At 70.6% G+C, this 55,939-nt stretch carries 54 protein-coding genes and 2 pseudogenes (2 of these 56 running past the window's edge); 35 read left to right on the top strand and 21 right to left on the bottom strand.

Annotated elements, in window-relative coordinates:
- Positions 1–334, bottom strand: the 5' portion of a protein-coding gene (locus AB0B66_RS13760; RefSeq protein ID WP_360528026.1) for a GPP34 family phosphoprotein. Its footprint begins 287 nt before the window's first position; only the first 334 of its 621 coding nucleotides appear in the window; it begins with the start codon at positions 332–334; its stop codon lies off the left edge, out of view.
- Positions 335–518: 184 nt separating this feature from the next.
- Here AB0B66_RS13760 and AB0B66_RS13765 point away from each other — a divergent pair, with 184 nt between their 5' ends.
- From AB0B66_RS13765 to AB0B66_RS13795, 7 genes are read left to right on the top strand one after another with little or no spacing between them, the layout of a single operon-like run.
- A complete protein-coding gene (locus tag AB0B66_RS13765; RefSeq protein WP_360528029.1) occupies positions 519–1,469 on the top strand; it encodes a 3-oxoacyl-[acyl-carrier-protein] synthase III C-terminal domain-containing protein in 951 nt (316 codons plus the stop codon).
- Positions 1,466–2,347, top strand: a complete 882-nt coding sequence (locus AB0B66_RS13770; protein WP_360528032.1) for a diiron oxygenase — start codon at positions 1,466–1,468, stop codon at positions 2,345–2,347. Before AB0B66_RS13765 ends, AB0B66_RS13770 begins: the two co-directional genes overlap by 4 nt.
- Positions 2,337–2,579: a hypothetical protein gene (locus AB0B66_RS13775; protein ID WP_360528035.1), complete on the top strand. Its 243-nt coding sequence runs from the start codon at positions 2,337–2,339 to the stop codon at positions 2,577–2,579. The genes AB0B66_RS13770 and AB0B66_RS13775 overlap by 11 nt, the downstream gene beginning before the upstream one ends.
- Positions 2,576–3,457, top strand: coding sequence for a hypothetical protein (locus tag AB0B66_RS13780; RefSeq protein ID WP_360528037.1), 882 nt, complete (start codon positions 2,576–2,578; stop codon positions 3,455–3,457). Before AB0B66_RS13775 ends, AB0B66_RS13780 begins: the two co-directional genes overlap by 4 nt.
- Complete coding sequence (locus AB0B66_RS13785) at positions 3,454–4,497, top strand: SDR family oxidoreductase (protein WP_360528040.1); 1,044 nt, start codon at positions 3,454–3,456, stop codon at positions 4,495–4,497. The genes AB0B66_RS13780 and AB0B66_RS13785 overlap by 4 nt, the downstream gene beginning before the upstream one ends.
- Positions 4,481–5,611: a DUF3419 family protein gene (locus tag AB0B66_RS13790; protein ID WP_360528043.1), complete on the top strand. Its 1,131-nt coding sequence runs from the start codon at positions 4,481–4,483 to the stop codon at positions 5,609–5,611. The genes AB0B66_RS13785 and AB0B66_RS13790 overlap by 17 nt, the downstream gene beginning before the upstream one ends.
- Positions 5,608–6,648 (top strand): GNAT family N-acetyltransferase, encoded by a 1,041-nt coding sequence (locus AB0B66_RS13795; protein ID WP_360528045.1) that lies wholly within the window; start codon positions 5,608–5,610, stop codon positions 6,646–6,648. The genes AB0B66_RS13790 and AB0B66_RS13795 overlap by 4 nt, the downstream gene beginning before the upstream one ends.
- Before the next feature lie 9 nt (positions 6,649–6,657).
- On the opposite strand, the gene AB0B66_RS13800 is transcribed toward AB0B66_RS13795, so the two are convergent.
- Complete coding sequence (locus AB0B66_RS13800; protein WP_360528048.1) at positions 6,658–7,218, bottom strand: dihydrofolate reductase family protein; 561 nt, start codon at positions 7,216–7,218, stop codon at positions 6,658–6,660.
- Between the two features lie 453 nt (positions 7,219–7,671).
- Between AB0B66_RS13800 and AB0B66_RS13805 the strand changes: the two genes are divergently transcribed.
- Entirely contained in the window at positions 7,672–11,139 is a 3,468-nt protein-coding gene (locus AB0B66_RS13805; RefSeq protein WP_360528051.1) for a discoidin domain-containing protein, read from the top strand.
- A 54-nt stretch (positions 11,140–11,193) separates the two neighbouring features.
- On the opposite strand, the gene AB0B66_RS13810 is transcribed toward AB0B66_RS13805, so the two are convergent.
- Positions 11,194–14,001, bottom strand: a complete 2,808-nt coding sequence (locus AB0B66_RS13810) for a LuxR family transcriptional regulator (protein ID WP_360528054.1) — start codon at positions 13,999–14,001, stop codon at positions 11,194–11,196.
- A gap of 417 nt (positions 14,002–14,418) precedes the next feature.
- Here AB0B66_RS13810 and AB0B66_RS13815 point away from each other — a divergent pair, with 417 nt between their 5' ends.
- The 6 genes from AB0B66_RS13815 to AB0B66_RS13840 all read left to right on the top strand — a co-directional run bounded on the left by AB0B66_RS13815 (position 14,419) and on the right by AB0B66_RS13840 (position 19,590).
- Positions 14,419–15,633 carry an epoxide hydrolase family protein gene (locus AB0B66_RS13815; protein ID WP_360528057.1) on the top strand — a complete coding sequence of 405 codons (1,215 nt, stop codon included), beginning with the start codon at positions 14,419–14,421 and terminating at the stop codon, positions 15,631–15,633.
- A 95-nt stretch (positions 15,634–15,728) separates the two neighbouring features.
- Positions 15,729–16,757 carry an epoxide hydrolase family protein gene (locus AB0B66_RS13820; protein WP_360528060.1) on the top strand — a complete coding sequence of 343 codons (1,029 nt, stop codon included), beginning with the start codon at positions 15,729–15,731 and terminating at the stop codon, positions 16,755–16,757.
- A gap of 61 nt (positions 16,758–16,818) precedes the next feature.
- The gene (map, locus tag AB0B66_RS13825; RefSeq protein ID WP_360528063.1) at positions 16,819–17,598 is read left to right on the top strand and encodes a type I methionyl aminopeptidase; all 780 of its coding nucleotides are present in this window, start codon (positions 16,819–16,821) and stop codon (positions 17,596–17,598) included.
- Between the two features lie 113 nt (positions 17,599–17,711).
- Positions 17,712–17,918 (top strand): hypothetical protein, encoded by a 207-nt coding sequence (locus tag AB0B66_RS13830; RefSeq protein WP_360528066.1) that lies wholly within the window; start codon positions 17,712–17,714, stop codon positions 17,916–17,918.
- Between the two features lie 118 nt (positions 17,919–18,036).
- Positions 18,037–18,537: a hypothetical protein gene (locus AB0B66_RS13835; protein ID WP_360528069.1), complete on the top strand. Its 501-nt coding sequence runs from the start codon at positions 18,037–18,039 to the stop codon at positions 18,535–18,537.
- Between the two features lie 84 nt (positions 18,538–18,621).
- Positions 18,622–19,590, top strand: a complete 969-nt coding sequence (locus tag AB0B66_RS13840) for an aldo/keto reductase (protein ID WP_360528072.1) — start codon at positions 18,622–18,624, stop codon at positions 19,588–19,590.
- Between the two features lie 20 nt (positions 19,591–19,610).
- On the opposite strand, the gene AB0B66_RS13845 is transcribed toward AB0B66_RS13840, so the two are convergent.
- Positions 19,611–20,138, bottom strand: a complete 528-nt coding sequence (locus AB0B66_RS13845; RefSeq protein ID WP_360528074.1) for a winged helix-turn-helix domain-containing protein — start codon at positions 20,136–20,138, stop codon at positions 19,611–19,613.
- Positions 20,139–20,185: 47 nt separating this feature from the next.
- Between AB0B66_RS13845 and AB0B66_RS13850 the strand changes: the two are divergent.
- The 3 genes and pseudogenes from AB0B66_RS13850 to AB0B66_RS13860 form a co-directional block, all read left to right on the top strand.
- Positions 20,186–20,443 (top strand): annotated as a pseudogene (locus tag AB0B66_RS13850) (MFS transporter); the annotation flags it as partial.
- 216 nt (positions 20,444–20,659) lie between these two features.
- On the top strand, positions 20,660–21,298 hold the full coding sequence (locus tag AB0B66_RS13855; RefSeq protein WP_360528077.1) for a GNAT family protein: 639 nt from the start codon (positions 20,660–20,662) through the stop codon (positions 21,296–21,298).
- Entirely contained in the window at positions 21,295–22,503 is a 1,209-nt protein-coding gene (locus AB0B66_RS13860) for a ThiF family adenylyltransferase (RefSeq protein WP_360528080.1), read from the top strand. Before AB0B66_RS13855 ends, AB0B66_RS13860 begins: the two co-directional genes overlap by 4 nt.
- Here the strand turns inward: AB0B66_RS13860 and AB0B66_RS13865 are convergent.
- Positions 22,447–23,145, bottom strand: coding sequence for a GNAT family N-acetyltransferase (locus tag AB0B66_RS13865; RefSeq protein ID WP_360528083.1), 699 nt, complete (start codon positions 23,143–23,145; stop codon positions 22,447–22,449). The two genes, AB0B66_RS13860 and AB0B66_RS13865, sit on opposite strands and share 57 nt — an antisense overlap.
- Before the next feature lie 123 nt (positions 23,146–23,268).
- On the opposite strand from AB0B66_RS13865, the gene AB0B66_RS13870 reads away from it, so the two are divergent.
- The gene (locus AB0B66_RS13870; RefSeq protein WP_360528086.1) at positions 23,269–24,618 is read left to right on the top strand and encodes an efflux RND transporter periplasmic adaptor subunit; all 1,350 of its coding nucleotides are present in this window, start codon (positions 23,269–23,271) and stop codon (positions 24,616–24,618) included.
- A gap of 18 nt (positions 24,619–24,636) precedes the next feature.
- Here AB0B66_RS13870 and AB0B66_RS13875 read toward each other — a convergent pair whose 3' ends face one another.
- Entirely contained in the window at positions 24,637–25,320 is a 684-nt protein-coding gene (locus AB0B66_RS13875) for a hypothetical protein (protein WP_360528089.1), read from the bottom strand.
- Between the two features lie 125 nt (positions 25,321–25,445).
- On the opposite strand from AB0B66_RS13875, the gene AB0B66_RS13880 reads away from it, so the two are divergent.
- Together AB0B66_RS13880 and AB0B66_RS13885 are read left to right on the top strand one after the other, a co-directional pair.
- Positions 25,446–25,787: a hypothetical protein gene (locus tag AB0B66_RS13880; protein WP_360528092.1), complete on the top strand. Its 342-nt coding sequence runs from the start codon at positions 25,446–25,448 to the stop codon at positions 25,785–25,787.
- A gap of 177 nt (positions 25,788–25,964) precedes the next feature.
- Positions 25,965–26,639 carry a uridylate kinase gene (locus AB0B66_RS13885; protein ID WP_360528095.1) on the top strand — a complete coding sequence of 225 codons (675 nt, stop codon included), beginning with the start codon at positions 25,965–25,967 and terminating at the stop codon, positions 26,637–26,639.
- Positions 26,640–26,805: 166 nt separating this feature from the next.
- Here AB0B66_RS13885 and AB0B66_RS13890 read toward each other — a convergent pair whose 3' ends face one another.
- From AB0B66_RS13890 to AB0B66_RS13900, 3 genes are read right to left on the bottom strand one after another with little or no spacing between them, the layout of a single operon-like run.
- Complete coding sequence (locus AB0B66_RS13890) at positions 26,806–27,153, bottom strand: hypothetical protein (protein WP_360528098.1); 348 nt, start codon at positions 27,151–27,153, stop codon at positions 26,806–26,808.
- A gap of 26 nt (positions 27,154–27,179) precedes the next feature.
- On the bottom strand, positions 27,180–27,617 hold the full coding sequence (gene coaD / locus AB0B66_RS13895; RefSeq protein ID WP_360528101.1) for a pantetheine-phosphate adenylyltransferase: 438 nt from the start codon (positions 27,615–27,617) through the stop codon (positions 27,180–27,182).
- Between the two features lie 33 nt (positions 27,618–27,650).
- Positions 27,651–28,142, bottom strand: coding sequence for an SRPBCC family protein (locus AB0B66_RS13900; RefSeq protein ID WP_360528254.1), 492 nt, complete (start codon positions 28,140–28,142; stop codon positions 27,651–27,653).
- A 174-nt stretch (positions 28,143–28,316) separates the two neighbouring features.
- Between AB0B66_RS13900 and AB0B66_RS13905 the strand changes: the two genes are divergently transcribed.
- Positions 28,317–29,204, top strand: coding sequence for an aminoglycoside phosphotransferase family protein (locus AB0B66_RS13905; RefSeq protein WP_360528104.1), 888 nt, complete (start codon positions 28,317–28,319; stop codon positions 29,202–29,204).
- Positions 29,205–29,295: 91 nt separating this feature from the next.
- Here AB0B66_RS13905 and AB0B66_RS13910 read toward each other — a convergent pair whose 3' ends face one another.
- Entirely contained in the window at positions 29,296–30,504 is a 1,209-nt protein-coding gene (locus AB0B66_RS13910) for a phosphatase PAP2 family protein (protein WP_360528107.1), read from the bottom strand.
- 276 nt (positions 30,505–30,780) lie between these two features.
- Between AB0B66_RS13910 and AB0B66_RS13915 the strand changes: the two genes are divergently transcribed.
- Positions 30,781–32,574 carry an alpha-galactosidase gene (locus AB0B66_RS13915; protein ID WP_360528110.1) on the top strand — a complete coding sequence of 598 codons (1,794 nt, stop codon included), beginning with the start codon at positions 30,781–30,783 and terminating at the stop codon, positions 32,572–32,574.
- Between the two features lie 91 nt (positions 32,575–32,665).
- On the opposite strand, the gene AB0B66_RS13920 is transcribed toward AB0B66_RS13915, so the two are convergent.
- A complete protein-coding gene (locus AB0B66_RS13920; protein ID WP_360528113.1) occupies positions 32,666–32,971 on the bottom strand; it encodes a thiamine-binding protein in 306 nt (101 codons plus the stop codon).
- Between the two features lie 100 nt (positions 32,972–33,071).
- Here AB0B66_RS13920 and AB0B66_RS13925 point away from each other — a divergent pair.
- A pseudogene (locus AB0B66_RS13925) lies at positions 33,072–33,317 on the top strand (helix-turn-helix transcriptional regulator); the annotation flags it as partial.
- A gap of 131 nt (positions 33,318–33,448) precedes the next feature.
- Here the strand turns inward: AB0B66_RS13925 and AB0B66_RS13930 are convergent.
- Together AB0B66_RS13930 and AB0B66_RS13935 are read right to left on the bottom strand one after the other, a co-directional pair.
- On the bottom strand, positions 33,449–34,072 hold the full coding sequence (locus AB0B66_RS13930) for an ATP-dependent Clp protease proteolytic subunit (RefSeq protein ID WP_360528116.1): 624 nt from the start codon (positions 34,070–34,072) through the stop codon (positions 33,449–33,451).
- A 4-nt stretch (positions 34,073–34,076) separates the two neighbouring features.
- Positions 34,077–34,673 (bottom strand): ATP-dependent Clp protease proteolytic subunit, encoded by a 597-nt coding sequence (locus AB0B66_RS13935; RefSeq protein WP_360528119.1) that lies wholly within the window; start codon positions 34,671–34,673, stop codon positions 34,077–34,079.
- 246 nt (positions 34,674–34,919) lie between these two features.
- Between AB0B66_RS13935 and AB0B66_RS13940 the strand changes: the two genes are divergently transcribed.
- The gene (locus tag AB0B66_RS13940) at positions 34,920–36,545 is read left to right on the top strand and encodes a carbohydrate-binding domain-containing protein (protein ID WP_360528122.1); all 1,626 of its coding nucleotides are present in this window, start codon (positions 34,920–34,922) and stop codon (positions 36,543–36,545) included.
- Between the two features lie 108 nt (positions 36,546–36,653).
- Here AB0B66_RS13940 and AB0B66_RS13945 read toward each other — a convergent pair whose 3' ends face one another.
- Entirely contained in the window at positions 36,654–37,010 is a 357-nt protein-coding gene (locus tag AB0B66_RS13945) for a DoxX family protein (RefSeq protein ID WP_360528125.1), read from the bottom strand.
- Between the two features lie 46 nt (positions 37,011–37,056).
- Positions 37,057–38,214, bottom strand: a complete 1,158-nt coding sequence (locus tag AB0B66_RS13950; protein WP_360528128.1) for an ROK family protein — start codon at positions 38,212–38,214, stop codon at positions 37,057–37,059.
- A 120-nt stretch (positions 38,215–38,334) separates the two neighbouring features.
- Here AB0B66_RS13950 and AB0B66_RS13955 point away from each other — a divergent pair, with 120 nt between their 5' ends.
- Complete coding sequence (locus AB0B66_RS13955; RefSeq protein WP_360528131.1) at positions 38,335–39,555, top strand: MFS transporter; 1,221 nt, start codon at positions 38,335–38,337, stop codon at positions 39,553–39,555.
- Between the two features lie 21 nt (positions 39,556–39,576).
- On the opposite strand, the gene AB0B66_RS13960 is transcribed toward AB0B66_RS13955, so the two are convergent.
- Positions 39,577–40,365, bottom strand: a complete 789-nt coding sequence (locus AB0B66_RS13960) for a hypothetical protein (protein ID WP_360528133.1) — start codon at positions 40,363–40,365, stop codon at positions 39,577–39,579.
- 366 nt (positions 40,366–40,731) lie between these two features.
- On the opposite strand from AB0B66_RS13960, the gene AB0B66_RS13965 reads away from it, so the two are divergent.
- The 3 genes from AB0B66_RS13965 to AB0B66_RS13975 all read left to right on the top strand — a co-directional run bounded on the left by AB0B66_RS13965 (position 40,732) and on the right by AB0B66_RS13975 (position 44,317).
- Complete coding sequence (locus AB0B66_RS13965) at positions 40,732–42,006, top strand: pectate lyase (RefSeq protein ID WP_360528136.1); 1,275 nt, start codon at positions 40,732–40,734, stop codon at positions 42,004–42,006.
- Positions 42,007–42,142: 136 nt separating this feature from the next.
- Positions 42,143–43,576, top strand: coding sequence for a serine/threonine-protein kinase (locus tag AB0B66_RS13970; protein WP_360528139.1), 1,434 nt, complete (start codon positions 42,143–42,145; stop codon positions 43,574–43,576).
- 132 nt (positions 43,577–43,708) lie between these two features.
- On the top strand, positions 43,709–44,317 hold the full coding sequence (locus AB0B66_RS13975; protein ID WP_360528142.1) for a hypothetical protein: 609 nt from the start codon (positions 43,709–43,711) through the stop codon (positions 44,315–44,317).
- 60 nt (positions 44,318–44,377) lie between these two features.
- Here the strand turns inward: AB0B66_RS13975 and AB0B66_RS13980 are convergent, their stop codons facing one another.
- The 3 genes from AB0B66_RS13980 to AB0B66_RS13990 form a co-directional block, all read right to left on the bottom strand.
- Positions 44,378–45,598 carry a transposase gene (locus tag AB0B66_RS13980; protein ID WP_360528145.1) on the bottom strand — a complete coding sequence of 407 codons (1,221 nt, stop codon included), beginning with the start codon at positions 45,596–45,598 and terminating at the stop codon, positions 44,378–44,380.
- A gap of 209 nt (positions 45,599–45,807) precedes the next feature.
- The gene (locus tag AB0B66_RS13985; RefSeq protein ID WP_360528147.1) at positions 45,808–46,770 is read right to left on the bottom strand and encodes a hypothetical protein; all 963 of its coding nucleotides are present in this window, start codon (positions 46,768–46,770) and stop codon (positions 45,808–45,810) included.
- 1 nt (position 46,771) lies between these two features.
- Positions 46,772–47,116 (bottom strand): PadR family transcriptional regulator, encoded by a 345-nt coding sequence (locus AB0B66_RS13990; protein ID WP_360528150.1) that lies wholly within the window; start codon positions 47,114–47,116, stop codon positions 46,772–46,774.
- Positions 47,117–47,319: 203 nt separating this feature from the next.
- Here AB0B66_RS13990 and AB0B66_RS13995 point away from each other — a divergent pair, with 203 nt between their 5' ends.
- Complete coding sequence (locus tag AB0B66_RS13995; protein ID WP_360528153.1) at positions 47,320–47,610, top strand: hypothetical protein; 291 nt, start codon at positions 47,320–47,322, stop codon at positions 47,608–47,610.
- A 23-nt stretch (positions 47,611–47,633) separates the two neighbouring features.
- Here AB0B66_RS13995 and AB0B66_RS14000 read toward each other — a convergent pair whose 3' ends face one another.
- On the bottom strand, positions 47,634–48,140 hold the full coding sequence (locus tag AB0B66_RS14000; protein WP_360528155.1) for a hypothetical protein: 507 nt from the start codon (positions 48,138–48,140) through the stop codon (positions 47,634–47,636).
- A gap of 145 nt (positions 48,141–48,285) precedes the next feature.
- Between AB0B66_RS14000 and AB0B66_RS14005 the strand changes: the two genes are divergently transcribed.
- The 4 genes from AB0B66_RS14005 (at position 48,286) to AB0B66_RS14020 (ending at position 52,456) form a co-directional block, all read left to right on the top strand.
- Entirely contained in the window at positions 48,286–50,331 is a 2,046-nt protein-coding gene (locus AB0B66_RS14005) for a hypothetical protein (protein WP_360528158.1), read from the top strand.
- 207 nt (positions 50,332–50,538) lie between these two features.
- Positions 50,539–51,642, top strand: coding sequence for a hypothetical protein (locus AB0B66_RS14010; protein ID WP_360528161.1), 1,104 nt, complete (start codon positions 50,539–50,541; stop codon positions 51,640–51,642).
- Positions 51,639–51,953, top strand: coding sequence for a hypothetical protein (locus AB0B66_RS14015; RefSeq protein WP_360528163.1), 315 nt, complete (start codon positions 51,639–51,641; stop codon positions 51,951–51,953). The genes AB0B66_RS14010 and AB0B66_RS14015 overlap by 4 nt, the downstream gene beginning before the upstream one ends.
- Positions 51,950–52,456, top strand: coding sequence for a hypothetical protein (locus AB0B66_RS14020; RefSeq protein ID WP_360528166.1), 507 nt, complete (start codon positions 51,950–51,952; stop codon positions 52,454–52,456). Before AB0B66_RS14015 ends, AB0B66_RS14020 begins: the two co-directional genes overlap by 4 nt.
- A gap of 289 nt (positions 52,457–52,745) precedes the next feature.
- Here the strand turns inward: AB0B66_RS14020 and AB0B66_RS14025 are convergent, their stop codons facing one another.
- On the bottom strand, positions 52,746–54,878 hold the full coding sequence (locus tag AB0B66_RS14025; RefSeq protein ID WP_360528169.1) for an MMPL family transporter: 2,133 nt from the start codon (positions 54,876–54,878) through the stop codon (positions 52,746–52,748).
- Between the two features lie 90 nt (positions 54,879–54,968).
- Between AB0B66_RS14025 and AB0B66_RS14030 the strand changes: the two genes are divergently transcribed.
- Entirely contained in the window at positions 54,969–55,472 is a 504-nt protein-coding gene (locus AB0B66_RS14030; RefSeq protein ID WP_360528172.1) for a MarR family transcriptional regulator, read from the top strand.
- Positions 55,473–55,566: 94 nt separating this feature from the next.
- Positions 55,567–55,939, top strand: the 5' portion of a protein-coding gene (locus AB0B66_RS14035; protein ID WP_360528175.1) for a hypothetical protein. Its footprint extends 8 nt past the window's final position; the window shows 373 of its 381 coding nt (coding positions 1–373); the start codon lies at positions 55,567–55,569; its stop codon lies off the right edge, out of view.

A 55,939-nucleotide genomic window follows, 5' to 3' on the forward strand; every position in this document is an offset into this window, starting at 1 on the left:
TGCGGTAGCGCTCGGTGCTGATGACGCGGTCGTCCACCAGTCGCTGCTGGACCGCGCGGAACATGGGGGTCTGGCCGCGGTGGACCCACCAGGACCACTTCTTCGGCTTGGCCGCGGATGCGATCTCGTGCAGCACCTCGGCCAGCACCGGATCGGTGACCTTGGTGTTCGTCGCACGCGGCTTTCCATCGGCATCGGACAGTGCGCCGAGGTGGCACAGTTCGGTGAGCGCGGCGGCGCGCAGCACGTAACCGAGGTAGCCGTTGCAGGTCAGCTTGCCTTTGTCGGTGTTGTAGGCCAGCAGGTAGACCTGTGAGGTGAGGGGCATTTCCATGGCCAGCACTCCATCTGACGTGGGTTCGGTGGTCGGCCGCCATGACGGTATCATAGTGATATCACTTTCCGGATGCCGTCGTCACGAGGCGTCCCGCGACTCAGGCGCATCGGGTGATCGACCTAGCGAGATCTGAGTACGTGCGCTCATGCGCGGCCGACCTGCCGCGACCAGCATGGGATCCATGGACGGGCTCTATATCGGATCATTCGCCCACGCACTCGGTGCGCGGAAACGACATCTACGCGAGTCGGCCGAGGCGGGACTGCTCCGGTCGGCTCCGGAGGACCTGGCGGCGGCCGGTTTCCGGTGGCACCACACCTGCGAACCGGACGACACCGCGTACGACCTGGCCCGTGCGGCGGTCGCGGAGATCGCGGCCCGCGGCGGCCTGACCGACGTCGACGCGATCGTCTACGCCACCTGTCTGCCGGGCGGCGGCGATACCGGCATTGGACCGGTCCGCGACGTCAAGGAGCTGATGGACTTCCCTGCCGGCCGCCTGCAGGCCGAGTTCGGCCTGTCCCGGGCGATCGTGGTCGGGCTGCACCAGCAGGCCTGCACCGGCGCGCTCGGGGCGCTGCGGGTGGCGGGCGCGCTGCTGACGACCGAACCGGGCTGGCGGCGGGTGCTGTGCGTGACCGCCGACCGGTTCCCCGCCGGGGCCTGGTACGAGCAGGCGTACAACCTCATCTCGGACGGGGCCGCGGCCTGCTTGGTCGGGCGGAAGCCGGACGTGTGCCGCCTGCTGACCGTGCACCAGATCACCAACGGCGGCCTGGGCCGGGCCGGCGACGACGAGACCGTCGGCACCTACTTCGCCTACACCCACCGGCTGGTCCGGGAGACCGCCGCGCGGGTCGGGCTGGCCCCGGCCGAACTGGACTGGGTCGTCACCCAGAACACCAACGACAAGGCCTGGCAGATCCTCGCCCGGCTGCTCGGCATCGACCACGCCCGGGTATGGGCACCGACCCTGCCCGACGTCGGACACGTCATCTCGGCCGACCCGTTCGTCAACCTGTCGGCGCTGCTCGACTCGGGCTGGGCCCGGCCAGGGCAGCGGATCGCCCTGCCGATGGCCGGGTTCGGGCTCAACTGGCAGTGCGCGGTGCTGGAGGTGGTCGGGCGATGAGCGCCCTGGCGACCGCGCTGGCGCAGGTGTCGGAGACCGCGGACCGGCTCAGCCGGCTGTCGGCCCGAGCACACCAGAACCCGTACACCCTGGTCGACTGGCCCTCGGCGGTGGATCCCGAGCGCGACTGGTTCGGCACCCCGGAGTACGTGAGCCTGCATGGCACACCCGTGTGGGAGGGCCTGGACGACACGGCCCGCCGCCGGGTCGCGTTCCACGAGGCGGCCGGCTTCTTCAGCCTCAACATCCACGGCGAGAACGCGCTGATCCAGGGCCTGGCCGCGCGGCTCTACCGCAGCGACCTGGCCGGCTCCGCCGGCTACCTGCACCACTTCCTGGACGAGGAGAACAAGCACAGCGTCTACTTCGGCGGCTTCTGCACCCGGTACGCGCGGGTCCACCGCAGCCGGCAGGCCCCGTTGCGCACCGACCGGCCGCGCGACGTCGACGACCTGCTGTTCTTCGCCAAGACGCTGATCTTCGAGGAGATCGTGGACCACTACAACCGGGTCCAGGCCCGCGACGGGCGGCTGCATCCGCTGGCCCGTTTCATCAACGACCAGCACCACCGCGAGGAGGCCCGGCACCTGGTGTTCGGCCGCCGGCTGGTGACGGCGCTGTGGCAGGCGGGGCAGTGGGATGCGCGGACCGTCGCCGAGATCCGCGACGACCTCGGCCGGTTCGTGACCGCGACCTGGCGCGGCTACTACCACCCGGACGTGTACGCCGACGCCGGGCTCGACGACCCGTGGGAGCTGGCCGAGACGGCCTGGTCCGCGCCCGCCCAGCGGGCCCACCGGCGGCGGGTGTCGGCCGACTGCCTGCGCTTCCTGGCGACCGCGGGTGTGCTCACCGAGGAGCCGGTCGATGCGTTCTGAGACCGAGATCCGCGCGGAGCTGCGGACGTTCGTTCAACGGCACGCGGGCCAGGTCGCCGTCACCGATGACATGCCGCTGTTCACGCTGCGCGTGCTGCGCTCGGTGCACCTGCCCGAACTGATCATCCTGCTGGAGCGGCTGCGCGGCGCCCCCATCGACGTGGAGCAGCTGCGGATGGGCGACTTCGACGGCATCGACGCCATGGTGGCGAGATTCGGGGGCAATCCGTGAACACCCTTACCGACCTGACCGGGATCGGGCTGCGCTGGGACCCCAGCGGCCAGGCCGGGCTCACCGGGCCGCTGCTGGCGCTCGCCGACGACTGCGACCGCGCCTTCCAGCGCCTCGCGAGCCGGTGGCGCTGCCGCGAGGAGGCGTACCCGGCGACGCTGCCCGCCACGGCCCTGCGCGGGCACCTGCGGTCGTTCCCGCACCAGGTCACCTTCGCGACCGCGCTCGACTCCACCGACAACAACCTCGCCGCGTTCGCCGACGGACCGGTGCTGGACCGGGACGGCGCGGTCGCACTGACCCGCACGGCCCCGGTGACCGCGGTGCTCACCCCGGCGGCCTGCCACCACGTCTACCACGCACACCAGGGGGAGCAGCTGCCCTCGGCCACGTACGTCACCACCCGCAACACCTGCTTCCGGCGTGAGTCGAGCTACGAGCCGCTGCGCCGGCAGTGGACCTTCGCCATGCGGGAGATCGTGTGCCTCGGCACGGCCGAGGAGACCGCGTCTTTCCTGGCCGAGGCCCGCGCGTCCGTGGACCGCTTCGCCGTGCTGATCGACCTGCCGGTGGACTGGACATCGGCGACGGACCCGTTCTTCCGCCCCGAACAGCACCCCGGCCACCTGCTGCAACGCATCCAGCCGGTCAAACACGAGGCGACGTACGGCGGTTCGCTGGCCCTCGCCTCGGCCAACCTGCACCACGACCACTTCGGGTCGGCGTACGGCGTCACCCGCGACGGGGCCCCGGCCACCACCGCATGCCTCGCCTTCGGGGTCGAGCGATGGCTGTACGCCCTGGTCGACCGGCACGGCACCGAGCCGGGCGGCTGGCCCGACCTGCTCGCCGCGGCCGGGCAGGCGGCGGCCCGATGACCACCCTGATCACCGGAGCCGACGGCTACCTGGGCCGACGCATCGTGGCCGCGCTCGGCGGCGAGGACCTGATCCTGGCGGTGCGGTGCACCGACCAGGCCGAACTCGAGCGCAAACGGGCGCGGCTGGCCCGGGTCACCGAGGCCCCGGTCGTGCCGGTCGACCTGCGCGACGCCGACCCGTTTGCGCTTGTGGACCCCCGGTCCGTCACGCGGATCGTGCACGCCGCCGCCGTCATCCGCTTCGACGTCAGCCGGGACACCGCCGACGGGGTCAACGCGTCCGGGACGGCCCGCGTACGCGAGTTCGCGCAGCGCTGCGACCGGCTCGACCGGCTGATGCTGCTGTCCACCCTGTACAGCGCGGGCCGGCGCCGAGGCGAGGTCCACGAGACCCGCCACGACGACGCCGGGTTCGTCAACCACTACGAGTGGTCGAAGTGGGCGGCCGAGGAGTGCCTGCTCGATCCGCCGGGGCTGCCGGTGACGGTGGTACGCCTGCCGACGGTGATCGCCGAGGACGACGGTGGCGAGGTCGCGCAGTACAACGCGTTCCACCACACGATGCGGCTCTACCACTCCGGGCTGCTGACCCTGCTGCCCGGCGACCCGGCGACGCCGCTGAGCCTGGCTACCGCCGAGTTCACCGTCGCCGGCGTGACGGCCCTGCTCACCGCGCCACCGGGGATCTATCAGCTCTGCGCCGGCCCGGTGACACTCGGCACCGCGATCGACACCGCCTTCGCCGTGTTCGAGCGGGACCCGGGCTTCCGCCGGCGCATGCTGCCCCGCCCGATCCCGTGCGACCGGGCGAGCTTCCACGACATGGCCCAGGCCGCCCGGCGGCTGCGCGGCGGCCCGTTGCAGCCCGCACTCGCCTCCGTCGCACCGTTCGCCGAACAGCTCTACCTGCCCAAACACTTCCGGACCGACCGCCTGCGGGCGGCGTGGCCCGGCTACCAGGCCCAGGACGCCACGGCCGTGGTCGAGGCGGCGTGCGCCGACCTGATCGAGAGGAGCTTCCGTGTCGCAGCACACTGACCTGCCACAGCAGACACAGCCGCACGTACGGCGCACCGAACTGCCCGGCGCCGTCGACGACCGGCTGTACTTCGGCCAGGTCCGGGAGGACCCGCGACTGGAGATCGCAGCCTTCGCCGGGCGGTGGAACGGGCCGATCGCCGTGGTGAGCTCAGCCGGCTGCACGGCCCTGTCACTGCTGGCCGCCGGTGCCGCCGAGGTGATCGGCGTCGACGTCAACCGTACCCAGAACCACCTCGTGGAACTGAAAGCGGCCGCGGTCGCGGCACTGGCACCCGGCCCGGCGCTCGGCCTGCTCGGCGGCGCGCCCATGGCCTCGGCGGCGCGGCGCCAGGCGTACACCCAGGTCCGGGACGTGCTCACGCCAGGGGCACGCGACCACTGGGACGCGCACGCCCAGGCGATCGACGCCGGAGTGCTGCAGGCCGGGGTCACCGAACGGCTGATGCGCCTGATCGCCCGGTCCCTGCGTGTCATCCACCCCCGCCGGCGGATCGAAACGCTGCTCGCCCTGCGGACCCTTGATGAGCAGCGGGAGTTCTACCGCCGCGAGTGGGACACCGCCGGCTGGCGGCTGCTGTTCCAGACGCTGTGCAACCGGTTGGTGCTGCGGCGCACCTACGACGAGCGGTTCTTCGCCCACGTCGAGGATCCCAGCTACGCCCGGCACTTCCGCCAGGTCGCCGAGCACACGCTGACCGAGCTCGACATCAGCGGCAACTACTTCCTGCACCACCTGCTCACCGGCCGCTACCCGGCGAACTGCCTGCCGCCGTATCTGAGCGCGAAGGTGCCGGTCGACGGCCTCAGCCTGGTCGACGGCGCGTTCACCGACTACCTGCGGAGTCGGCCGGACGGCAGCATGGCGGGCTTCGCCCTGTCCAACATCTGCGAATGGCTGACCCCTGACCAGATCGACGAGCTGTTCGCCGAGATCGTCCGCACCGCCCGGCCAGGGGCCCGGCTGGTCTTCCGCAACTTCGTCGGCTGGACCGAGGTGCCGCCGCGCTGGCGTGACGCCGTACGGGAGGACCGGTCGCGGGGCGAGCAGTTGATGCGCACCGACCGCAGCCTGTGCCAGCGGCGCTTCGCGCTCTGCGAGGTGATGCCGTGAGGGTCCGCGACGCCCAGCCGGAGGACAACGCGGCGCTGGTCGACCTGGCGAGCCGCTGCGCGATGGACGGCGACCTGTCGCTGTGCATCGACCGGCGGCCCGACTTCTTCGCGCTCAACAGGATCGGCGGCGACGGCTGGCGGGTCGGGGTCGTGGACGGCGACGACGGTCCGATCGCGTGCGTCGCGGCCGCCCTGCGGCCCGCCTTCGTCGACGGCCGCCCGGCCCTGCTCGGTTACGTCGGCGATCTCAAGGTGCATCCCGCTCACCGGCGGCGCGGGGCCGCCCGCGTCCTGGCGCGGTGGGCGCAGGCGGCCGCCCGGGAGCTGGCCGGCCCGGACGCGCCGCTGATCGGCACGGTCCTGGCCGGCAACGACGCCGTCGAGATGCTGCGCCGGCAGGTCGAACCCGGGGTGCGCAGGCGGGCCACCATCAGGTCGCACAGCATCGACCTGCTGACCCGCCGCCGCATCCCGCCGAGCGGGCTGACCGTGTCGGTCGCCGAACCGGCAGACGAGCCCGACATGGTCGAGCTGTGGCGGCGGCTGGCCGCTTTCCGCCAGTTCGCGCCGGTCTGCGACTCCTTCCCGATGGCGCGGCCAGGACTGGAGTACCTGCTGGCCCGGCGGCCGGGCGGCGAGCTCGCCGGGTTCGTCGGCCTGTGGAACCAGCACGGCATCAAGCAGATGCGGGTCACCGGATACTCGCCCCGGATGGCGGCGGTGCGGGCCGTGTTCAACGTCGCCGCCCCGCTGCTGCGGGTACCCGGCCTGCCGCGTACCGGTGGGGAACTGAGCTACCGCACCGTGGCCAATCCGTGCGCGCCGGACGCGGCGACGCTGCGCTTCCTGCTCAGGCACGCCTGCAACCGGCTGCACGGGCTGCACTCGTTCCTCACCGTCGGCCTGGACGTCCGCGACCCGCTGAGCCGGGCGCTGACCGGCCTGCGGGCCCAGCCCACCGACGTCGACCTGCTGGTGCTGGGCGGGCCGGCCGACCGGGGCACGCCGGTGCACTTCGAGATAGCCACGGTGTAGGCCGTCGGGTCAGCGCCGGCGGCGGTAGCGCAGCTCGATGATGCCGCCGGCGCTGGCGGTGCTGGAGATCCGTTCGAGCCCGTAGGACCGGGGTGTGCCGTCGAACAGGCGGGTGCCCTCGCCCGCGATGTAGGGATACAGAGACACCCACAGCTCGTCGACGAGGTCGAGCTGCAACAGGGACCGCCAGAGGCGTACGCCGCCCCAGACCACCACGTAGCCGTCGCCGTCCCTGAGCTTGTCCACCTCGGCTGCCGTGTCGCCGGAGGCGATGGTGGTGTTGGTCCAGTCGGCCGTCTGCAGCGTCCGCGAAAAGACGATCTTGCGGCCGTCGGTCAGGATCGGGGAGAACGGGTGGTCGGTGGCCGTGGTCATGCCGGCCTTGATGCCCTCATAGGCGCTGCGGCCCATGACGTGCGCGTACGCGCCACGGAGGAAGTCCAGGTGCGCCGGGTCGTCGGGCCGACTGTTCTCCGGTATGCCGAAGGCGAAGTCCCAGAAGTCGGTGCCCTCGTCGGCGAGCAGGCCGTCGAGGGAGTAGTTGAACACCGTTGCTATCAGCTTGCGCATCTCACCGCTCCTTGATCTCCGAACCGAACGCGGTCCATCTTCCGTTATGCGGCCGACGTATTGCCCGTTCCAGGCGCCACTCGTGCGGGCGTGATGTGACCGCGCGGCGTGTCGGCACGAACCAGCCATTGACAAACATGAGTCGCAGATGGCGCAATGGCGCGAGGTCAAGGGGGATTTTCCGCCCGGTTCGTGAGCGAGCGCGGCTCGCCGTCACCGGGCTCGTCGAGCTGCTCCCACAACTTTTGCCACGATCGTCAAAAGTTCTGACCAAACTTCGAATACATCTGTACATCTCGAAAAAAGAATTTTATGGTGTCCATGCCAGGCATCGGCGTGCCAGGTCGCTTCAGGACAGACCGCGCAATCGTCCAATGTCCTGGCACGCCGCCGTGAGCGGGTTGCCACGTCAGAGGACGTCGCGCACCCAGTCCCGCTCACACTGGAGGAAAAGTGTTCCATCCGTCCCGATGGGCGCGCCTGACTTTGGCGAGCGCCCTCACCACAGCGGTCATTGCCGCGGCCGGGTGGTTGCCCGCCACCGCGGCCGCCGCCGCCCCGCCCCCGCAGACACCCGGCATCACGCTGCGCACCTTCGACCTGCAGGTCGCGCTCAGCGCGCTCTGCAACCTCAAGCCGGCGCAGACCCCCAACGTCGACAAGCTCATGTCGACGATCGACTGGACCACGTCCGCCCAGTTCGGGTATGAGGACAACTTCTACACCCAAGCCCTGGGCTACGTGAACATCCCCACCGCGGGCAGCTACACCTTCCGGCTGATCAGCGACGACGGGTCCCGGCTGCTGATCGATGACAACGTGGTCATCAACCACGACGGCCTGCACGGCGCGACGGCCAAGGACGGCGCGGTCACCCTGACGACCGGCTACCACGCGCTGCGCGTCGACTTCTTCGAGGCCGGCGGCGGCCAGCAGCTGACGCTGCAGTGGCAGACGCCCGGCTCGACGTCGTTCGTGACCGTGCCGAACTCGGTGCTGAGCACCGACGCCGGGGTCGTGCGGGTCACCGCGCCCGGCAAGAAGGAGTGCGAGGGCGCCGGTGACTCGCCGGGCGACGGCCTGCCGCTGACCTCCGTGCACCCGAACTTCAACCTCGCCAACCTGCGCCCGAGCGGGTTCGAGCCGCGGGTGACCGGCATGGACTGGCTCGCCGACGGCCGCCTGGTGATCTGCACCTGGGGTGGCACCAACGACTCCGGCACCTCGCAGGCAGGTGAGGTCTGGATCCTGGGCAACACGAGCGGCAACGCCAACCCGAGCACGGTCACGACCAAGCGGGTCGGCAGCAACCTCAAGGAGCCGATGGGCCTGAAGGTCGTCGACGGGGTCATCTACGTGTCCGAGAAGATGCGGCTGACCAGGCTCGTCGACACCAACGGCGACGAGGTCGCCGACCAGTACCAGCAGGTCGCGACCTGGCCGTACGGTGGCACGTTCCACGAGTTCGCGTTCGGCCTGATGTACGAGGCCCCGTTCTTCTACCTCAACCTGTCGGTCGGCATCGACTACGGCGGCAACACCACCAACCCGCAGGTGGTGGGCAACCGCGGCACCACGATCAAGATCAACAAGGACACCGGTGCCTGGACGTACGTCGCCGGCGGTCTGCGGACCCCGCACGGCATCGGCTGGGGCCCGGAGAACGGCCTGTTCGTCACCGACAACCAGGGCGGCTGGCAGCCGGCCTCCAAGCTGGTGCACATCAAGCAGGGCCGGTTCTTCAACCACTACCTCAACCCGGCCGGCCCGTTCGACAGCGCCCCGGTCACCCCGCCGGTGATCTGGCTGCCGCAGAACGAGATCGGCAACTCGCCGAGCACCCCGAAGTACATGACCAGCGGCCTGTACGCCGGGCAGTTCGTCATCGGCGACGTCACCTACGGCGGCCTGCAGCGCGCCGCGGTCGAGAAGATCAACGGCGAGTACCAGGGCGCCCTGTTCCGCATGACGCAGGGCCTGGAAGCCGGCATCTCCGAGGTCAACGTCGGCCCCGACGGCGCGATCTACGTCGGCGGCATCGGCGGCGGCGGCAACTGGGGCCAGTCCGGCAAGCTGAACTTCGGCCTGCAGAAGCTGATCCCGAACGGCAACAACGCCTTCGACATGCTCAACATGAAGGCCCTGTCCAACGGCTTCGAGATCGAGTACACCCAGCCGCTGTCGGCGGCGACCGCCACCAGCCTGGCCACCAAGTACCGGGTCAAGCAGTGGCGCTACGTCCCGACCGCAGCCTACGGCGGCCCGAAGATCGACGAGGAGACGCTGTCGGTGTCCTCGGCGACCCTGTCCGCCGACGGCAAGAAGGTCACCCTGGTGATCAACGGCCTGAAGGCCGGCCGGGTCGTGCACATCCGCTCGCCGCGGCCGTTCGGTTCCACCAACGGCCAGTCGCTGTGGAACACCGAGGTCTGGTACACCCTCAACAACATCCCCGGGGCGGCCCCGTCCAGCAACCTGGCGCTGAACAAGCCGGCCACGGCCGACAGCTCCTGCGCCACCTCCGAGGGCCCGGCCCAGGCGTTCAACGGCACGGTCAACGGCGGCAACGCCGACAAGTGGTGCTCGCTCGGCGCGACCAAGTGGCTGCAGGTCGACCTCGGCTCGGCGCAGTCGGTCAACCGGTTCGTCGTGCAGCACGCGGGCGCCGGCGGTGAGGACGCGGGCTGGAACACCCGCGACTTCAACATCCAGACGTCCACCAACGGCACGACCTGGACCACGGCCGCGACCGTCACCGCGAACACGGCCAACACCACCACCCACAACATCACCGCGACCTCGGCCAGGTACGTCAGGCTGAACATCACCGCGGGCGGCACCACCGGCAACGGCGCGGCCCGTATCTACGAGCTGGAGGTCTACGGCGGCACCGCGCCGCCGACGGGCAACCTCGCCCTCAACAAGACGGCGACCGCCGACAGCTCCTGCGGCACCACCGAGGGCCCCGCCAAGGCGGTCAACGGCAGTGTCTCGGGCGGCAACGCCGACAAGTGGTGCTCGCTCGGCGCGACCAAGTGGCTGCAGGTGGACCTCGGCTCGGCACAGACCGTGGCCCAGTTCGTCGTCAGGCACGCCGGGGCAGGCGGGGAGAACACCGCCTGGAACACCCGCGACTTCAACATCCAGACGTCCACCAACGGCACGACCTGGACCACGGCCGCGACCGTCACAGCCAACACGGCCAGCGTCACGACGCACAACATCACCGCCACATCGGCCCGCTACATCAGGCTGAACATCACGACCCCGGCAAGCGACGGCAACGGCGCCGCGCGCATCTACGAGTTCGAGGCGTACGGCAGCACGACCCAGCCGACCCGGATCGTGCTGTTCGACGGCACCAACATGGACAACTTCCAACACTCCAACGGCACCCCGGTGACCTGGCCGCTGGGCAACGGCGGCGTCGAGGTCCTCGGCGGCGACATCAAGTCCAAGCAGGCGTTCGGTGACTTCAAGCTGCACGCCGAGTTCTGGCTGCCGCTGCTGCCGGGCGACGTCACCGGCCAGCAACGGGCCAACAGCGGCATCTACCTGCAGGACCGGTACGAACTGCAGGTGCTGGACTCGTACGGCGACACCACCCTCGCCAACAACGAGTGCGGCGCGATCTACGAAAAGATCGCACCGTCGGTCAACGCGGCCACCGCGCCGCAGACGTGGCAGACCTACGACGTGACGTTCCGGGCGGCCCGTTACAACGGGACCACCAAGACCGAGAATGCCCGCGTCACAGTCGTCTGGAACGGCGTCACGGTCATCAACAACGCCGAGATCAACGGCCCGACCGGCAACGGCGCGGCGGAGACCTCGGCCCCCGGTCCACTGCGGTTCCAGGACCACGGTGACCCGGGAGCCAACCTGTTCTACCGCAACATCTGGGTAGAGCCTGTGGCCTGATCTCCCACAGAAAAGAGGGGGCCGGTCCGGATGAGGCAGTCCGGGCCGGCCCCCTCACCTTGTGCTCGTCGATCGGATGCCGTCCGCGGGCGGCGCGCTGAACGCGGTGCGCAGGTCCTTGCGCGAGGTGATGCCGAGTTTGGTGAACACCTTGCCCAGGTGCCACTCGACGGTGCGCGGGCTGATGAACAGCCGGCCGGCGATCTCGACGTTGGTGCGTCCTTCGCGGGCCAGCTGGGCGACCTGTGCCTCCTGGCCGGTGAGTTCGGCGAGGGCGGATACGGACCTCCTGCGCACGGTCTCGCCGGTGGCGAGCAGCTCCTTGCGGGCGCGTTCGGCGAAGCCGTCGGCCCCGGCCCGGGCGAGCGTGTCGTAGGCGACGCGCAACTGCTCGCGGGCCTGTGCGCGGCGGCCCTGCCGGCGCAGCCATTCGCCGTACAGCAGGCGGGCGCGGCTCTGGTGGACGGTGATCCGGCAGCGGTCCAGGTGCTTGATCGCCCGGCGATAGAGCGTTTCGGCGTCGGGGCCGTCGGATACCAGAGCCCGTGAGCGGGCCTCCATGCCTCTGGCCCATTCGGTCGCTCCCGCCTGGGTGCGTTCGGCGAGCTTGTCGAGCGCGGCCGCGGCGGCTTGCGGGTGGCCACTGTGGGCGGCGGCCTCGATCAGCTCCACGAGCACCCACCCGAACAGTCCGAGGTCTTCGTACTGGCAGGCCCGGGTCGCGTCGGCCAGGGCGTCGTCGTATCGGGCCAGGCCGTTGTCCAGGACGGCGGCGGCGTAGTCGGCGATGGCGAGCGCGCGTCCTTCGCCCCGGGTGGCTGCTTCGCCGCGTACCGCTTGCAGGAGCCGGCGGGCGTGGGTCTCGTGGGCCCGCCAGGCGCTGAGGACCAGGGCCGGGTAGGCCATGGGGGCGGCTCCGGTGGCGGTGGAGATCGCGGTGGCCTCGTCGGCGAGGGCGGTCGCGGTGGCGAGGTCGCCGGTGTGGACGCGGTAGCAGGCTTCGTAGCTGAGTGCCATCGGCAGGAGCGCGAGGGCGCCGGCGTCGCGGGCGAGGTTCACGGCGCCGGTGGCCAGTTCGTGCCAGGCGTCGTCGTCCCAGAGCTCGGGTGCCAGTGGTTCCGGTGTCACCGGGCAGGCCAGCCACATCCAACGCAGGTCCGCGCCGGTGGTTGCGCAGCGCTGGTCGTCCTGGACGGCCCGCAGTGCCCGGCGTAGCGGGTCGGCCCCGGCGCGGTGGCCGTCGGTGATCAGGGTAGCGACGGCGTCGAGCAGGATGTCGACCGTCCGCGGCGGGCTCGCTGCGGGGGTGGCCCGAATGGCCAGGGCGACGTCCGGGCGGCTGGGTCCGGTGTTGAGCCGGCCCGCGTAGACGTCCGCGCCGAGGGCTTCCAGCAGGGTGTCGCGGGCGAGTGCGGCGTCCAGGGGCGCCAGCCGCCGTGCGGCGTCCAGGAGCATCCGGGGCGCGTCGGTGCCGCGTTCCTGGATGAAGAGCAGGCGGGCGCGCAGCCGTTCGAGCTGGGCGAGGCTCGGTTCGTCCAGCGGTCCTTCGGTGGCGGTGGTGAGCATGGCGTGGGCTTGGGCGAGACCGCCCGCGTCGATGCTCGTCTGGGCGGCGGCCAGCGCTCTGGTGGCGCGCCGTGCAGGGTCGGGGGTCAGTTGCGCGCTGCGGTGCATGAACGCGGCGGCCGCGGCGGCTCCGCCGCGGCGATACGCCCGCCGTGCGCAGTCCTCCAGTTCGGTGGCCAGCGCCTCGTCGGGCCGGGTGGTGGCCTGGCCGGCGTGCCATGCCCGGCGGTCGGGGTCCTTGCGGGGGTCGGTGGCCTCGGCCAGGGCGTGGTGGGCGACGCGGCGCTCGGGTGCCGACGCCTTCTGGTAGATCGCCGAGCGGGCCAGCGGGTGCGGGAACCGCACCACGGTGTCGAAGGTGATCAGGCCTGCGGTTTCGGCCGGCGCGGCCGCACCCGCCGCGAGGTGTTGCCGCTCGGCGGCCCTCCACAGCAGGTCGGCGTCTCCGGTGGGCTCGGCGGCGGCGGTGAGCAGAAGGCGTCTGGTGTCCGGAGGGAGCCGCCGAAAGCACAGGTGGAACGCCTCCTCCAGGTCCTCGGCCACGGGACGGCGGCCGGCCAGCCACAGTCCGCCCGCCAGTTCGGCGGGCGGGACCAGGCGGGGGAGCAGGAGCAGGGCCATCGGGTTGCCGTGTGCCTCGGCGACGATGCGGTCGCGTACCCGGGGGTCGAACGGGACGTGCGCGGCCGAGGTCAGCAGGACCTGGGCATCGGTGTCGTTGAGGCCGGGCACGGTCAGGGTGGGCAGGTCGGCCAGTTCGCCGCGGTCGCCGGGGGAGCGCAGGGTGAGGATCATCGCGATGGGTTCGGCTGCGAGCCGCCGGGCGACGAAGGCGATGGCCTGCAGGGACTGCTCGTCGAGCCAGTGGACGTCGTCGAGCAGGCACACCAGCGGCCTCTCCTCGGCTGTGCGGGAGAGCAGGCTGAGCGCCGCCAGGCCGACGAGGAAGGGGTTCGGCGCCGGGTCTTCGTGCAGGCCGAGCGCGGCCGAGAGGGCGTCGCGCTGCGGGGCGGGCAGCAGCGGCAGCCTGCCGAGCAGCGGTGCGCAGACCTGGTGGAGGCCGGCGTAGGGCAGCGCCATCTCCGTCTCGACGGCCATGGTGCCGGTGAGGCCGAAGCCGGTGGCGTGCTCTTCGGCGTAGTTCAGCAGGGCGGTCTTGCCGATACCCGCCTCGCCGCGCAATACGAGCACCGCGCTGGTTCCCGCCCGTGCGGTGGCGAGCGCCCGGTCGAGTTCGGCCAGTTCGCGACCGCGCCCGCGCAGGCCTGCCCGGGTTCCGGCGACGGATGCGCCCATAGGTTGAATTGTCCCAGGTAGCAGCGTGGGTGGGTGGCCGAGCGGCGGCTCGCGATCGGCCTGAAACGGTGTTCCCGCGCGGTTGGTGCCTGATTGCGAAGTTCACGGTGCACCGTGGCGCCGGGGGCGGACCCGGGGGTGCACCGGGGGTCGGCACGGGGGTGGAGCGCCCGCCTGGCGGCGATCGTGGACAAGCCCGGTGCGAGCAGACGGGCCGGAGCCGCAGACGGGCGTATCCGCGCAGGACGCTCGGACGTAAAATCACCGCAGATGGGGGCAATCAATGCCTGACTAGGGCACGTCCGCGCGGAACCGCCGAATCCGGGGTTCCGCCGTGAGAAAGCAAGCGGCACTGCCGCCTTCCTGGTGGGGACCGAACCGTCCCACCTTCCCATCGAGTACAGCAAGGAAGCTCTCATGTCTGTCACCAACGACAGTTCGGCGATCCGGCCGTTCACGGTCGAGGTCTCCGAGGCCGATCTCAAGGACATGCACGCCCGTATCGCCCACACGCGCTGGCCCGAGAAGGAGACCGTCTCCGACCAGTCGCAGGGCCCGACGCTGGCCACCATGCAGGCGCTGGCGCAGTACTGGGCGCACGACTACGACTGGTTCCGGTGCCAGGACAGGTTGAACTCGTACCCGAACTTCATCACCGAGATCGACGGGCTCGACATCCACTTCATCCACGTGCGGTCCAAGCACGAGAACGCCCTGCCGATCATCGTGTGCCACGGGTGGCCGGGTTCGGTCGTCGAGCAGCTGAAGCTCATCGAGCCGCTCACCGACCCCACCGCGCACGGCGGCACGGCCGCCGACGCCTTCCACGTCGTCATCCCGTCGATGCCGGGCTACGGATACTCGGGCAAGCCGGCCGAGGGCGGCTGGGGCCCGGACCGCATCGCCCGCGCCTACGGCGAGCTGATGAAGCGCCTGGGCTACGACCGGTACGTCGCCCAGGGCGGCGACTGGGGCGCGATCGTCGTGGACCTGATGGGCGCGCAGGAGGTCGAAGGTCTGGTCGGCCTGCACACCAACATGGCCGGTGTGGTGCCCGCCGACATCGACAACCTGTTCCAGCGCAACGTCATCGGCGCGGCCAACGCGCTGGAGAACCTGCCGGCCGGGCTGTCCGACGAGGAGCGGGCCACCTGCGAGCAGCTCGACTTCACCTGGAAGCACGTCGCCTACGCCCTGCAGATGGCCTCGCGGCCGCAGACCCTCACCGGGCTCGCGGACTCGCCGGTCTTCCTGGCGGCGTGGCTGCTCGACCACGATCCGCGCAGCCTGGCCCTGATCTCGCGGACGTTCGACGGCGTTCCCGAGGGCCTGACCCGCGATGACGTGCTCGACAACGTCACGCACTTCTGGCTGACGAACACCGGTGTGTCGTCCGGGCGGCTCTACGCCGAGAACAGGTTCTCCTTCTTCGGTGTCAAGGGCGTGAAGCTGCCCGTCGCGGTGAGCGTGTTCCCCGACGAGCTTTACCAGGCGCCCAGGAGCTGGGCGGAGCAGGCCTACCCGAACCTCGTGCACTACAACCGGCTCCCCAAGGGCGGGCATTTCGCCGCCTGGGAGCAGCCGGAGTCGCTGGTGAACGAGGTGCGTACCGGCCTGCGTTCGCTGCGCTGAGCGAACGGGGTGACCGGGCGGCCGTACGCCGGCCGCCCGGTCACCTCGGGGATCGCCTCCATCGCCCGAACCCGAGCAGCAAGGAACACTCCGCCATGACAGCGAACACCGACATGACGGCGATCCGGCCGTTCCGGGTCGAGTTCCCCGATGCCGACCTCGCGGACCTGCGTGCGCGCATCCTGCACACGCGCTGGCCGGAACGGGAGACCGTCACCGACCGCTCCCAGGGGCCGCAGCTGGCCACGATGAGAGAACTCGCCCGCTACTGGGCCGAGCAGTACGACTGGCGGCGCTGCGAGCAGCGGCTGAACTCGTACCCCAACTTCGTCACCGAGATCGACGGGCTCGACGTCCACTTCCTCCACGTGCGCTCCGCACACCCCGACGCCCTGCCGATCGTCATTTCGCACGGCTGGCCGTACTCGGTGGCCGCGCTCTTGAAGGTCATCGAGCCGCTGACCGACCCCACCGCCCACGGCGGCACCGCCGCCGACGCCTTCCACGTCGTCATCCCGTCGCTTCCGGGCTACGGGTTCTCCGGCAAGCCGACCGAACCGGGCTGGGGCCCGGACCGGATCGGCCGCACCTGGGCCAAGCTCATGAAGCGGCTCGGCTACGACCGATGCGTCGCCCAGGGCGGCGACTGGGGTGCGATCATCACCGATCTGATGGCCGCGCAGGAGGTCGAGGGCCTGGTCGGCATCCACACCAACATGGCCTGCGTCGTGCCCGCCGACATCGACAACCTGTTCCAGCAGAACGTCGTCGGCGCCGCCGACGCGCTGGCGAACCTGCCGGCCGGGCTGTCCGAGCAGGAGCGGGCCGCGTGCGAGCAGCTCGACAACATCACGCTGTACTGGCTGACGAACACCGGCGTCTCCTCGGCACGGCTGTACGCGGAGAACCGGTTCTCGTTCTTCGCCGCCAAGGGCGTCAAGCTCCCGGTCGCGGTGAGCGTCTTCGCCGACGAGCTCTACCTGCCGCCCCGCAGCTGGACGCAGCGTGCCTACCCGAATCTCGTCCACTACCGCCGGTTGCCCGCGGGCGGCCACTATCCGGCCTGGGAGCAGCCGGCGGCGTTCGTCGACGAGGTCCGCACCGGCCTGCGGACGTTGCGGTAGGCCGCCGCGCCTGTGTGGTATAAAAATACCCGCATAAAAATACCACGCAGGGGAGGCTGTCGTGATCGAGCTCAAGTCCGCCGAGGAGATCGGCCGCATGGCGGTGACCGGCCAATTCGTCGGCGAACTGCTCGCCGAGCTCGGCAAGGCCGCGGCGGTCGGCGTCAACCTGATGGACCTCGAACACCGTGCCCGCCGCCGGATCGCCGAACGCGGCGCGGTGTCCTGCTATTGGGACTACGCGCCCTCGTTCGGCCGCGGCCCGTTCCGCAACGTGCTGTGCCTGTCGGTCAACGACGCGGTGCTGCACGGCCTGCCGCACGACTACGTGCTGCGCGACGGCGACCTGCTCAGCATCGACATGGCCGTCGGCATCGACGGCTGGGTCGCCGACTCCGCGCTGTCGGTCGTCGTCGGCACCCCCGACCCGGCCGACCTGAAACTCATCGAGGCGACCGAGGTCGCGCTGGAGGCCGCCATCACCGCCGCCCAGCCGGGCGGCCGTCTCGGCGACGTCTCCCACGCGATCGGCGAGGTCGCCCACTCCTACGGCTACCGCGTCAACGGCGAGTTCGGCGGCCACGGCATCGGCCGCACCATGCACGAATCCCCGCACGTGGCCAACAGCGGCCGCGCCGGCCGCGGCGTGAAACTCGTCCCCGGCCTCACCATCGCGATCGAGCCCTGGCTCTGCCAGTCCACCGACCGGGTCAAGTACGACGCCGACGGCTGGACGATCCGCTCGGCCGACGGCTCACGCACCGCGCACTCCGAACACACGGTCGCCATCACGGCTTCGGGGCCCCAGGTGTTGACCCGTCGCCCCGCCATGGCCGACTGACCGGGCCCTGGGCACGCTGCCCGCGGCCCGGCCACGCCGCTCAGCGCAGGGTTGGCGCGCCCCCGGCGGCGTACTGCTCGTCGAGGTCGCCCGACGGCGCGCCACCGACACCGATGCCGGCCACCACCTGGCCGTCCACGGTCACCGGCCTCGCAGAACTCGGGGTGCGCCGGGTCAGCCTCGGCTCGCTGCTGTTCCGGCTGGCCCTCGGCGCGGCCGTGGACGCGGCCGTTCACCTTCGTGCGAACGGCGTTCTTCCGCAACTGCCCTCGGTTCCGGGCTATGCCGTGGTACCGGCCCTGGCCTCGTCGGAGAACTGAGGAGGCCACGCACATGGGCGTCGCAGCCCGGCGGCGATAGCACCGAACTCGCCCGAGCCCAGGCCCGGCCGACTTAGGATTGCCCAGGTCAGGACCTGCCTCACGGAAGGGATTTGACATGGGCTCCACGAAGTCGACCGGGCCGCGCCGAGCGGTCATCGCACTGGCCTTCCTCGCCGCGGCGCTCGTCGCCCCGGCGGCGGCCCGCGCCGAGAGCGGCGTCACCGGTCACCGCATGACCGCGCTCGCCGCTGAACAGGTCACCGTTCAAACGAAACAAGGCCCGATGGGCACCTACCTCACCGATGGCCAAGGCAGGTCGCTGTATCTGTTCGCGGCGGACACCGCGGGGACCTCCACGTGTGAGGGCACCTGCGCGGCCGCCTGGCCGCCGCTGGTCACCACCGGTGCGCCCCAGGCGGGTTCGGGCGTCAGCGCGGACAAGCTCAAGACAGTGGCCCGCCCCGACGGCAGCATGCAGGTCGTCTACGACAACCACCCGCTGTACTACTTCGTCAAGGACGCCAAGGCCGGCGACACCAACGGCCAGGGCCTGGACGCTTTCGGCGCCCTGTGGTGGCTGGTCGCCCCGGCCGGCTCCGCGATCACCACCCGCTGAACCACCCCGCCAAGGCGGGAACAGCGCGCATTTGCCAGGATCAGGCCCATCGCGTCGGAGCCAGGCAGCTGCGGAGGTTGATCCTTGGAGTACACGAGGCTGGGGCTGACCGGGTTGAGGGTGAGCCGGATCGGTCTGGGCTGCATGAGCTACGGCGACCCGGCAGGCGGTCTGCACCGGTGGACCCTGGACGAGGACGCGGCAGCCCCGTTCTTCAGGCAGGCCGCCGAGCTGGGCATCACGTTCTGGGACACCGCGAACGTCTACCAGGGCGGCAGCTCGGAGGAGTTTGTCGGGCGGGCGATCAGCAGGTTCTCCCGCCGCGAGGACATCGTGCTGGCCACCAAGGTCAGCGGGAGGATGCACGACGGGCCCGGCGGCAGCGGCCTGTCCCGCAAGGCGATCCTCGAACAGGTCGACGGCTCCCTGCGGCGGCTGGGCACCGATTACGTCGACGTCTACTACATCCACCGCTTCGACCCCGCCACACCGGTCGAGGAGACGATGTCGACCCTGGACACCCTGGTCAAGGCGGGCAAGGTGCGCTATCTCGGCGCGTCGTCGATGTGGGCCTGGCAGTTCGCGAAACTGCAGCACGTCGCGGAACTCAACGGGTGGACCACATTCTCGGCGATGCAGGACCAGTACAACGTGCTCAAGCGGGAGGAAGAGCGCGACATGATCCCGATGTGCCTGGATCAGGGCGTCGGGCTGACTCCGTACTCGCCGCTGGCCAAGGGCCGCGCGGCCCGGCCCTGGGGCGCGCAGACCGCCCGCGGCTCGTCGGACGACGTCGCCCGTGCCTTCGACCGCGACGTCGACAAGCCGGTCGTGCACGCCGTCCAGGCCGTGGCCGAAGCCCGCGGGGTGCCGATGGCTCACGTGGCGCTGGCCTGGCTGCTGTCCAAACCGGTGGTGTCGTGCCCGATCGTCGGTGCGACCAAACCGGGTCACCTCGCCGACGCTGTCGCAGCTCTGGATGTGGCGCTGACCGACGCCGAGATCGCCGAGCTGGAAAGGCATTACGCGCCTCAGGACAACTACTGGTGGTGAATCCAGGCGGACCGGGGGCTTCAGCCGCCGAGGGCATCGCCCAAGGCCGTGCGCTGGTAGCGGACGGACTGGCCGGTGCGTATCCCGGTCACCAGTCCCGTTTGCCGTAGCACGGCCAGGTGGCCGCCGATCGTGCCGAGGCTGAGACCGAGCTGGCGGACGAGCTGCGTGGTGGTCGCCGGCACGGCCAGCGCCCGCAGCACGTCGGCCCGGTGCTGTCCGACCAGCCGGTCCAGGGCCTGCGGCGCGGCCGCGCCCGACGGTGGGCCGAACAGGTCGGCGATGCCACGGGCCGGGTAGACCAGCGCGTACGGCCAGGGCGGCTCGACATAGCTGATCAGTGTGCCGAAGACGGTGGGCATCAGCAGGAGGCCCTTGCCGTCGAGCCGGTATCGCTCCCGCTGCGAGCGGGGGCCGGTGCGCACCTCGATGGTCCCGGTGGGGCCGTCGGCGTGCCAGCTCACCCGGGGGTCGAGGTCGGACAGCGCGGCCGCCCAGCCGTACATGGCAAGGTGCCCGGCGCGGCGTACGAGGTCGCGTTCGAGCACCGTACGCAGGCGCGGCCAGTCGGCGGCCCGCCGCCGCGGCGGGGCTGCTGGCCGCGTCCGGCTTCGGCGTCGCGTACCAGCTGGGATTGGCCCGAAGGTTTCTCGACGCGGTGCCGCAGGCTCATCGCGGTCAGGCGTTCGGCCTGGCGGCGACCGGGACGATGACGCTGCAGGGCGTCGCCGCGGCGGCCGGCGGCGCGCTGGGTGAGGTCCTCGCGCCGAGCCTGGTCGTGACGCTGGCCGGCGCCGCCTCGGCACTGGCCGTGCTGCTCGTCTGGCGCACCCTGCGCGCGGACGTGAGCTGACCTCGTTGCCGTCGTGGCTGAAATCTGTCACTCGGCACTGCGGGCGGGCCGTCACGCAGGCGCGTTGACTGCGCGGCCGGGTCGGGGCGTCGACGTGGCTCGATGGCCCTATCCGGGCGGCTGAGGCGGGTTCTCCGCCGCATCCCATAGGCTCCGAAAAGATCGGCGGACATCGAAGTCGCGGCCATGAAATCATCAGACCACGAGGGGTTCCGCGTGCCCTTTCCGGTGACCATCGACGGCGGCGACATCGTCCTGCGGGAGCTGTGCGAGCAGGACCTGCCGCCCCTGACCCGGCTCTACACCGATCCCGAGCTGACCCAGTTCATGGGCTTCGACAAGCTCGCGGCCGACGAGGTGCCCGACGCCCTGCGAGCGCACCTGGCCGCGGCCCGCCGCACGCCTCGCACCCAGTACACCCTGGCCATCACCGTCGACGGCGCACCCGACCTGGTCGGGGTGGTCCGGCTGCTGGTGGAGGAGTACGGCCGCAACGCGATGCTGGGCGGCCTCATCGTGATCCCCGAATCGCCGGGCGTGGGCCGTGGCGTGACCGCGTCCCGCCTGCTCATGGCGTACGGGTTCGGCCCGCTCGCCCTGCACCGCATCTGGGGCGGCAGGCGCACCGACTACCTGCGCATGCACGAGCGGATGACCCGGCTCGGCCTGGTCCAGGAGGGGTTCATGCGGGAACTGTTCCACACCCACGGGGTCTGGCACGACGTGGTCAGCTACTCCGTGCTCGCCCACGAGTGGAAGCCGGACGGGCCTGAGGTGTCCATCATGGAGTCGACCGCCCCGGCTGCTTTGTCGGCCTCCGGCCCGGCCGGGCTCGTGTGGAAGGAGGACCGGTGAGCATCCCGGAACTGCTGGCCGACCGGGAACGCGACGGCGACGTGCTCGCCTGGCGTCCCGAACTGTTCCGGCCGGGTGGCGAGGACGACCGGCGGCGGTTCGGGCAACTGCTGGTCTCCGGACGGGTGCGCGAGGTCTGCGACACGTTCACCGAGCAGGTGACCGACCTGGTCGCCACGTTGCATCCGCCGCTGAAGGGTGATCGTGACCAGCTCGCGCAGCTGTCGGCCGATTACCTGGGCGGCGTCGAGCCGTGGCGGGCCGGCACGTGGGTGTTCTATCCCTGGTCGGGGCGGCTGGTGCACCTGCTGGACCGCGACGACTTCCGGCTGCTGCGCACCGACCGCAACCGGGGCAAGATAAGCCGGGAGCAGCAGCGCAGCCTCGCCGGACGGCGGATCGGCGTGATCGGGCTGTCGGTCGGCAACAGCGCGGCGCTGACCCTGGCCACCGAGGGGATCGCGACCGCGTTCACCCTGGCGGACTTCGACACCTTGGCCCTGTCCAATCTCAACCGGTTGCGCGCCGGGGTGCACGAGCTCGGCGTCAACAAGACCGTCATCGCGGCCCGCCAGCTGTTCGAGCTCGACCCGTACCTCGACGTGGACGTCTACCCCGACGGCCTGCACGACAACAACATCAAGCGGTTCTTCCTCGGCGGCAGCGGCCCGATCGACCTGCTGGTCGAGGAGTGCGACGAGCCGCGCATCAAGCTCGCCGCCCGCGAATGGGCGCGTACCTGCCGCATCCCGGTCCTGATGGACACCAACGACCGGGGAATGCTCGACATCGAGCGCTTCGACCTGGAGCCCGACCGGCCGCTGCTGCACGGCGTTCTCGGCGCGATCGGTTCGGCGGACCTGGCCGACCTCAGCCGCGCGGAGGTGATCGACAGCGTGCTCAAGATGATCGGCGAGATCAGCCCGAAGCTGGCCGCGTCGATCCCGCGTATCGGCGTCGACTTGAGCAGCTGGCCGCAGCTGGCCTCCGGCGTGAGCCTCGGGGGAGCGCTCGTCGCCGATGTCGCCCGGCGTGTGCTGCTGGGCGAGTTGCGCGAGTCGGGCCGCTTCTACGTGGACCTGGACCTGCTGATCCGCGACGGCACCGGCTCCCGGGTCGACCGTCTCGTCGCGGACAGGCCCGGTGGCTCAGTCCTCGGGGACGAACGCCGCCGCGACCTCGGACCGCACCCGCCAGCCGAGTGACCGGTACAGGTGCCGTCCATCGTCGGTGGCCACGAGCAGCCCGGTGGTCATCCCGTTGCGCGCGGCGTGGTCGCTCAGCGTCCGCATGACGGCGGTGCCCAGGCCGCGGCGCTGGTGCGCCGGTGCGGTCTCCACCTGGTCGATGATGCCGAACTCGCCGGCGGGTGCCAGGCGTCCGGAAGCCGCCGTGGCGCCTGCAGGGTCGACGACGGTCGCCACGACGACCCCACCGGCGGTCGCGACCTGAATCTCATAGGGCTGCCCGATTTCGGCGGCGCCCGCGGTGAACCGGGTGCTCATCAGGTAGCCGGTGGTGTCCATGGTCCAAACTGCCGAGAGGGCTTCGCGCAGGTCGGCGTGCCTTCCGCTGACTTTGATCCAGGTTCCGGGTGCGGCGACCTGTCGGTCCAGGGCTGCCAACGTCTCGCGATCCCAGGTGTGCAGCACGTACCGCACGCGGTGACCGCGCAGTCCCACCTCGGCCCGGAAGCCGCCCGGGACGATGGCCGGGCGGGGCACGCCACGGGAGTCCGCCCAGCCGTGGCCCCATGCCATCACCAGATCGGGCAGGGCGGTGAGTGTGCGGTCGACGAGTGCCGGAGTGGTTCTTCCGGTGTACGAGGCCGCGTCGCGTTTTTCCATCACGATCTACCTTATTGCAAAGTACTGGCAATAAGGTAGATCTTCCTGGCGACGCCGCATACATGAAATATCGCAAGGCATCCAATAAGAACTAATAGTGCATATCACCCCTATCATGCAATCATGATCCGCCCGACCCCCGCCCGCCGTGCTGTCCTAGGCCTGACCGCTGCGGCTCTGCCGCTCTCGCTGACCGCCGGCGCCGTGCGGGAGCCCGAACCGTCGATCGTGCTCGACGATGTGCGCAGGGTCGACGTGTCGGACACGATCGACGTTCCGGCGCAGGTCAACGCCCGCAACGCGGCGACCCTGCGCGCCCCCGCCCGCGGCACGCTCACCGACCTCGCCGTCGAGTCGGGTCAACTGGTCGAGGCAGGCGACGTCCTCGGCGTCATCTCCTCACCCCTCGCCCAGCAGCGGCTGGCGCGCGCCTGCACCGCGGCGAGCCGGGTCAAGAACATCAAGAAGATCGACCCCGCCAGCCTCGACGACCTCATCGACGACCGCCGCGACGCCGGCAACGAGCAGTACAACGCCGCGCGCGACAACGCCAAGCTGATCCCGTTCCCGCAGCTGCGCCAGCAGACCATCGACCAGATCAACGAGCAGCAGAGCACCTTCAACGACACCATCGACGACCTGGAGGACTTCACCGACGACGTCGACGACAACCTCGAAAAGATCGACGAGATCCTCGTCGGCATCAACGCCGTCACCCGGCTGCTGACCCAGTCCGCCTGCGACGCCGCCCGCCTCACCGTCGAAGGCCTCACCCTGCGCGCACCCATCTCGGGCACCGTGCAGCTCGGCGGCCCCGAAAGCAACACCGTCATCGCCTCACTGCTGGCCGACCGCCTGCCACAAGGCCCCCTGGCCACCCTGCTGCCCGGCCTGACCGGCATCGACATCGGCACCGGCGGCGCCGGTGACCCCGGCGTGGACGCCACCCCCCAACAAGGCGACCCGGTCACCGCGGGCAAGGCCGTCGTCACCATCGTCGACATGAGCGAACTGTCCGTCGTCGGCCAGGTCGACGAGACCGATGTGTTGTCAGTGAAGCCGGGCGACCAGGCTGACGTGTCCCTGGAGGCGACGCCGGGCACCCGCTACCACGCCACGGTGGCCTCGATCGACGTGCTGCCCACCGCGGCGGCGCGCGGCGGCGTGTCGTACCGCACCGTGTTCACGCTGCACGGCCCGCTGGACCCGGCACCGCTGCCCGGCATGACCGGCACCGCCCGCCTACCGCTGGGCGACACCGCCGCGGCGCTGTCGGTGCCCGCGGTCGCGCTGTTCGAAGAGGCCGGCAAGACGTTCATCTGGCTCGTGCGCGCGGGCAAGGCGGTCAAGCAGCTCGTCGAGGCCGGGGCCGTCGGCAACGACCGCCGGGAGATCCTGCGGGGCCTCGCCGAAGGCGACCGGATCGTCATCGCGGGACTGGAGCAGGTCACCGAGGGGATGACGGTCGAGTGACAACCCGCCCCGGCAACGTCAGGGGGCGGGTGCGTTCGCGAGCTGGGTCAGCGAGATCTTCATGGCATGCACGAACCGGTCCCGCTCCGCGGCACCGATCCGGTCGAGTGACAGGTACGGGTTGAGGTCCTCCAGCTCGACGAGCAGCAGTGCACCGTCGCGGGTGCGGCAGGCGTCGACGCGCTGGATGCCGTGGCGGACGTCGTTCCAGTCGACGAAACGCTGCGCGAAGGCCAGGTCGTCGTCGCCGGGTTCGTAGGGTTCGAGGACCCACCGCTGGTCCGGGTGCGGCGCGTACAGGGCGTACTGGAACGTGCGGCCGACGAAGTAGAAGGACACCTCGTGCCGGAAGTCGATGCGCGGCTGCACCAGCAGGTCGGTGTAGTCGAGCCGGTCCAGGTCGGCGCGGGGCACGAAGGTCAGCCCGACGGAGTCCGCCCCGAACTTCGGCTTGGCCACGTACGTCTCGGTGTCGGGCAGGCGGCCGAGGTCGGCGAACCGGTCGACGGTCGGGATCACCGGGTGGCCGGCCGCGAACAGGTCGAGCAGGTACTGCTTGCCTGCCATGTCGCCTTTGCCGGTGAGCTCGGTGAACACCCGGACTCCGGCGTCGGCGGCCGCGGTCCGGAACGCGTCGTGTTCGGCCCGGTAGTACAGGACCGGGCCGCTGTTGCGTACGGCGACGACGTCGAAGCCGTCCATCAGGGCGCGGGCGTCGAGGGGATGGCAGACGGCCAGGTCGAAGTCCTCCCGCAGCCGCGAGGTGAGGTAGATGTCCTCGTCGCAGTATCGGCGGCCACTCCCGCGGCTCGATCGGAACCTTCGACGTGGCCAACGAGCCGCGGCTGACGACCACGATCCACGTGGCCGGCGGATCGTTCGACGGCAACGGACCGAACAACCTGCGCAACCCGGCACTCTTCATCGGCGGCGACGACGACTTCGCCACGTCGAACGTCGAACGCGACTACACCAACACCCGCGTGCCGGTGTGGTTCAACATCCTCGACAACACCGACCACATCATGGCGACCCGCAACTCCCAGCACATCATCACCGCCTGGCTGCGATGGCACCTGGCCGACGAGGAGTTCCGCCGCACGGAGAACTTCCTCAGGTCGGGCTGCACCTTCTGCGACCTCGGCGAGGTCGCGTACAAGAACTGGTGACAGCGTACGGACCGTACGATCCCGCCCCGCCGCGATGCCGGCGGGGCGGGCGAGCCGGGTGACCCTGCCTGCTGAGCATGGGCAGGTCCGGCAGGCGGTGTCACCGGTGAACTTGGGGATTACGGTCATACGGTCGGCTCGGCACGGCGGCCTTCGTGAGATCAGGACGGGCAGGACATGGACCACGGCACCCGCGACGACGTGCTCGACTGCCTGGCGGAGGCGGTCGGATCTGTCACGGTCGCACACCCGACGCGGGTCGCCATCGACGGGCCGCCCGCGGCCGGCAAGACCACGCTCGCCGACGAGCTGGCCGACGTCTTGCGCAAGCGGGGCCGCGAGGTCATCCGCGCGACGATCGACGACTTCGTCTTCCCCCGGGCACGGCGCTATCCGCGCGGCGAGTACTCGGCCGAAGGCTGCTACCTCGACGCCCATGACCACGACGCGCTGAACCGGGTTCTGCTCGATCCGCTCGGTCCGGGCGGAGATCGACGCTTCCAGCACGCGGTCTACGACCGCACCGCGGACACCGTGCTGTCCCCGCCGGTCAAGCGGGCTCCCGCCGACGCCGTGCTCGTCTTCGACGGCGTCTTCCTCATGCGCCCGGAACTCGTCGATCGGTGGGACCTGCGCGTATTCGTGTCGACCGAGCTCGACAGAACCTTGGACCGTGCCGTGATCCGAGAACGTGGGGTGTCGTCACGCGCCGAAGTCGAACGGCGCTGGCGCGAGCGATACATCCCCTCCCAGCGGTTGTACTTCGCCGCGGTCCGCCCGACCGATCGGGCCGACATCATCGTGCACAACGACGAGCCCCAGCACCCGGTCTGGGAGACCCGGGGGCGCTGATCACCCGGTCAGGGAGTCAGTCGACGACCACGGCGGCCGCGGCCAGGGCACCGACGGCGGCCCTGCTGACGACAACGGCGGTGACCGTCACGGAAAGGGTTCCGACGATTGAGCCGACCCCGCGAGTACGGTCCGGCGGCGTGCCCGGCACGCCGTCGGAGCCCGCTCAGCTCCAGTCGTCGGTGCCACCCAGTAGATGGGTCAGCACGAGTCCGGGGTCGTCGGCCTCCGCGTCGAAGCGGTCGAATGTCGGGTCGTACCAGGACAGGAACACGAGCCGCCATGGCACCCGATATCGATAGGTGAAGGTCGCGGCGTCAGGCTGCTCGATGACGAGTTGTCGCCTACGCAGACTGCCGCGGTGGCGGACTGTCGTTTCCGGGCCTATCACCGTCTGGCGATCACCGATGCGGAGTGTCCTCCGTTCGCCGACCTGGCGAAGCTCGGCAAGCTGCCCGCCGAGCTGGTCGGCCCAGACGATCGTGTCCGGAGTCCCCGCGCCTCCGTCTCCCAACAGACCGCTCCCTTCGAGGTGAGTGTTCAGGTGCGCAGTGCGCGCACCGCGGTGGACGACATCTTCGCCAGCTCCGGACGGGTGGGCACGAACACTGTGGTGACTCCCAGCGCCTCATTCGTCGCTGCGAGTTCGTGCTCGCGCTGGTAGTCGGTGGAGTTCCTGACGCCGCGGACGATGACACCGCATCCATGGTGTCGGCAGTACTCGACGGTCAACCCGTGCCAGCCGGCCACCGTGACGTTTGCCCAGTCCGCAGGTAGCAGGCGGTGAATCTCCGTCGCCCGTGCCGCAGTAGTCTGGGACGGCTGTTTGTCGGCGTTGACGGCGACCAGGATGGTGACGTGGTCGAACATGCGGCGTGACCGGTCTACGACGTCGAAGTGGCCGGGTGTGAAGGGATCGAAGGTCCCGGGATATACCGCTCTGGTCGAGTCGAGACCGCCGGCAGACGCGTGAGCCATCGCGCCAGACTAACGCCGACATCGGCAAGCAGATCAGCTGCTCGCTTCGCGGACGTCCTTGCCCTGCTCGGCGAACGCCTTGAAGTCCTGCATGTGCTGGAGCGACTGCTTGCGGAAGACGCCGGGCAGCAGAAGTCCCACGAGCCGCATCAGCACGTTGTCGAACCGGTATTCGTTCTCACTCACCCAGAGCGTCGTCGCCGGGCCGGCTTCGGTCAGCCGTTCGCGCGCGGCGCTCCACATGCCCTCGCCGACGATCTCGCGGTCGAAGTGAACAACGCTGTCTTTCGGGATCCCGTGCAGGTCTGCCGGTTCCCGGCGCGTGATGGTCTCGGTGCACTCGATCTTCTGCTGGCCCATCTGCAGCACGACCCGCGACGTGGTGCCGACCTGCCCGTGCACCCCGCTCAGCGGCTCGTGCAGCACCATGCCCCGCAGCCACATCGGCAGGTGCGCCGGGTCGGCGAGCAGCTGGGCCACCCGCTCCCGCGGCAGGGCGATCTCGATCGAGACGGTGTACTTCACAGCGGAGCGCTCCGGGTTCGGCTGGTGAACGGCCGTCACCCTAGCAGCCTCGCCTGGCACTGAGCGTGTTCCGACCTCGTTTCTGCTGGTGAGCGGGTACCGGCAACCGACATGACGGACGGCGTCGTTCGAACTTGATTGACGGGGTGATCGAGCGGGTTCTAGGGTCGCGCGATGCGCCCCGGAGAGATCGTCGTCACCGTCGAGCAGGTTCGCGCGCTGCTCGACGAGCAGTTCCCCGAGTGGTCGGACCTGCCGATCGTCGCGCAGCCGTTGAACGGCACCGACAACGCGCTGTTCCGGCTGGGTGATTGCCTGACGGCGCGCCTGCCCCGGGCGGAATGGGCGGTCGGCCAGGTGGCGACCGACACGGCGTGGCTGCCGCGACTGGCGCCGCACCTGCCGGCGCCGGTGCCGGTGCCGATCGCGACCGGCCGGCCGGGCGGGGACTACCCGTGGCCGTGGACTGTCGTCCGCTGGCTGGACGGGCGCAATCCGCAAGCCGGGCAGAACCACATCGACCTGGCCGTCGACCTCGCCGGATTCGTGCGGTCAATGATCGCGATCGAGCCGATGGGCGGGCCGCTCAAGGAGGGCATCCAGCGCGGCGCGCCGCTGGCGCAGCGGGACGAGGTGACCCGCTGGTCGATCGGCGTGCTGGGGGACCGGATTGACGGGCGGGCGGTGGCCGCGGCGTGGGACGAGGCGCTCGCCGTGGACGAGTGGCCCGGACTACCGGTATGGCTGCACGGCGATCTCCTGGAAGGCAACCTCCTGGTCGACGACCGGGGCAGGCTCAGCGGGGTGATCGACTTCGGTGGTCTCGGCCGGGGTGATCCGGCGGTCGAGGTGCGGCCGGCCTGGGGCCTGTTCGATGCCCGTGCGCGGGCCGCCTACCGGGAGGCGCTCGGGTTCGACGAGGCGACCTGGGTTCGCGGGTGGGCGTGGCCGCTGTCGGGTTCGCTCTACTGGCTGGCGGACCTGTGGGACTCGATCAGCGCGCAGGATCGCGCGGACACGATCCGCCATATCGACTACATCGTGAGTAACCGCCACGGCTGACCGCGCCGTGTCTATGCGATCACGGTCGACCACGCCCCGGGGGCGTGGCCGGCCTGGCCGCGATGATTGCGGCCAGGCCGGTTTCGGGCGGCTACGGGTGCCTGATCGGTTTGAAGAAGTCTCCTGCGGCCATGTACGCGAACACGGACAGTCCGATCCGTACGCCCTGGTTGTCGGCGGAGCGGAAGTGGACGCCGCCCCAGATGCGCGCTTCGACGACCTCGGCCAGGGCCTTCGAGAAGCTCGGGAAGTGCCGTGTCGCGTCGGCGGCGGGGCTGTACGCGCTGAAGGAGATGTCGTCGCGCTGGTAGAAGTACGCCAGGGTCGCCATCGACGCGGACGTGAAGCAGGTGTGGCCCGAGGTGTACTCGGGGAACGGCGGTGTGACGAGCAGCGGCATCCAGTTCGGGTCGCCCGCGGTCGCCCGGTTGCCGTCGGTGTCGCCGAGCTGGACCGCTGTCACCGGCCGCCAGAAGTTCCAGTGCTCCTTCTCGGCGTAGCAGGCGATGAGGGCGTCGGCTTCGGTCATGTCGACCATGGCGAACATGCGCGCGGCCTGCAGCGTGTTCAGTCCGCGACTGGTCGCGACCTGGCGTTTGATCTCCCATTCGGTGAGCCGCCGGTCGTGCCACCAGATCGCGGCCGAGGTCTGGTCGGCGGTGCGCGCCGAGCTGTCGACCGCGCCGAGCCGTTTGATCTCGTTGTAGTCGCGGGTGTAGGCGCTGCTGGTGAGTGCGGGTGGTCCGGAGGTGCGGAACATGGACGCGCTGGGGAGCAGGAACGGTCTGACGTGCCCTGTCCACGCGCCGGCCGAGGCGAACGTCGGCGGTGTCGGGCGCCACTGGCCGGGCTGGGTGCCTGCCTGCCAGGTCTGCGACCCGAACGCGCCGTCGTTACGACGTGCCGCGACCATCGCAGCCGCCGCCTGCGCCCCCACCGCCACACCGCGCTGCTTGGGGGAACCGTCGGGTATCGCGGCCAGCGCGGCGTCGTACTGGGCCTGGAGCCGTGCCAGCTGAGCTGGGAACAACGAGACGAGCATCTGGAACGCGGCGGTCGCGACGGCAGCTTCGGTTGACTCCGTTCCGTCGGCGGCTGGTGCGCCGAGGTATGGCCGGTACGGCGTGCCCGCGATCGCGTTGACGGCGTCGTAGACGGCCCCGTGCACCATCGCGAAGCTGCGCGCCTGCTCGTTCGGCTGCTGCTGCGCGACGTCCCAGATGGCCTGCTGGGCGTTGGCGTCCCAGACGACGACCGGGTTGGCGGCGGCGGCCTGGGCGATCGGGGATCTGATCACCACCGTCGACGTGATCACAAGTGCGGCGGAAACGACGACACGCAGGACCGTACGCCTTGACATGAAGTTCCCCGTTCTGGACGTAGCTTGCCAGGCAGCACCAATCGAACCATTCCCATCAATTGAGTGCAATGGCAAAGGCGGGCATGGTTGACTTCTGCGATGTGATCGCTAACATTTACGCAGTCCGATAGGCTCTCGCCGCGCGAACCCCTCGTGGAGGGTCTGATGAGCCGTGTTCGAACACGACCGGCGAAGCGGCGCCGACTGGTTCTGGCGATGTTGGCCGCAGTGACGCTGCTGGTCACCGGAGGACTCGTGGTCCATCCGCAGGAGCGCGCCCTGGCGTGGGACAACGGCGTCGCGTCCACCCCGCCGATGGGCTGGAACAGCTACGACGCGTTCAACTGGAGCGTCACCGAGGCCGACGTCCGGGCCAACGCCGACTACATGCGCGACAACCTGCGCCAGCACGGCTGGCAGTACATCGTGATCGACTGGGCGTGGTACTACCCGGGTCGGCACAACAACAGCCCCAACCAGGACGCGAGCCTGCAGCCCCGGCTGCGCATGGACGCCAACGGCCGGCTGCTGCCCGACACCACACGATTCCCGTCCGCGACGGGCGCCAACGGCTTCAAACCACTCGCCGACTACGTGCACGCCCAAGGCCTCAAGTTCGGCGTACACCTCATGCGGGGCATACCCCGCCAGGCGGTCGCGGACAACGTGCCGATCCTCGGCACGAGCTGCCGTGCCAACCAGATCGACAACAGCACCACCGCGGCCTGGCTCAACCTGATGTGGGGCCTCGACATGTCCAACAGCTGCGCGCAGGCCTACCTGGACTCGGTGTTCCAGTTGCTGGCCGGCTGGGGCGTCGACTTCGTCAAAGTCGACGACATCGCCGCGCCGACCTACCGGCAGGCCGAGGTCGACGGATACCGGCTGGCGATCCAGCGCAGCGGCCGCCCGATGGTGCTGAGCCTGTCGCCCGGCCCGACACCGGTCGCGAGCGGCTCGCACGTGCAGGCCAACGCGCACATGTGGCGCATCGTCAACGACCTGTGGGACAACTGGTCCGCGCTGGACGCGCTGTTCGACCCGCTGCGCGCCTGGACGCCGTACCGCGCCACCGGAGCCTGGCCCGACCCGGACATGATCCCGATCGGTCGGCTGTCGAAGTACGGGCCGGTCGGCTCACCGCGCTACTCCGGCCTGACCGCCGACGAGCAGCGGACCCTGATGACCCTGTGGGTCATCAACCGGGCGCCGCTGATGTGGGGAGGCAATCTGGTCGAGAACCGGGCCGCCGAACTCGCGCTCATGACCAACGCCGCGGTGCTCGCCGTCGACCAGAACAGCACAAACAACCGCCAGATCACCGCCGGCACCCGGCAGGTCTGGGCCGCCGACGTGCCCGGCACCAACCACCGCTACCTGGCGCTGTTCAACCGCGAAGGCGCGACGGCCACCGTGACGGCCAACCTCGCCGAACTCGGCGTCGGCTCGGCCACCGTCACCGACCTGTGGTCCGGCGCGAACCTGGGCACGGCCACCGGCACCTTCAGCCGCTCCCTGCCCGCCCACGGCTCCGGCCTCTACCGCATCGCGACGCAGACCACCACCCCGACGCCGCCGCCGACCCCCACCTACACGCTGACCGCACGGCACAGCGGCAAGCTGCTCGACGTCTACAACGCCGCCCTCACCGACGGCGCGAACGCCGTTCAGTGGGCCGCCAACGGGCAGTCCAACCAGCGGTGGCAGTTCCGCGACGTCGGCGGCGGCTACTACCAGGTCGTCAGCCTCAACAGCGGCAAGTGCCTAGACGTGTACGGCGGCGCGAGCGCCACGGCCGACGGGGTGCGCGTGGTGCAGTGGACCTGCGGCACCGGCACCAACCAGCACTGGCGCATCCAGGACGTCGGCAGCGGATACTCCCAGCTCGTCGCCCGCCACAGCGGCAAGTGCCTGGACGTGCTCAACGCGGCCACCACCGACGGCGCCCAGGCGGTCCAGTGGACCTGCGGCTCCGGCACCAACCAGCACTGGCAACGCAGCCAGGTCTGACGTCTTGCCTGGCGGCCTTCGCCGCGACCTGCCGTGTGGCTCAGCCGAGCCGCACGGCAGGTTCACGCCCGCCCGACCGCGACCCGGCCGGTCAGTCCGCGGCGAGGTGGCGTTCGACGGTGGCGATCTTGGTGTGCAGCGCGCCGCTGACGCCGTCGCGCCAGTCCAGTTTCAGGACGAGGCCCACGCGTGGCGACTTCGCCTTGACGGCCTCGGTGGCGGCCTTGATCACGGCCATCACCTCGTCCCAGGACTCGCCCTCGACGGTGGTGAACATGGCGTCGGTGCGGTTGGGCAGGCCGGAGGCGCGGACCACCCGGACCGCCTCGGCGACCAGTGCGCCGACGTCCTCCCCGGCGCCGACCGGTGAGACGGAGAACGCGACCAGAACCGACATGATCACGAGACTACCAGGATCCGCACCGCACTCCGGCCCATGGCTCTGCCGGTAGCGAACTGGGCTGTCGGGCAGCCGCGCGCCTGGCTATAAAGGAGCCATGTCGAATCCGGCGGAGCGGGCACACGCCCAGGCGGCTCCGCGTCGGGTGCTGTTGCGCTCGGCGCTGGGCGAATCACTGCGGCGCCTGCGCCTCGAACAGGGCCGTACGCTGGCCGAGGTCGCGCTGGCGGCGCGGATCTCGATGCCGTACCTGTCCGAGGTCGAGCGCGGGCTCAAGGAGGTCTCCTCCGAGGTGCTCGCGGCGTTGTGCGCGGCGCTGGGCGTCGACCTGTCGGAGCTGCTCGTCGCCGTCGCCTTCCACATCTCGGCGAGCAACACCGCGACCACGGTGCTTCCGGTCCGGCGGATGACCGCGGGACGGTTCGACGTGGCGCCGCCGACCCGGCGAGCCGGCGACGCCTACGCCCTGGCCGCCTAACCTTCCGGCGTCGTCTTCACGGTGGAGATGACCTGATCGGCCAGGCCGTACGCGACGGCTTCGGCGGCGCTGAACGTCTTGTGCCGGTCGAGGTCGTGCCGGATCTTCTGCGTGGGGTGACCGGTGTGCCGGCTGAGGATGTCGTCCATCTCGGCCCGCACCCGGGACACGTCGCGGGCCCGGATCGCCAGGTCCGGCAGCGTGCCCTGCGCCACGTCGAACGAGCCCTCCTCGGTCGACGGCTGATGCAGCACGACCTTGGCGTGGCGCAGCACCGAGCGCTTGCCGGCCGTCCCCGCCGCCAGCAGCACCGCCGCCGCCGAGGACGCCTGCCCGATGCACAGGGTGGCGACGTCCGGCCGCACGTACTGCATCGTGTCGTAGATCGCGGTCAGCGCGCTGTAGGAACCGCCTCGCGAGTTGATGTAGAACTCGATGTCCTGGTCGGGGCTCTCGGACTGCAGATGCAGCAGCTGCGCGATGATCACGTTGGCGACGTCGTCGGTGATCTCCGTGCCCAGGAAGATGATCCGCTCCGACAGCAGCCGGGAGTAGATGTCGAAGGCGCGCTCGCCGCGCGAGGTCCGTTCGACGACCGTGGGAATCGTGTACTGGCCCACCGCCCTACACCCCCATCCGCTGCTTGACCACGCGCGGGCGGATGTCGTCGAGGCGTTCGACGATGTGATCGACCATCCCGTAGTCGAGCGCCTCCTGCGCGCTGAACCAGCGGTCGCGCTGCCCGTCCTCGACGATGTCGGCCACCGGCCGGCCGGTGTGCTCGGCGGTCAGCGCGCTCATCAGGTTGCTGATCCGGTCCAGCTGCCCCGCGTAGATCTCCACGTCGGCGGCGGTGCCGCCCAGGCCGGCCGACCCCTGGTGCATGAGGATCTGCGCGCTGGGCAGCGCGAACCGCTTGCCCGGCGTGCCGGCGCACAGCAGGAACTGCGCCATGCTCCCGGCCAGCCCCATCGCGACGGTGATCACGTCGTTGGGGATGAGCCGCATCATGTCGTACACGGCCAGCCCCGCGAGCACGGACCCGCCCCGCGAGTTCAGGTACAGCGCGACGTCGCGGCGCGGGTCTTCGGCGGACAGCGCCAGCAGCTGGGCGCATATCCGGTTGGCGATCTCGTCCTCGACGTCGGATCCGAGCACGATGATGCGCTCGTGCAGCAGTCTCTTGCTGAGTTCGTCGTCCAGCGTGGCGGTGACACCCATGTGTGCACTCCTGTTCCTCGGGCTGTTCGTTCTCCACGATCAGGCCCGGGGGTGCGGTGTACCAAGGCGATCTGCTGACAGCGACTTAGCCCAGAGCAGAGGCGGTCGGGCAGGTCGGCGTTGCGCAAAGGATTGTCCGGTCGCCGCCCCGGGCCGTGAGATGAACGCCGTACCGCGGCGGTCGACGACGTGTGGTCTCGGCCGCCGTGGCTCCGGTGTCTGCACTGCGAATTTCGGGAGCACATGGTGCGCAGAACTCCGCGCCTTATCGCCGCCGTCCTGCTGGCGGCTGCTGTATTCCTGCCGGGGGCGTCCCCGGCCGCGGCCCGGCCGGACGGCCGGCTCACCGCACGCAACCTGCCCGCGAACGGCAAGGTGCTGTTCTACCTGGGCCAGGACAGCACGACGCTGGCGGACTTCGCCACCGACGTGCTGGACGCCGACCCGGGCTTCCCCCGCCCGGCGGGCGTGACGCTCTACACCAACCTCGTCGGCGCGCCGATGAGCGGCATGTTCCAGCCGACCGACTATGGGGCGGGCGAGAACGACTTCCCGGCCACCCTCGCCGAGTACGGCGGTGGCCTGGCCGTGGGGCTGTTCCTGTCCGACCCGGCGGCGCAGTCGCCGCTGCGGGCGTACGCCGGCGTAGCCGACGAGGCGAGCACCGCCCGTCACCGCCGCTGGCTCGACGAGTTCCTGACCTATCTGGACCGCACCGGCAGGCCGGTGTTCCTGCGGATCGGCTACGAGTTCGACGGGACGTGGAACGCTTACGAGCCGCAGTTGTACAAGGACGCGTTCCGGTACATCGCCGGGCGCATCGACCGGCCACGCGCCGACCGCATCGCCACGGTGTGGCAGACGGCGGCCTGGCCGCACGCCGAGCAGGCGCCCTACGCGCCGACCGCGGCCGGGCACTGGGACCTGTGGTACCCGGGCGACGAGTACGTCGACTGGGCCGGGATGTCGCACTTCTACGGCAGCGGGTATGCCGCGCACCAGTGGGAGTGCGCACTGGACCGGGTCGCCGCCGCGCCGCTCGCGGTGCAGGACTCGCTGCTGGCCTTCGCCCGCAGGCACCGCAAGCCGGTCTTCGTCGCCGAGGCCGCCCCGCAGGCGTGCGCGGTCGGTGAGCACACCGCGGGCTGCATCCTCAAGGACGAGGCCACCGGCGGCGCGCACCCGGTCGTCCCGGTCGGGGCCGAAGGAGTCTGGGACGGGTGGTACCAGCCGTTCTTCGACTACATCCGGGCCAACCGGGACATCATCCGGGGTGTCTCGTACATCAACACCCACTGGTCGTCGCAGAGCATGTGGAACTGCGTGCCGGGCAGCTGCCCCAACGGCTACTGGGGCGACAGCCGCGTGCAGGCCGATCCGCTGATCCTGCAACGGTTCCGCGGTGAGTTGCGCAGCGGGCTGTTCGAGACGGGGCAACGGGGGCGGCCGCGGCCGTTCGCGGTGCCGGACTTCTCGGCGGCGGGCCGGTCCGAGGGCGAGTACGCCGACCTGCCGCAAGGCGGCACGACCGGCATCGCGGTCGCCGACGTGACGGCGTCGGGGGAGCGGACCGCGCTGGTCTACGCCCACGGGGCGGCGCTGGAGTTCGACGGCCTGCGCCCGGCCCGCGAGATCACGGTGCGGTATGCGACCACGACCGACAACGTGAAGCTGACGGTGCTGGTCGACGGGGTCGCGGCCACGACCGTGGCGCTGCCCAACCAGGGTTCGGCGACCGCCTGGGCCACGGCCACGGCGACGGTGCCGGTGCGGGTGCCCGCGGGGGCGCGGGTCGCGTTCCGGCTCGACGACGGGTACGTGGTCTGGATCGACTACATCACGCCGGGGCAGCTGCGGCCGTCGCGGCTGTGAGCCGCCGCCCGCGCTGCTCACCCGGACGTGCTCGGATGTAGACCTGAGGCTCCGTTTTTGCTGCTCCGGCAGTGGGAACGGAGCCTCGGCCGGCGGTGCCCCCCAGACTCAGCCGAAGGCGTACGCGAAGACAGCGGCGCTGAGCACGAGCATGCCGGAAGCATTGACGAAGAGGTTGCGCCCGAAGTCGCGCGCACGGATGTGCATGCCGATGGCGACCAGGAAGTACGCGATCAGCGCGCCATTGGTGACCGCCGCGAGGTAGGGCACCCACAGGCCCGCCAGCAGTCCCGCCGCCGCGGCGAGCTTGAGCGGCGTCAGCAGGCGCCAGTAGCGCCGCGGGAAGCGGACCCCCTCCAGGCACTGGGCGACGAACCGCACCGGCTTGACGCACCATGCCGCATCGACGAGCTGAATGAGGGCCAGCACTGCCACCGGCCATACCGGATCGGGATGAGCGAGCATGGCGACACGCTAACGCGGGGCCGAGGCCGAACTGTCCGACTGGGTCTCAGATTCGGGCACGGATCCACTCGGGTTGCAGGATCGTGTCGAAGGCGATCTCGGCCGCGCCGCGCAGCGGGCCGATCTCCCCGACGGTCGCCGCGAGGATCCGGGGCGGGGCGGCGCGCCGGAACGCCATCAGCCCTTCGGCGCAGGCCTGTTCGATGAGGTCGCGCCGTAGCCGGATCAGGTCCACGCCGAGCCCGGACAGGGTGATCGCCTCGGGGTCGAGCGCGTTGGCCAGCGCGCCGAGCCCGCGGCCCAGGGCCGTGGCGTTGTCGTCGACGGCTCGGCCGGCCTCGGCGTCGCCGTCCTCGGCTCGGGCCAGGATCTCGCGTCCGAGCTGCCGGCCGGCGCCGTAGCCGGGTTCTTTGCCGAAGCGGCGCAGCAGCGCGTTGGTTCCCACGTCGAGGCTCCAGCATCCGCGCACGCCGCACATGCACCGCAGGTCCGAGCCGGTGAGCGGCATGTGTCCGAATTCGCCGGCCACGTTGTGCGCGCCGCGCTGGGCGTCCCCGCCCAGCAGCAGGGTCCCGCCGATGTCGAAGTCGAGGTGAAAGTGCAGGGCGGTCCCGGTGGCGCGCAGCGCTCCCCGGCGGGCCTCGGCGAGGCCCGCGAGCCGGGCGTCGTTGTCGACGACGGTCGGCGGCCAGTCGTCGCCGAGGTGGGCGTGCAGATCCACGTCGTCCCAGCCGAGGTGGGAGATGTGCAGGTGGCGGTGGTCGCGGATCGGCCCGGCGATGGCGATGCCGAGGCAGGCGAGCTGACCGGTGGCGTGTCGGCGCGTGGCCGCGCGGAGTGTGTCGAACACCGCGGGGGTGCGGTCATGTTCGCCGTTTTCGAGCGTGGTCAGTCTTCCGCCGAGTTCGAGCTGTGCCAGGGTCCAGGTGTCTTCGCGGATGTCGGCGGCGAAGGCGACGGGTCCGTGCGGGTGGGGCAGGAGCAGGCTGGTCGGCCGGCCTCGGCCGGCGGCTTCGGCGGGGATCTCGTGCAGGAGTTCGGCCGCCTGGAGTTCGCCGACGAGTGCGGCGGCGGTGTTGCGGCCGATGCCGAGCAGTCGGGCGGCGCCGGCGCGGGTGAGTGGCTCGTCGGCGTCGTGGACGGCGCGCAGGAGCCGGGCCTGGTTGTGGACGCGGAGGTCGGCGCTGGTCTGCAGCTGCGGCATGCCAGGCATTATCACCTGCCGACCGAAAATGTTCACGACGAGGACATAAATCTCGACTTTGGCGGCTCGCGCTGTTAAGTTCTTGTCGCGTACAAAATCATCGACCCCGCTAGGACGGCCATGAGCCCCGACACCACCGCCCTGCGCCGAGCCCGCGGCGGCGTCTTCGGCACCTTCGCGACCTCCGGGTTCGTCATGGGTGCCTGGGCCGCCGCCCTGCCCTCCGTCGACCGCCGGCTCGGCCTCGGCGCGGCCCGCCTCGGCACACTGCTCCTGCTCATCCAGGTCGTCGGCCTGGCCTCCATGATCATCGCCGGGAAGATCGCCGATCGGATCACGACCCGCGGCCTGCTGCGCTGGACCGGCCCCGCCACCCAGCTGGTCCTCATCGCACCGGCGCTCGCCCCCGACTACCGGACGCTGCTGGTCTGCGCGGCGCTCTACGGCATCGGCGTCGGTTTCGTCGAGGTCGGCCTCAACGCCCACTCCGTCGAACTCGAACGCCACTATCGGCGGCCCATCGTCTCGTCCTTCCATGGGTTCTGGAGCCTCGGCGGTGCCGCCGCGGGCGCGCTCACCTCCCTCGGCCTCACCCTCGGGCTCGGCAACCAGTCGATCCTGGTGATCGCCGCGCTGGCCTGCACCGCCGCGTTCGCCGCCTTCACCCGACCACTGCTACCGCCCCCGGGCCGGGCCGACGGCGACAGCGCCGCCCCGGCCAGAGCCGGCCGCCTCGGCGTGATCATGCTCGGGGCGATGTTCGTGCTGGGTCTCGGCGGCCACCTGATCGAGTCCGGCGCCATCGACTGGGCCAACCTGCACGCCGCCCGCGTGCTGGACGCCGACGATGCGCTCGCGCCGCTGGCGTACACGGTGTTCGCCTGCGCCATGACGGTGTTCCGCCTGCTCGGCGACCCGATCCGGGCCAGGCTCGGCCCCGGGCGCGCCATGCTTGGCGCCGGAACCCTCGCCACCGCCGGCTACGCCCTCGTCCTGGCCTCCGGCGCGGTCGGCGGCCTCGGCCTGGCGTGGGCCGGGTGGCTGCTCGCCGGTTGCGGGATCGCGCTGATCGTTCCGGTGCTGTTCAGCGCCATGGGCCAAGCCGGGGGCTCGCCGTCGGACATCGCGCTGATCTCGATCAGCGGTTCCACCGGCATGCTGCTGGGTCCGGCCGCGATCGGATACATCGCCGACGCCGCCGACCTCACGGTCGCGCTGATGGTCCCCGCCGCGCTGGCGGCGGCGATCGCCGTGGTCGGACCGATCACCATGCGCCGCCTGCCGAACAGCGCGGTCCCGGAGACCGCCGAGGTCAGGACTCCGGTCGCCGCGGCCAGGTGAGCCGACGATGGGCTGGCGCTCCTAGCCGCGATCGTCCGATGAGGAGGTGGTCGGCCGTAGCCGCCTGGTGTCCTCCAGCAGGTGGACCAGGTTGGAGAGCTGGGCGCTGGTGAGCCGCCGGGCGTTCCAGGCCAGTGCCGCGAGTTCGGCGCTCGCCGGGTGAGCTGTTGCCTGCTCGTGCACCGGGCCGACGCCGGTGAGCGCCACCAGGTCCGCAGGTGCGTACCCGAGCAGGTGCGCGAACGCGGTCACGTACCGCGGGGTGACCACGACCCTGCCCGGTCCGAGCATCGCCACGGTGGAATCGGCCACGTACGGCCCGTCGCCGACTTCGGCCAGGAGCCGCGCGTTGGGGCGGATGTTGCGGTTCCTCAGCAGCCGTATCAGCAGCGCGCCGGGCTGGTCGGGGAAGCCGTCGTCGGGGGCGGTCTCGGTGCGGGGCTCGGCCGGTAGCGAGCGGATCGCCTCGTCCAGCCGGCTGCGTCGCTCCGGGCTCAGCGCCATGGCGTACCTGAGGATCGTGCCCACGTTCCAGGGGCTGGTCGGCCAGGCCGACGCCAGCTCGGGCGGCACGGGCAGGCCGGCGATGACGAACAGGTCGGCGACGTGGATGTTCAGCGCGGGCACCAGTCGGTGCAGGAGATCCGGGCTCGGGGCCGCGCCCTTGAGGATCGCCGCCAGGTCGGCGTCGGGCACGGCGGCCGCCCGCGCCAGGTCGGCCGTCATCGCTTCGATCGTTTTGAGAGCGTCCGGCCGTCGTGCCGACAGAAGCCGCCACAGGCGTACGCCGAAGAGCGATCGCTCGGTCATGACCGCCGAGCGTAGCCCGCGCCGCGCCTGCGTCCGGGTGCGCCGCCACGCCGGCCGACGCGTCTCATCGTCCCCGGCGGAAGCGATCTCGGACCTACGGAGAGTAACCGTCATCGGGTCCTTCCGTCTCTCGCTCTCCGCTCCGCGTCTGACGTGCTCTTTACCTGCTGGTGCACGTTTGGCCTTGTCAACAATGGTGAGTTTGGAAGCTGCCAGATTACGGGAACGCTCCCATAATCGAGAGTCGCCTATTGACTGGCTCGGGCTGATGCCCTACGGTACGCCTTGGTAAGCGCTTACCCGATTACGCACCGTCCCATCCTCGCCGCCGAATTGGATCATCGGCGGACCCTACGGAGGAGCCTCATGCAGACATTCCCAACGGCCCGGAAGCGGCGACCGCGGCTACGCCTGACACTCGCGATGGCCACGGTCGCGACCGTCGTCGGCGGCGTCGCACTGGCCGCGATGATGCCGGCCTCGGCCGCCACCATCGACACCAGCGCTTACTACCAGCTGGTCAACGTGTTCAGCGGCAAGGCGATCGAAGGCAGCGGCGGCGCCGTCGTGCAGCGCACGTCGGACGGCTCGGCGTCCAACCAGCAGTTCCAGTTCCTCGACATGGGCAGCGGCTACTACCGCCTCAAGTCGAAGGCGAGCGGCAAGGTCATCGAGATCGCGGGCAGCAGCACCGCCGACGGCGCGACCGTCCAGATGGCCTCCGGCGCCGGCAGCACCGCCTACTACCAGCAGTTCTCCCTGCTGGACAACGGCAACAACGTGGTCCGGTTCAAGAACCGCAACAGCGGCAAGTCGCTCGACGTGTGGGAATGGTCGTCGGCTGACGGGGCCCGGATCTCGCAGTACCAGGACCTCAACGGCACGAACCAGCAGTTCCGGCTCGTCAAGGTGGGCAGCGGAGGCAACCCGACGCCCGCCCCCAGCCCGACCGGTGGCAGCGGCGGTCCGAGCACCACGTGGCCGTCCTCGGCCGGGTCGGTCAGCATCTCGGGCACCATCAGCGTCTCCGGCACCTTCGACGGCGGCATGAAGACATACTGCTGCATCGGCGACGGCGGCCAGGGCGAGAGCCAGGACCCGATGTTCAAGCTGGCCAACGGTGCCACACTGCAGAACGTCATTCTCGGCTCGCCCGCCGGCGACGGCGTGCACTGCGAGGGCACCTGCACGCTGCGCAACGTGTGGTGGAACGACATCGGTGAGGACGCCGCCACGTTCAAGGGCACCGGCGGCGGCACGTCGTACGTCATCGGCGGCGGTGCACGCTCCGGCAGTGACAAGGTGTTCCAGCACAACGGCAACGGCACCGTGAGCATCAGCAACTTCTATCTGAAGTCCGCCGGCAAGCTGTACCGGGCCTGTGGCAACTGCTCCAGCTCGTACCAGCGCAACGTCAAGATCGATAATGTGATCCTGGACGACATCGACATGGTCGCCGGCATCAACAGCAACTGGGGTGACATCGCGACCATCACCCGGGTCACCCTGATCAACAGCTCCAGCGCGACCGTGTGCGGCAAGTACAAGGGCGTGCCCAAGGGCAGCGAGCCGTCCTACCTGGGCGAAGGCTGGAACGACAGCAACTGCAAGGTCAAGGAGAGCGACATCACCTACCGGTAGGCCGGCACCGGCCTGACCGAGCCCTGAGACAGGCGGCGTCCGCCGACCGGTGGACGCCGCCTGCGCGTGCCGCGGCGTCGGAGCCCGGCGCTATCGTCGGCCGGCGACCCGATCACGGCGAAAAGCGAGGCAGGCCATGCACAGTCCCGGAGCGCTCCTCGGCGGCGGCCGCTACCGCCTGGACGAGCGGATCGGCGCGGGCGGCATGGGGGAGGTGTGGCGGGCTACCGACACGGTGCTCGGCCGGGTCGTCGCGGTGAAGACCGTGCTGCCCGCCCTGCTCGACGATCCCGGGTTCGTCCGCCGGTTCCTCGCCGAGGCACGCGCGATGGCCGGTGTGCGCCACCGCGGCGTGGTCACCATCCACGACTACCACGGCGACGCCGATGGCGCGTACCTGGTGATGGAGCACGTCGCGGGCGAGTCGCTGTCGCAGACACTCGCCCGGCACGGCCGGCTGACCGCCGAGTCCACCCTGGCCATGCTCGCGCAGACCGCCGAGGCGCTGCAGGCCGTCCACGACCAGGGCATCGTGCACCGCGACGTCAAACCCGGCAACCTGCTGGTACGCCTCGACGGCACCGTCGTGCTGACGGACTTCGGCATCGCCCGCGCGCAGGAGCACACCTCGCTGACCACGCCGGGCGGCATCCTGGGCACACCGTCCTATCTGGCTCCGGAACAGGTGCTCGGCCGACCGGCCGATGCCCGCAGCGACGTCTACGCGCTGGGCGTCGTGGCCTACGAGTGCCTGGCGGGACACCGACCGTTCACCGGCGACAACCCGTTCGCGGTCGCCATGCAGCGGGTCGGGCAGCCACCGCCACCGCTGGGCGACGATGTCCCCGCGCCCGTGGCCGCCCTGGTCGACCGGGCACTCGCGGTCGATCCAGAGCTGCGCTGGCCGTCGGCCGCCGCACTGGCGGAGGCCGCCCTCGGCGTGCTGGACGGCGCAGCGCCCGAGGCGTCGGCCCCGCTACGGGCCCCGCTACGGGCCACGGGCACGGGTCCGGGCCGCGCATCCGGCACGATCTCCGCGCGCCGCCGGATCCCGACTCTCGTCGCGGCGGCGGTAGCGCTCGTCGTGCTCGCGGGCGGCGGCCTCGCCGGTTGGGCGGTGTGGGGCCGGGACGACGCGTCGCCGGAGTGGACGGGGCCGACCGGGCCCACCACCGATCAGCGGGTCCCCGCCGGGTATGTGGCCTGCGGCACGGCCGCCTGCCCGCCGACGCCCGAGTGCTGGGGAGGCCTGACCACGATCGGCAGCACGATGCACCGGCCGAGGCGGATCACCTGCGATCAGCCGCACTACTGGGAGACGTTCATCGTGGGGACTCTGCCGGCCGGGGCCGAGTTCCTCGAGCCCGAGGAGTTCGCGAACCGGGCTGATGTCGTCGCCTTCTGCTCCGCGCAGGCCGTGGCGCAGCGAACCAGGCCCGGCGCCACGACCGCGAACTGGCTGCGCCAGGCCTGGCCGGTCCAGATCGACCAGGACACCTGGCTGCTGTACTGCCTGGCCAGTCCAAGCGTGGACGGCGAGACCACGAAATCGGTGTTCCAGCCCGGCTGACCGTCACGGGAGACGACACGAGGAGGCCGACGCCGTCCTGATACACAGTGCCGAGAACAGGACGTTTGCCTCGACCGGCCGCGTCGGCACTGGCTACGGTCACGGCACATCCACCCGAGACCGGAGGCCGTGATGCTGCCCAACCCACTCGTCAACGTCGTCGTCGTCAACGTGCCGAGTTGCGACATCCAATTCATCGTCCCGAACACCAACCCGTTCGGCGACCAGGTGTTCCCGGGCCCGCGGCGGCCCTGGGAGGACATCGCCTGGTTCCACGGCACCGACGCCGGCGCCGCCGCACAGATCGCCGCCGACCGCCGCTTCAACCCGGCGGCACCCGGCGGCTACGGCAAGAGCTACGGCCAGGGCAACTACTTCGCCTTCTGCCAGTGCCGGGCGGCCGCCTACGGCGAGTTCGTGTTCAAGGTGGACCTGACCGGCAAGAACCTCCTGCCCGTGACCTCCATCGAAACCATCGACCCGCAGAACCTGGCCCAGCGGATCCCCAGCCTCAGCGGGGCCCAGCACCAGTCGCTGGCCGAGGAGTTGCGCCGCTCGACCAAGCCCAACAAGTCGAACGTGGTGGCCCCGTGGGCCCAGCAGCAGGGGTTCGACGGGCTGTTCCTGCGCGGGATCGACGAGGTGTGCGTCGCGACGGTGTTCACCGCCGTGGCTGCGCCGAACGACCCGATCCAGCGGCTCAACAAGTGCACCGTGGACCACTCGAACCAGATCAATTGACTGCTCCCCCGCCTGAAGGCGGGGGAATCTTCCCGTCTTCAGGCTGTGGGGATTTCTGGCTCAGGCAGCCACTGGAGCCGACGGCTCGGGTGGTCTTGCGCCCTCAGCGCCAGCAGGGCACAGACCAGCCCTGACAAGCATCACGCGGGCGGAGTTCTTGTCCCGCGGGGACACGGCTCCGCACGTGGTACAGGTGTAGGTGCGCTCACCCAGCGGCAGTGCATGCTTGGCTCTCGTCATGCAGTGCGCGCAGTCCATCGTGGTGTACGCGGGATGTACGGGCCGGACATCGCGGCCGTGCTTGCGGGCCATCTCGACCAGTGCGGCCTTGGTGGCGCCGATGGCGGCGTCAGCGGCCTTGCGGGCCATGGTGGTCTTGGCGAGGAACTTCGGCCGGAAGTCCTCCACCGCGATGCGGTCATGGTCGCGGACCACGGTCTTCGCCCACTTGCGGCCGGTGTCCTGCCGCTGCCGGGCGAGCTTCTTGTGCAGCTTCGCCGCCAGCCGCTTCGCAGCCCGGTAACCCTTACTCGCGGGCTTGCCCTTGGGCGGCTTACGCCGGGCCATCATCCGCTGGTACCGGGTCAGTCTCGCCTGCGCATTGCGGCCGTGCTGCGGGTGGGGCAGGTCGTGGGCGTCGGAGGTGGTGGTCGCGATCTCCTTCACACCCCAGTCCACGCCGATCACACAGCCGGTGGCGGGCAGCGGTTCGGCCCGCGTGCCGACGACGAAGCTGGCGTACCAGTGCCCGATGCCGTCCTGGTAGACACGCACCGAGGACGGGTCGGCCGGCAGTTGCCTCGACCACACAGGCGTCAGGACGATGTTCCCGGCCAGGTGCAGACGGCCGTCCTTGAGCCGGAAACCACGCCGGGTGTAGTTCAGGGAAGGGCGGGCCTCACGCTTCTTCTTCCACTTCGGCATCCCTGCCCGGCGTGCCATCGGCAGCCGGGCCTCGATGTCCTTGAACGCCTTCGCACGCGATCTGCCGAAATCGCGGATGACCTGCTGCTGCGCGACCGACGAGCCCTGCACGAGCCAGGGCGTGGTCCTGCGGGCCTCGGTCAGCATCTTGTCCAGCTGCGCCGGGCCGCAGGTCAGCTTGTCTTCGGGATGCTCCCGGTTGTGGGCGTGGACGGCCTGGGATTTGGCGACGCATTCATTCCCGATCCACCGACAGCGGTCCCACTCGCTGCTGAGCAGCTTCTCGGCGGTGGACGACACGCGCAGCCGATAGGTGTACCGGGCGTGCCCGGTGCCCTGGCTCGGCTGCGTGCTCACGGCGGCCACTGTAGTGGCGTGGTACGACAACAACAGCCAGTCCGCCCGACGCGCATCGGCTGCTCTCGTCCCACCACGCGCGAGTCCGGAATCCGCCCCGGCATGAGGCCGGCGCATCCTCCGGAGGATCTGGTGACCAGATCCGTCCGGCCGAGCCGCCAGTCCGGCAACGCGCTGACGGTGCTGCGCCTTGCCGGCCGGCTGATCCGTCAGGCCTGCACGACGGGCGGTCGTATCGCGGCGGAGGTGCGGCGCAGGGTGACGGCGATGTCGACGATGACGAACACGACGACCAGTAGGAGCCCGAACTTCGCGGCGCCGTCGGCGGCCTCGGCGACGAAGACGGGTCCGGCCGCGAGCCACCAGCTCAGCAGTACGAGCCAGCCCAGATTCAGGAACAGGCTGATGCGGCGAGTGCGCCTGTTCCAGCGTCCGGCGATCAGCACGGCCATGAGCACGCCGAAGCCCGCGGCCCACATCGGCAGCACCCACGCTGCCCGCTGGAGCAGGAACTGCTGATCGAAGGTGAACGCGTCGAGCAGCGGCTGCGGCAGGCCGGGGGCCCAGACGGCGAGCCAGGGCAGCGCGATCATGAGGGTGGCGCCGGCCGCGCCGGCGGCGAGCCCGAGCACGATCGCCGGTCGGCTGGCGTGGTCGCGGTCCACGGTGCGCCGTGGTGTCCACGGCTTGGCCTCGGTGCGGTGCCGGCCGAGCGCGGCGCTGATCAGCGTGAGGGTGATCAGGAAGCCGGGCCACCAGAACGAGCCCAGTCCCCAGCTGAGCCACCAGGTGGTCAACCGCCCCCACCAGGTGCCGGCGTAGATCCAGCCGTCGGCCCGGACCGGGCCGGTGAGGGCCGCGGGCAGTGTGATCGCCCATTGCAGGGCCAGGCCGCCCAGTGCGAGCCGGGCGAACCGCGGCGCGTCGGCGGGGCGGATGACGGTGAAGCCGGCGGGCCGGTAGCGGTCGGCGACCTCCTGCGGGTGGCCGAACGCGGTGAGCATCTCCAGCGCCATGGCCGTGTCGGCGGGCCGGCCGCTGTCGGCTGCGCGCCCGTCGAGGTCCTCGTTCAGCAGGGAGCGGAGCTCGAAGCCCACGTCGTGGCGTTGGCGGCGCGGAAGGTGGCGCACGACGTCGCCGACGTATGTCTCGATGACGGCCTTGGGGTCCATGTCAGCCTTTCTCGTCCACTAGGAGGTCCATGACCGACGTCAGCGACCGCCAGGCCCCGGTCAGCTCGCGGTAGATCTCGGCGCCGTGTGCGCTGAGCGTGTAGTAGCGGCGCGGGGGGCCGTCGTCGGCCTGCCACACGGAGGCGAGCAGTCCCTGGCTTTCCAGGCGCCGCAGGAGCGGGTAGAGGGTGCCCTCTTCGATCGGCATGCCGCGTTCGGCCAGTGCCTGGCGTAGCGAGTAGCCGTACTGCTGGGTTCGCAGTTGCGACAGCACTGCCAGGACAAGCACGCCTTTGCGCAGGTCCTGTTCCAGCTTCGGCAACTGCCCGACGGGGCCATCTACCATGCGAGCTACAGTACATAGCGCCGCACAGTAAGGCAACGGAACGTCCGGCGGAGCCGGCCGGTCGGGTGCGGCGGTTCAGCAGCCACCACACGATCACCGGGTCCTCGGTGAGATCAAGGTCGAAGCCGGTGAGTTCCTGGAATCGGCGTACCGGATACTGGCTGCCGTCAGCATCCGGAATCCAGCGGCGACGGGGGACAGTGATGGCAGCCGGGTACTACCACGCAGACACCGAGAACGGCGACCACATCGACGACCCGTCCGAGGACGCCCTCTACATGCTGATCGAGGACCTCGACACGACCGACAACACGTTTGTCATCGTCGAGCCGCCCGGCGAGGATCCCGCCTGGTACGCGTCGGTTTCGTTGCTGGACGACGGCCGCTACGAGGTCGAACGCAAACACCTCGAGCGGCGGTTCCACGAACTGACCGTCGAGACGGACCGCGACAAGATCGCCAGAGAGCTGACGATCTGGTTCGCGAGCCGCTGACGCCTCAGCCGCCAACCGGCAACTCAGGATGCGGTGAAGAGTTTCGCCGCGCCTACAGCACCGGAGCGGTCCGCAGCCGGCTGACGCCGTATGCCGTGCCACGCCGAACGGAGGGCGGACAGTTCGGTGCGAGGAAACGGCCGCCCCCATGCGGACAGGTAGCCGGCCTCGCCGTGCTCGGCGTCCACCGCGTCGAAGGCCCGGATCACGGCGCGGGCCAGGACCGTGAGCGGCTGACGGCTGGTCCATACGGTCGTGCCTGCCTCGTCTGGCAGGTCACGGGTGCGGACGTGGCTGAGACGAATGTCGACCTCGGACCGGTCGCGCTGGAAATTCAGCCGGTACGCCGCCGGCTCGGCCTCGAACTGGACCCGGCTGTGCGTCTGGCCGAGAACGATGCGAGCCACCGCGGTCAGGAACTCCTCAGGTCCATCCGTCACGTAGGAGACCAGTGCTTCACCGTACGCGGCATCGTCACGCAGGGCACACACGGCCCAGCCGTGGTGCTGCAGTCGCCAACCCACCCGCATCGGGCAACGGTGCCTCGGAGCAGCAAGGGAGTCAACGGATTACCGGCTGTGGCCCGGTTCGTGGCTCCGTGACGGCAGGACGCGGCCCGAGAGACCGGTGAGATGCCGGACGAATGTCGGTGGTGTTCGGCATGATCCTCGCGTGATGGACGTGGGTGAACTGCTCGCCGGGGTCGACGAGGTCCGCTGGAGCCGGATGCGGCACGCGTACGGTCCGGCGGTGGAGGTGCCCGAGCTGCTGCGCGGCCTGGCCGACGCCGACCCTGCGGTGCGGGAGACCGCACTCGACGCGATGTACGGCGGCATCCACCACCAGGGCGACGTGTACGCCTGCACCATCGAGGTGATCCCGTTCCTGCTGCGCATCGCCGCGGACGTCGGCAGGCCGGGCCGGGCCGAGGTGGTCGGACTGCTGGCGAGCATCGGTGGCGCGGACGATCCCGAACCGCGGACCGGCCTGTACCGGCGGGCCAGGCAAGCCGTCGCGGCCGGCTATCCACTGTGGTCGGCGCTGGCCCACGACCCGGATCCGCAGGTCCGCGCCGCCGTGCCCGCGGTGCTGCCGGTCTGCGCCGAGCAGGCGACGGACTGCGTCGATCTGTTGCGGGACCGGTTCGCGACGGAAGAAGACCAGCGGGTACGGGTGGCGATCGTCGAAGCCGCGGCCGAACTCGCGAAACGGGGCACCGCCACGCAGGCGACCGGCGTGTGGATCGCCGACCTGCTCGCCCGCGACGAGGACGTGCAGGTGCGGATCACCGCGCTTGCCGCATCGGCGCGGCTTCCCGCGCAGCCCGGTGTGCCGCCGGTGCGGGTGCGGACGGCGCTGGAACTGCTCGACGCCGCGTACACGCAGGAAACGCCGGTCGCCGATCCGGCCGGATTCACGACCGGCACCCTCATCGGATCGGTACGGCGCCTGCGCGAGGCCTCGGCTGCCGGACGCCGCGCACCACAGGCAGACCAGCTGGTGCGCGCGATCAGCAACAGTCTGGCCGACCGGGTGGATGACCGCATCGCCCTGCTGTCGACGCTGCTGGCCTCGTCGGACTGGGAGCGCCGCATCGACGCCGTGTTCCCGGCGGGCAACCTCATCGACGGATGGCGTGGGCCGTACGAGCAGCTCGTCGCCCTGATCGGTGACCTTCTGTACGGCGACCACGCTGGCTTGCGGCCCCGCGCCACGCAGGTTCTGGAGAATCTGGGCGAGCTGGCGCGCCCCGCCGCGGACCCGCTGTTCGCGGGCCTGTCCCAGTCGCAACGCGTGGCCCGCCATTCGCGCAGGACCGACCAGCTGCCGTGGCTCGTGGAATGGGCGCAGGGTCCGCCGACCGTGGGACCGGCGCTGAAGGCGCTGGCCGGCACCGGTGACCTGCGGGCCTTGCCGATGCTGCAGTGGGTGCTCGAACACGGTCAGCTGCCACGCGAGGTCGGGCAGCTCATCGCCGGATACGGCGATCAGGCCGCCCTTCTCGTGCCGGTCGTCCGGCGGCGGCTTCGCAAGCTGCGCGACGACGAGCGGCGTGACGACCTCGTGTACGCGCTCGCCGCTGTGGGCCCGGCTGCCGGTGACGCGGTCCCTGACCTGATGAAGTTGCCCGCGAGCTTGGCAGTGGTCAGGGCCTTCACCGCCATCGGTCCGGCCGCGGCTGCGGCCATGCCCTGCCTGCGCGAGCAGGTCGTCGCCTCCGACAGGCTGGTGGCCGCCGCGGCTGCCGAAGCGCTGTACGCCGTCGGTGGTGATACCGCAGGGGCGTTGGCCGTCTACGACCGGTTCCTCACGGGGGACGTGTACGAGCAGCGCGCCGCCGTGGACGGTCTCGGCCGGTTGGGGCCTCAGGCAGCCTCGTATGCCGGGCAGCTCCGCAAGCTCCTGCGTCGCAAGGACCCTCACGGCTGGCTCCGGCTGGGTGCGGCACGGGCTCTGTGGCAGGTCGCGGGCGAGACCTCGACCGTCACGCCGGTGCTCGAAGGTGTCTGGGACGCCAACCCGCACACCCGTACCGCGATCGCGCAGGTGTGGTGGGACATGGGCCTGGCCGCCGCCTCGGCCAGGCCGCTGATTGAAGCCGAACTGAGCCGAGTGCGCAGGCACAACGCCGTCGACGGCGGCTACAGCTCGGCCCAGGTCGTCGACGACGAACGCCTCCTCCGTGCCTGCCGGGCAGCGCTGACGGCGGTGGCCGGTTGACATCGACCCGCAAGGGATCGGGCACGCGCGACCGTTGTCGAACTCATTTTCCATGCCATGTGGACGGTCGTCGCCGGACGAGTGGAGGCTGCCGCCGGCCGAAGAGTGGCACGTCGTCCGACGATCGCATCTGCGCCGCGGCATGCGATCGACACCCTTGGCGACCTTCTGTACGCTCACGGTCGTCCATGCCTGGGGGAGGCCGTCGTGACGTTCGCTGTCGACATGAAGGCGCTGTACGAGGTGCCCGAGATGCTGGACCGGCTCGCCGAGGACGCCCGCCGGTGCTGCGACTACGCCAAGCAGGCCTTCGACTTCGTCTGGGGCCCGGGTGTCCTCAACCGCGTACGCGGTGATCACGCACAGGCACGGGAGGACGTGGCGTCCTTCTATGAGGCCGTCTCCGGGCGAGCGGGCCGTCTGGCGCGCTCGGTGCGCGAGTCGCTGGTGATGTACCACGAGACGGATCTGGCGACCGCGGCTGGGCTGGACGCGCAACTGCCCGCGATGACCTACGACCACACCGCCGGCCGGTACCCGGCGCTGCGGCTCGAGGTAGTGCAGGCGTCCCAGCCGGAGCTGCTGGAACCGGCCGATCGCCTCGCGCCGGTGCCCGACTACCTGCCGCAGTGGCCGCACGAACCCGAGTGGAGCGACCTCGTCAGCCCCGCCGGCATCTGCCGGGACGTGGTCATGGGCGCGAACTGGATCGCCGTCCAGCTCGGCGTGGCCGACCGGGTCTACGATCCGCTCGACATGATCTCGAATTATCTGGTCGGCAACTGGTCGGGTATGCGGGCGTGCAGCGACGCGCTGGAGAACCTGCGCAGGGCGACGGCCGATCTGGCGGCCAACACGCAGTGGGCCGAGATCCGCGTCAACGCGTGCTGGCAGGGCAATGCCGCCGACGCGGCCTGGCTGCAGCTGCGCGACCTCGGCAGGGCGCTGGAGCTCGCCGACCAGCCGCTGGGCGTGTGCCGCGACGCTTACCGCGACGTCTGCGAAGAGGTCAAGGAACTCGAAGAGATCTGCGAGCTGCTGCTGCTGGACGTCATCGACGCCGCCACCTTCGCCGTGCTGGGCGTCGCGACCGCGGAGACCGGTGTCGGCCCGGTGGTGTTCGGCGCGCTGGCGATCGCTGACGTCATCCAGGCGATAAAACGCATGAACGACCTGATCAGCACGATGCAGAAGGTCGAGGTCATCGTCGACAGGTACGGCTCGAACGTCAAGATCGCAGGCGTGCTGCCGGAGCGGATTACCGAACGGATACCCGCCGTGCCGGCAGCAGTTCAAGGAGCGCAGCGATGACCGCCGACGACCGCCCGCACGACGTCGAAGCCCGCCGGGAGATCGTCGCCCGCTACCTGGCAACCCGGGTCGCCGAGCAGGTGAGCGACCCGCGGCACCGCAGGCGGTTCACGGCCGAGGCGCTGGCCCGCAGCACGGATCCGACGGCCCGCGAGATCGGTCGGCAGCTCCAAGACGGCACGGTGACCGCACGGGAGCTGGCCGCCTCGTCGGCGTACGCTCCGTTCCTGCTGGCGAACCTGGAGAGGGCGAAGAGGTTCGACTACGGCAGGGCCGTCCGCGCGGCCATCGAACAGGACGGCTCGCGATGACCGACGGTGCCGGTGGTCTGCTGCCTGACCGGCTCATCGCCGACAGGCTGAGCAGGCGGGCGACCCGTCTGTTCGTCATGTTCGTGGTCGTGTTCATCGCCTCGTGCGCGCTGACGGCCCTCGCCCGGCGGGCGGGCACCGACCTGGCCGCGGGCACGCCGTACGCGTGGAGCGAGGGAACGGTCTTCCTGCACAGCGAGGCGTCCGGCACGACCTGTGAGCTGACCGACGGTGCGACGACGACGTCCGTCGACATGTCCCGCGACACGGGGGCGTGGGCGGGTGTCTCCGGGCTCGACCTGACGACAGCGGCGGATGCGAGCATCGTGTGCGAACAGCCGGTCGTCGTGACCGACGGCGCGGCGAGGATCATCACCTACCCGGCCCGGTTCGCTTGGGTGCTGGTGGTGGTCGGCTGCCTGCTGTTCCTTGCCTTCCTCGGGACACTCGGACGCCTGCTGTTCGAACGCCTGCGTGGCGGGTGGCAGCGGACGGGCAGGTGACGACCATGGCGAGGCCCGCCGCCTCCAGGACCTCGTACACCCCGGTGAGCATGGACAGGCTCCCGACGGAGTCGACTTTGTTGATGACGAGTCGATGGGCGGGCCCGGTGGTAGCTGGTGCGAAGTGCTCGTGGCCGCTGGTATCCGTAGGAGGTGAGCCGGTCCTCGATGTGGCGTCGGGTTACGTCGGAGATGTCGCTGTGCCCGTTGAGGGCCTTGGACGCGGTGGGCACCGAGATAAACGCGGCTGCTGCCGGAAGGGGTGTGGACCCCCTCCGGCAGCAGCCGGTCAGCGTCCGCTCGCGGCGGGATCGCGCTTCCACTGGAGATCGGCATCGTGCGCCGGACGCGGCGTGTTGATCTCCGCTGGGCGCGGCGCGGGGCGCGACGGCCACCAGAACCGCTCGCCGAGCAGCAGCGCCAAAGCCGGCACGACCAGGGTGCGCACCAGCAGCGTGTCGAGCAGTACGCCGATGCCGACGATGATGCCCAGCTGCGTCAGCACGATGACCGGCAGCACGCCCAGCACCGTGAAGACCGCCGCCAGCAGCACTCCGGCGGAGGTGATGACGCCGCCGGTGGCCGACAGGGCCCGCAGCGTGCCCGCCCGGGTGTCCCCGCGGGCGGCGGTCTCCTCCCGGGCTCGGCTGACCAGGAAGATGTTGTAGTCGACGCCGAGGGCGACCAGGAACAGGAACGCCAGCAGCGGCACGCTGGCGGCGAGCGCGGGGATGTCCAGGGCGGCGAAGACCAGGCTGGCCGCGCCGAGGCTGGCGGCGTAGCTGAGCACGACCGTGGCCAGCAGCACCAGCGGCCCCACGATCGAGCGCAGCAGTGCGATCAGGACGATCAGAACCACGGCCAGGACCAGCGGGGCGACCACGGCGTTGTCACGGGCGTTGGCGTCACGCTGGTCCAGGTCGGCGGCCGGCTGCCCGCCCACCAGGGCGTCGGTTCCGGCTCCTGCCGACAGGCCCTGCCGTAGTGCGGTGACGGCGCGGTCGGCGCCGGCGGTGCCGGATTCGTCGGCCAGCTGCACCGGCAGCAGTGTCAGCGTGCCGTCGGTGGATGCTTCCGGGCGGCCGACGGCGGCGACCCCGGCCGTGCGGGCGGCGATGTCGGCGGCCTGCTGTGCGTTCGTAGTGGAGACGATGACCTGCAGCGGCTGCGACGAACCGGCGGCGAAGTGGGCTGCCAGGGTCTGCTGGGCCTGGACCGATTCCACCTCGGTGCGGAACTGCTCGGTCTGCGACAGCCCGATCGTGGTCGTGAGCAGTCCGGCGGCGAGCGCGGCGAGAACGACGGCGGCGGCGGCCAGGACGCCGACGGGTCGACGGCCGACGAGCCTTGCCACGCGGGCCCAGATTCCGGTCTCGCTGGTCTCGGCGCTGCCGGCGACGGGCACCAGTGGCCAGAACGCGCCGCGGGGCAGCAGTGCCAGGGCGGCGGGCAGCACCACGAGGCCGAACACCAGGGCCACGGCCACGCCCGCGGCGGCGGCGATGCCGAGCGTCCGGTTGCTGGTCAGCACGGCGGTGACCAGGGTCAGCAGGGCCAGGATGACCGTTGCGGCGCTGCCGACGATCGCCGGGCCTGCTGCCCGCACCGCGGCTGCCAGCGCGGCGCGCCGGTCGGTGGTGCGGCGCAGTTCCTCGCGGTAGCGGGAGATGAGCAGCAGGGCGTAGTCGGTGCCGGCGCCGAAGACCAGCACCGAGACGATGCCGGCGACGGAGGCGTCGGTGGGTTCGCCGATCAGGTGCCCGATCCACGGCAGCAGCTTGGCGACCAGCTGGTCGCCGAGGCCGATCACGGTCAGTGGGACGATCCAGAGGATCGGGCTGCGGTAGGTGATCAGCAGCAGCAGCGCCACCACGATCGCCGTGGCGACCAGCAGGGTGACGTCGGCGCCGGCGAACGCGGCGGAGATGTCACGGCCGAAGGCCGCACCGCCGGTGACCTGTGCGCTGATCCCGTCGGGCAGGCCGGTGCCGTCGCGTAGCAGGGCGCGCAGGCCGTCGACGGTGCTGTCACGCGCCTCGTCGGAAAGGTCGGCCCGCAGCGGTACGACCTGGAGCGCGGCCTGGCCGTCGTCGGCGTACGCGATGGGCGGCAGCGTGCCGACGTGCTCGCGATCGGCCACGGCCGTCCGCAGGGTTGCCAGGGCCTGGCGGTCGGGCTCGGTGAGCGCCGCGCCGGGGCGTTCGAACACGATGATGGCGGATTCGGCGCGGCCGCTGGCGAAGCGGTCCATCAGCTCGGTGACCCGGGTCGACTGCTTGCCCTCGGGCAGGCCGTCGGTGGGCCCGGCGGTGGGCTGGGCGGGGCTGGTGAGGAACACCAGCGTGGCGACTGCCGCGGTGGCGAGCAGGATGACGGCTGCGCCGACCCGGCCGGCGATCCACGTGGCGATACGCGCACCCATGATCTGGGCTCCTGTTCGGGAGATCCTCGTTGAGGATGCAAAGGTTCGATAGTCGAATGGTTCGACGATCGAAATGCTATAGTGCTCGCCATGCGAGAGCAAACGGGGCCCCCCGATCGGGCCGCCGCGCTCGACGAGGTCGCCAGGGCCCTACAGGTCAGCGCCGTGGAGAGCGACGTGTTCGTCGACGTGTTCGCCCGAGCCCACCACCTGGGCCGCAGCGACCTCAACGCGATCATGTGGATCGCCGCGAGCGCCGAGCAGGGCCGGCCGCTCACCGCCGGCGAACTCGCCGCACGTCTCGGCCTGGGCGCCTCGGCGACCACCTCGCTGATCGACCGGCTGGAAGGCGCCGGGCACGTCGAGCGCATCCGCGACCCGCGCGACCGCCGCCGGCTCACCCTGTCGATGAACGACACCGCGCTCGCGATGGCACGGGAGTTCTTCCAACCCCTCGGCTGGCGTATGGCCGAAGCCCTCGCGGACCTGCCGACCGAGGACTTGCTGGTGGCCGCCGAGGTGATTCGCCGGATGACCGGCGCGATCGTCGCCTCGCGGGAGGCCGCCCGCGCCGATCGCCCCGAGCCGCGCTGAGCCCGGCCGCCGCCGGGCCAATATTCGACGCGCAAATCGACGCAATCGTGGGCCAGGGGTCGCGCTGCCCACCGGCGGCAGTGACGATGAAGACATGGCCGGCGATCACGGCCGCAGGCACTCGCAGCCGGAGGAAGTCATGGGCATCGACGAGAAGATCAGCAACCTGTCCCGCCGGTGCGCCGGACGCTCGATGGAACTGGTCGGCAAGATCACGCACAATTCGCGCTGGCAGCTCACGGGCTACACCACCTGGCTGTCGGCCTGCGACGACGCCATCCGCGAGAAGGCCAAGGACGAGGCCAAGGCGATGGCAGCGGTGTCCTCGTACTGGTCGGCATACCCGACGTCGCCGGAGACCAGCCCGGCGGCGGCCGTGCTCGAACGCGTCGTCCCCGCCGATTCGCCTGCCACCGCGCAGCTCGGCACCCGACCTGACGACCTGCGGATACCTGGCGGACCGGTGC

The organism is Catellatospora sp. NPDC049111, from assembly GCF_040648615.1.
In the GTDB taxonomy this organism is placed as follows: Bacteria; Actinomycetota; Actinomycetes; order Mycobacteriales; family Micromonosporaceae; genus Catellatospora; species Catellatospora aurea.

Coding starts and splice junctions, on each gene's coding strand:
- AB0B66_RS13800 (WP_360528048.1), bottom strand. CDS start 7,218: ATGCGCAAGCTGATAGCAACGGTGTTCAACTACTCCCTCGACGGCCTG.
- AB0B66_RS13905 (WP_360528104.1), top strand. CDS start 28,317: ATGCGCCCCGGAGAGATCGTCGTCACCGTCGAGCAGGTTCGCGCGCTG.
- AB0B66_RS14005 (WP_360528158.1), top strand. CDS start 48,286: ATGGACGTGGGTGAACTGCTCGCCGGGGTCGACGAGGTCCGCTGGAGC.
- AB0B66_RS13995 (WP_360528153.1), top strand. CDS start 47,320: ATGGCAGCCGGGTACTACCACGCAGACACCGAGAACGGCGACCACATC.
- AB0B66_RS14030 (WP_360528172.1), top strand. CDS start 54,969: ATGCGAGAGCAAACGGGGCCCCCCGATCGGGCCGCCGCGCTCGACGAG.
- AB0B66_RS13765 (WP_360528029.1), top strand. CDS start 519: ATGGACGGGCTCTATATCGGATCATTCGCCCACGCACTCGGTGCGCGG.
- AB0B66_RS13975 (WP_360528142.1), top strand. CDS start 43,709: ATGCTGCCCAACCCACTCGTCAACGTCGTCGTCGTCAACGTGCCGAGT.
- AB0B66_RS13965 (WP_360528136.1), top strand. CDS start 40,732: ATGCAGACATTCCCAACGGCCCGGAAGCGGCGACCGCGGCTACGCCTG.
- AB0B66_RS13820 (WP_360528060.1), top strand. CDS start 15,729: ATGACAGCGAACACCGACATGACGGCGATCCGGCCGTTCCGGGTCGAG.
- AB0B66_RS13835 (WP_360528069.1), top strand. CDS start 18,037: ATGGGCTCCACGAAGTCGACCGGGCCGCGCCGAGCGGTCATCGCACTG.
- coaD (WP_360528101.1), bottom strand. CDS start 27,617: ATGGCTCACGCGTCTGCCGGCGGTCTCGACTCGACCAGAGCGGTATAT.
- AB0B66_RS13990 (WP_360528150.1), bottom strand. CDS start 47,116: ATGGTAGATGGCCCCGTCGGGCAGTTGCCGAAGCTGGAACAGGACCTG.
- AB0B66_RS13775 (WP_360528035.1), top strand. CDS start 2,337: ATGCGTTCTGAGACCGAGATCCGCGCGGAGCTGCGGACGTTCGTTCAA.
- AB0B66_RS13875 (WP_360528089.1), bottom strand. CDS start 25,320: ATGGACGGCTTCGACGTCGTCGCCGTACGCAACAGCGGCCCGGTCCTG.
- AB0B66_RS13970 (WP_360528139.1), top strand. CDS start 42,143: ATGCACAGTCCCGGAGCGCTCCTCGGCGGCGGCCGCTACCGCCTGGAC.
- AB0B66_RS13960 (WP_360528133.1), bottom strand. CDS start 40,365: ATGACCGAGCGATCGCTCTTCGGCGTACGCCTGTGGCGGCTTCTGTCG.
- AB0B66_RS13870 (WP_360528086.1), top strand. CDS start 23,269: ATGATCCGCCCGACCCCCGCCCGCCGTGCTGTCCTAGGCCTGACCGCT.
- AB0B66_RS13985 (WP_360528147.1), bottom strand. CDS start 46,770: ATGGACCCCAAGGCCGTCATCGAGACATACGTCGGCGACGTCGTGCGC.
- AB0B66_RS14025 (WP_360528169.1), bottom strand. CDS start 54,878: ATGGGTGCGCGTATCGCCACGTGGATCGCCGGCCGGGTCGGCGCAGCC.
- AB0B66_RS13885 (WP_360528095.1), top strand. CDS start 25,965: ATGGACCACGGCACCCGCGACGACGTGCTCGACTGCCTGGCGGAGGCG.
- AB0B66_RS13810 (WP_360528054.1), bottom strand. CDS start 14,001: ATGGGCGCATCCGTCGCCGGAACCCGGGCAGGCCTGCGCGGGCGCGGT.
- AB0B66_RS14000 (WP_360528155.1), bottom strand. CDS start 48,140: ATGCGGGTGGGTTGGCGACTGCAGCACCACGGCTGGGCCGTGTGTGCC.
- AB0B66_RS13815 (WP_360528057.1), top strand. CDS start 14,419: ATGTCTGTCACCAACGACAGTTCGGCGATCCGGCCGTTCACGGTCGAG.
- AB0B66_RS14020 (WP_360528166.1), top strand. CDS start 51,950: ATGACCGACGGTGCCGGTGGTCTGCTGCCTGACCGGCTCATCGCCGAC.
- AB0B66_RS13935 (WP_360528119.1), bottom strand. CDS start 34,673: ATGGGTGTCACCGCCACGCTGGACGACGAACTCAGCAAGAGACTGCTG.
- AB0B66_RS13955 (WP_360528131.1), top strand. CDS start 38,335: ATGAGCCCCGACACCACCGCCCTGCGCCGAGCCCGCGGCGGCGTCTTC.
- AB0B66_RS13830 (WP_360528066.1), top strand. CDS start 17,712: ATGCCGGCCACCACCTGGCCGTCCACGGTCACCGGCCTCGCAGAACTC.
- AB0B66_RS13945 (WP_360528125.1), bottom strand. CDS start 37,010: ATGCTCGCTCATCCCGATCCGGTATGGCCGGTGGCAGTGCTGGCCCTC.
- AB0B66_RS13950 (WP_360528128.1), bottom strand. CDS start 38,214: ATGCCGCAGCTGCAGACCAGCGCCGACCTCCGCGTCCACAACCAGGCC.
- AB0B66_RS13785 (WP_360528040.1), top strand. CDS start 3,454: ATGACCACCCTGATCACCGGAGCCGACGGCTACCTGGGCCGACGCATC.
- AB0B66_RS13920 (WP_360528113.1), bottom strand. CDS start 32,971: ATGTCGGTTCTGGTCGCGTTCTCCGTCTCACCGGTCGGCGCCGGGGAG.
- AB0B66_RS13915 (WP_360528110.1), top strand. CDS start 30,781: ATGTTGGCCGCAGTGACGCTGCTGGTCACCGGAGGACTCGTGGTCCAT.
- AB0B66_RS14015 (WP_360528163.1), top strand. CDS start 51,639: ATGACCGCCGACGACCGCCCGCACGACGTCGAAGCCCGCCGGGAGATC.
- AB0B66_RS13865 (WP_360528083.1), bottom strand. CDS start 23,145: ATGGAAAAACGCGACGCGGCCTCGTACACCGGAAGAACCACTCCGGCA.
- AB0B66_RS13770 (WP_360528032.1), top strand. CDS start 1,466: ATGAGCGCCCTGGCGACCGCGCTGGCGCAGGTGTCGGAGACCGCGGAC.